At 45.2% G+C, this 57,671-nt stretch carries 43 protein-coding genes and 2 tRNA genes (2 of these 45 only partly in view); 24 read left to right on the top strand and 21 right to left on the bottom strand.

The window, feature by feature from the left end; all coding sequences use genetic code 11:
• Positions 1-896: the 3' portion of an ABC transporter ATP-binding protein gene (locus tag R7Q47_RS10175; protein WP_005380055.1), read on the top strand. 136 nt of this gene lie to the left of the window's left edge; the window shows 896 of its 1,032 coding nt (coding positions 137-1,032); the start codon falls outside the window, past its left edge; it ends in the stop codon at positions 894-896.
• Between the two features lie 157 nt (positions 897-1,053).
• Here R7Q47_RS10175 and R7Q47_RS10170 read toward each other — a convergent pair whose 3' ends face one another.
• The 14 genes from R7Q47_RS10170 to hemL form a co-directional block, all read right to left on the bottom strand.
• Entirely contained in the window at positions 1,054-2,466 is a 1,413-nt protein-coding gene (locus tag R7Q47_RS10170; protein ID WP_025768194.1) for a phosphoglucomutase/phosphomannomutase family protein, read from the bottom strand.
• Positions 2,467-2,591: 125 nt separating this feature from the next.
• Positions 2,592-5,000, bottom strand: a complete 2,409-nt coding sequence (locus tag R7Q47_RS10165; protein WP_154205055.1) for a GH36-type glycosyl hydrolase domain-containing protein — start codon at positions 4,998-5,000, stop codon at positions 2,592-2,594.
• A gap of 84 nt (positions 5,001-5,084) precedes the next feature.
• Positions 5,085-7,004, bottom strand: a complete 1,920-nt coding sequence (locus R7Q47_RS10160) for a beta-N-acetylhexosaminidase (protein ID WP_005380048.1) — start codon at positions 7,002-7,004, stop codon at positions 5,085-5,087.
• An 8-nt stretch (positions 7,005-7,012) separates the two neighbouring features.
• Positions 7,013-7,903, bottom strand: a complete 891-nt coding sequence (locus tag R7Q47_RS10155; protein WP_154205056.1) for an N-acetylglucosamine kinase — start codon at positions 7,901-7,903, stop codon at positions 7,013-7,015.
• Between the two features lie 2 nt (positions 7,904-7,905).
• Complete coding sequence (locus R7Q47_RS10150) at positions 7,906-9,645, bottom strand: glycoside hydrolase family 9 protein (RefSeq protein WP_154205057.1); 1,740 nt, start codon at positions 9,643-9,645, stop codon at positions 7,906-7,908.
• A 63-nt stretch (positions 9,646-9,708) separates the two neighbouring features.
• Complete coding sequence (locus R7Q47_RS10145; protein WP_005380041.1) at positions 9,709-10,704, bottom strand: ABC transporter ATP-binding protein; 996 nt, start codon at positions 10,702-10,704, stop codon at positions 9,709-9,711.
• 47 nt (positions 10,705-10,751) lie between these two features.
• Positions 10,752-11,735, bottom strand: coding sequence for an ABC transporter ATP-binding protein (locus R7Q47_RS10140; protein WP_005380040.1), 984 nt, complete (start codon positions 11,733-11,735; stop codon positions 10,752-10,754).
• A gap of 2 nt (positions 11,736-11,737) precedes the next feature.
• Positions 11,738-12,763, bottom strand: coding sequence for an ABC transporter permease (locus R7Q47_RS10135; protein WP_025768199.1), 1,026 nt, complete (start codon positions 12,761-12,763; stop codon positions 11,738-11,740).
• A gap of 2 nt (positions 12,764-12,765) precedes the next feature.
• Positions 12,766-13,752, bottom strand: a complete 987-nt coding sequence (locus R7Q47_RS10130) for an ABC transporter permease (protein ID WP_005380038.1) — start codon at positions 13,750-13,752, stop codon at positions 12,766-12,768.
• Positions 13,753-13,922: 170 nt separating this feature from the next.
• A complete protein-coding gene (locus R7Q47_RS10125) occupies positions 13,923-15,605 on the bottom strand; it encodes an ABC transporter substrate-binding protein (RefSeq protein WP_005380037.1) in 1,683 nt (560 codons plus the stop codon).
• 781 nt (positions 15,606-16,386) lie between these two features.
• Complete coding sequence (locus R7Q47_RS10120) at positions 16,387-19,773, bottom strand: response regulator (RefSeq protein ID WP_154205058.1); 3,387 nt, start codon at positions 19,771-19,773, stop codon at positions 16,387-16,389.
• 226 nt (positions 19,774-19,999) lie between these two features.
• On the bottom strand, positions 20,000-21,025 hold the full coding sequence (rsmC, locus tag R7Q47_RS10115; protein WP_005380034.1) for a 16S rRNA (guanine(1207)-N(2))-methyltransferase RsmC: 1,026 nt from the start codon (positions 21,023-21,025) through the stop codon (positions 20,000-20,002).
• Positions 21,026-21,101: 76 nt separating this feature from the next.
• A complete protein-coding gene (locus tag R7Q47_RS10110; protein WP_031779035.1) occupies positions 21,102-22,187 on the bottom strand; it encodes an AI-2E family transporter in 1,086 nt (361 codons plus the stop codon).
• A gap of 345 nt (positions 22,188-22,532) precedes the next feature.
• A complete protein-coding gene (gene hemL / locus R7Q47_RS10105; protein WP_005380032.1) occupies positions 22,533-23,828 on the bottom strand; it encodes a glutamate-1-semialdehyde 2,1-aminomutase in 1,296 nt (431 codons plus the stop codon).
• A gap of 246 nt (positions 23,829-24,074) precedes the next feature.
• Between hemL and erpA the strand changes: the two genes are divergently transcribed.
• The 3 genes from erpA (at position 24,075) to vmeK (ending at position 28,751) form a co-directional block, all read left to right on the top strand.
• Positions 24,075-24,416: an iron-sulfur cluster insertion protein ErpA gene (erpA, locus tag R7Q47_RS10100; protein WP_005380031.1), complete on the top strand. Its 342-nt coding sequence runs from the start codon at positions 24,075-24,077 to the stop codon at positions 24,414-24,416.
• Positions 24,417-24,521: 105 nt separating this feature from the next.
• Positions 24,522-25,637, top strand: a complete 1,116-nt coding sequence (locus R7Q47_RS10095; protein ID WP_318088953.1) for an efflux RND transporter periplasmic adaptor subunit — start codon at positions 24,522-24,524, stop codon at positions 25,635-25,637.
• A 9-nt stretch (positions 25,638-25,646) separates the two neighbouring features.
• Complete coding sequence (gene vmeK / locus R7Q47_RS10090; protein ID WP_239945644.1) at positions 25,647-28,751, top strand: multidrug efflux RND transporter permease subunit VmeK; 3,105 nt, start codon at positions 25,647-25,649, stop codon at positions 28,749-28,751.
• Positions 28,752-28,815: 64 nt separating this feature from the next.
• Here the strand turns inward: vmeK and R7Q47_RS10085 are convergent, their stop codons facing one another.
• On the bottom strand, positions 28,816-30,108 hold the full coding sequence (locus tag R7Q47_RS10085) for a peptidoglycan DD-metalloendopeptidase family protein (protein WP_154205061.1): 1,293 nt from the start codon (positions 30,106-30,108) through the stop codon (positions 28,816-28,818).
• A gap of 130 nt (positions 30,109-30,238) precedes the next feature.
• On the opposite strand from R7Q47_RS10085, the gene tyrS reads away from it, so the two are divergent.
• Positions 30,239-31,426: a tyrosine--tRNA ligase gene (gene tyrS, locus R7Q47_RS10080; RefSeq protein WP_017820416.1), complete on the top strand. Its 1,188-nt coding sequence runs from the start codon at positions 30,239-30,241 to the stop codon at positions 31,424-31,426.
• 418 nt (positions 31,427-31,844) lie between these two features.
• On the top strand, positions 31,845-32,690 hold the full coding sequence (locus tag R7Q47_RS10075; protein ID WP_192943656.1) for a magnesium transporter: 846 nt from the start codon (positions 31,845-31,847) through the stop codon (positions 32,688-32,690).
• On the opposite strand, the gene dacB is transcribed toward R7Q47_RS10075, so the two are convergent.
• Both dacB and R7Q47_RS10065 read right to left on the bottom strand, forming a co-directional pair.
• The gene (gene dacB, locus R7Q47_RS10070) at positions 32,669-34,090 is read right to left on the bottom strand and encodes a serine-type D-Ala-D-Ala carboxypeptidase (protein WP_318088952.1); all 1,422 of its coding nucleotides are present in this window, start codon (positions 34,088-34,090) and stop codon (positions 32,669-32,671) included. The genes R7Q47_RS10075 and dacB overlap by 22 nt on opposite strands.
• 186 nt (positions 34,091-34,276) lie before the next feature.
• A complete protein-coding gene (locus R7Q47_RS10065; protein WP_318088950.1) occupies positions 34,277-35,299 on the bottom strand; it encodes a porin in 1,023 nt (340 codons plus the stop codon).
• 545 nt (positions 35,300-35,844) lie between these two features.
• Here R7Q47_RS10065 and greA point away from each other — a divergent pair.
• Complete coding sequence (gene greA, locus R7Q47_RS10060) at positions 35,845-36,318, top strand: transcription elongation factor GreA (protein ID WP_005380065.1); 474 nt, start codon at positions 35,845-35,847, stop codon at positions 36,316-36,318.
• An 84-nt stretch (positions 36,319-36,402) separates the two neighbouring features.
• Here the strand turns inward: greA and yhbY are convergent, their stop codons facing one another.
• The gene (yhbY, locus tag R7Q47_RS10055; RefSeq protein WP_318088949.1) at positions 36,403-36,699 is read right to left on the bottom strand and encodes a ribosome assembly RNA-binding protein YhbY; all 297 of its coding nucleotides are present in this window, start codon (positions 36,697-36,699) and stop codon (positions 36,403-36,405) included.
• 138 nt (positions 36,700-36,837) lie between these two features.
• On the opposite strand from yhbY, the gene rlmE reads away from it, so the two are divergent.
• The 17 genes from rlmE to R7Q47_RS09970 all read left to right on the top strand — a co-directional run bounded on the left by rlmE (position 36,838) and on the right by R7Q47_RS09970 (position 54,917).
• The gene (rlmE, locus tag R7Q47_RS10050) at positions 36,838-37,467 is read left to right on the top strand and encodes a 23S rRNA (uridine(2552)-2'-O)-methyltransferase RlmE (RefSeq protein ID WP_005388985.1); all 630 of its coding nucleotides are present in this window, start codon (positions 36,838-36,840) and stop codon (positions 37,465-37,467) included.
• A 108-nt stretch (positions 37,468-37,575) separates the two neighbouring features.
• Positions 37,576-39,549, top strand: a complete 1,974-nt coding sequence (ftsH, locus tag R7Q47_RS10045; protein ID WP_213987384.1) for an ATP-dependent zinc metalloprotease FtsH — start codon at positions 37,576-37,578, stop codon at positions 39,547-39,549.
• A gap of 52 nt (positions 39,550-39,601) precedes the next feature.
• Complete coding sequence (gene folP, locus R7Q47_RS10040; RefSeq protein WP_017820419.1) at positions 39,602-40,432, top strand: dihydropteroate synthase; 831 nt, start codon at positions 39,602-39,604, stop codon at positions 40,430-40,432.
• Positions 40,433-40,451: 19 nt separating this feature from the next.
• On the top strand, positions 40,452-41,792 hold the full coding sequence (glmM, locus tag R7Q47_RS10035; RefSeq protein WP_213987383.1) for a phosphoglucosamine mutase: 1,341 nt from the start codon (positions 40,452-40,454) through the stop codon (positions 41,790-41,792).
• 220 nt (positions 41,793-42,012) lie between these two features.
• Entirely contained in the window at positions 42,013-42,351 is a 339-nt protein-coding gene (secG, locus tag R7Q47_RS10030) for a preprotein translocase subunit SecG (RefSeq protein ID WP_005380080.1), read from the top strand.
• Between the two features lie 16 nt (positions 42,352-42,367).
• Positions 42,368-42,451 (top strand) — tRNA-Leu (locus R7Q47_RS10025).
• Positions 42,452-42,507: 56 nt separating this feature from the next.
• A tRNA-Met gene (locus R7Q47_RS10020) sits at positions 42,508-42,584 on the top strand.
• Between the two features lie 225 nt (positions 42,585-42,809).
• Positions 42,810-43,265, top strand: coding sequence for a ribosome maturation factor RimP (gene rimP / locus R7Q47_RS10015; protein WP_005386424.1), 456 nt, complete (start codon positions 42,810-42,812; stop codon positions 43,263-43,265).
• 36 nt (positions 43,266-43,301) lie between these two features.
• Positions 43,302-44,789 carry a transcription termination factor NusA gene (nusA, locus tag R7Q47_RS10010; protein WP_005380084.1) on the top strand — a complete coding sequence of 496 codons (1,488 nt, stop codon included), beginning with the start codon at positions 43,302-43,304 and terminating at the stop codon, positions 44,787-44,789.
• Between the two features lie 22 nt (positions 44,790-44,811).
• On the top strand, positions 44,812-47,523 hold the full coding sequence (gene infB / locus R7Q47_RS10005; protein WP_005380086.1) for a translation initiation factor IF-2: 2,712 nt from the start codon (positions 44,812-44,814) through the stop codon (positions 47,521-47,523).
• 114 nt (positions 47,524-47,637) lie between these two features.
• Positions 47,638-48,033 carry a 30S ribosome-binding factor RbfA gene (gene rbfA / locus R7Q47_RS10000; RefSeq protein ID WP_005380087.1) on the top strand — a complete coding sequence of 132 codons (396 nt, stop codon included), beginning with the start codon at positions 47,638-47,640 and terminating at the stop codon, positions 48,031-48,033.
• The gene (gene truB, locus R7Q47_RS09995; RefSeq protein WP_017820421.1) at positions 48,033-48,986 is read left to right on the top strand and encodes a tRNA pseudouridine(55) synthase TruB; all 954 of its coding nucleotides are present in this window, start codon (positions 48,033-48,035) and stop codon (positions 48,984-48,986) included. The genes rbfA and truB overlap by 1 nt, the downstream gene beginning before the upstream one ends.
• A 141-nt stretch (positions 48,987-49,127) precedes the next feature.
• Positions 49,128-49,397 carry a 30S ribosomal protein S15 gene (gene rpsO / locus R7Q47_RS09990; protein ID WP_005380094.1) on the top strand — a complete coding sequence of 90 codons (270 nt, stop codon included), beginning with the start codon at positions 49,128-49,130 and terminating at the stop codon, positions 49,395-49,397.
• Positions 49,398-49,689: 292 nt separating this feature from the next.
• Positions 49,690-51,825, top strand: coding sequence for a polyribonucleotide nucleotidyltransferase (gene pnp / locus R7Q47_RS09985; RefSeq protein ID WP_005380098.1), 2,136 nt, complete (start codon positions 49,690-49,692; stop codon positions 51,823-51,825).
• A 178-nt stretch (positions 51,826-52,003) separates the two neighbouring features.
• Positions 52,004-52,924 (top strand): lipoprotein NlpI, encoded by a 921-nt coding sequence (nlpI, locus tag R7Q47_RS09980; RefSeq protein WP_005380101.1) that lies wholly within the window; start codon positions 52,004-52,006, stop codon positions 52,922-52,924.
• A gap of 99 nt (positions 52,925-53,023) precedes the next feature.
• Positions 53,024-53,446 (top strand): MarR family winged helix-turn-helix transcriptional regulator, encoded by a 423-nt coding sequence (locus R7Q47_RS09975; protein ID WP_005394653.1) that lies wholly within the window; start codon positions 53,024-53,026, stop codon positions 53,444-53,446.
• A 124-nt stretch (positions 53,447-53,570) separates the two neighbouring features.
• Entirely contained in the window at positions 53,571-54,917 is a 1,347-nt protein-coding gene (locus R7Q47_RS09970) for an MATE family efflux transporter (RefSeq protein WP_318088948.1), read from the top strand.
• A 51-nt stretch (positions 54,918-54,968) separates the two neighbouring features.
• Here the strand turns inward: R7Q47_RS09970 and R7Q47_RS09965 are convergent, their stop codons facing one another.
• The 3 genes from R7Q47_RS09965 to R7Q47_RS09955 form a co-directional block, all read right to left on the bottom strand.
• On the bottom strand, positions 54,969-55,847 hold the full coding sequence (locus R7Q47_RS09965; protein WP_170894021.1) for a U32 family peptidase: 879 nt from the start codon (positions 55,845-55,847) through the stop codon (positions 54,969-54,971).
• Between the two features lie 20 nt (positions 55,848-55,867).
• Positions 55,868-56,881: a peptidase U32 family protein gene (locus R7Q47_RS09960; protein WP_005380110.1), complete on the bottom strand. Its 1,014-nt coding sequence runs from the start codon at positions 56,879-56,881 to the stop codon at positions 55,868-55,870.
• Positions 56,882-57,014: 133 nt separating this feature from the next.
• Positions 57,015-57,671, bottom strand: partial view of a bifunctional diguanylate cyclase/phosphodiesterase gene (locus R7Q47_RS09955; protein WP_005380112.1) — the 3' end only. The gene runs 1,383 nt beyond the window's last position; only the last 657 of its 2,040 coding nucleotides appear in the window; the start codon falls outside the window, past its right edge — the gene reads right to left on this strand; the stop codon is at positions 57,015-57,017.

The following is a 57,671-nucleotide window of genomic DNA, read 5'->3' as shown; positions in this document are numbered from 1 at the left end:
TATTAAAGGCCGTTGCGGGATTATTGCCGTTAACGTCAGGCGAAATGAGTCTAAATTGCGTCACAATTGATGATGGGGAAAACTGGTTGCCGCCAGAACAGCGTAATATCGGGATGATTTTCCAAGATTACGCACTTTTTCCTCACTTGACGGTGGAGCAAAACATTGCCTTTGGCTTAAAGCAGTGCTCGACAAAAGAGAAAAATGCCAAAGTTCAAGAGATGTTAGAACTCGTGCATCTTCAAGGTTATGGCGATCGTTATCCTCATCAATTGTCTGGTGGACAGCAGCAGCGTGTTGCGATTGCTCGCTCATTAGCTTACAGCCCAGACTTATTGTTACTTGATGAACCGTTTTCTAATATTGATACGCAAGTTCGCCATGAGTTGATAAGTGAGATCCGTAAGATTTTTAAGGCGCAAGGCGTGACTGCCATTTTTGTTACGCATAGCCGTGAAGAGGCTTTTGCTTTCGCCGATAAAATGGCAGTGATGAACAATGGAGTCATCGAGCAATATGGCACAGCATCTGAACTTTACTACCAGCCTTCAAGTAAATTTGTCGCTGATTTCTTAGGTGGTGGCAGTTACCTTGCTGCTAAACGGGTTTCGAATTCAGAATATGAAACCCACTTGGGCGTGGTTGAAGCCACGGCTCAACAAGATATTCCAGTACAGGCGGAGTGCTCTTTACTGCTAAGACCGCAGCATGTGCAAATTCAATCCGATGAAGATAGTTCGGTAACCGTATTGGAACAGCATTTTATGGGTGATCACTGCCGTTATGTGATTAACGCGAATGGTGATCGTTTGTTAGCTACAGCTTCGCAAGCATTAAATATAGGTGAGTCCGTCGCGGTGAAAATTGAAACGCAAGGCGTCCTGGCATTTGCTTAACGCTCCTGAGTATCTTTGCTATCTCGTTTACGACTTTCCAACATACAATAAAAAAGCCCGGCTGTGGAGCCGGGCAAGTGCTCTTCTCCTGTTGATGAGCGCCTTTTCAGACAGCGTTGACTCTCATCATAGTGCGCGAAGCGGGCACAAGGTTCAGTTATAAAGACAAGAAGTCTTTAAACTGTTGAAGAACACGTTCCGCAGTGTCCTTATCTTGCATCTCTGCAAAAATTCGTAGCAGTGGCTCAGTGCCAGAGAAGCGAGCGATGATCCAACCGCCGTTCTTGAAGTAGACTTTCGCGCCATCTTCATAGCTGACTTTTTCGATTTCAAACTCAAACTCAGGCAACTGTTTTTCAACATAAATTTTGTTGAACAGAACGTCCTTTTGCGCTGGTTTGAACTTACAATCGCCTTCTGCCATGTAGGCATAGCCGTACTTGCCGTAGATTTCATCCAGCAACTCAGACAGCTTCTTGCCGGTTACTGAAATCATTTCTACCAATAGGCTTGATGCGAATACGCCGTCTTTACCTTTGATGTGGCCGCGAATGGTTAGGCCACCAGAGCTTTCCCCGCCAATCAGTGAGTCATCCGCTTCCATTTGGGAACTAATGTGCTTAAAGCCTACAGGAACCTCAAAGCATTTCTCGCCATGATCTTCGGCGACTTTATCGAGAAGGTGGGTGGTTGCGATGTTACGTACCACGGAGCCTTTCCAGCCTTTGTATTCAAGTAGGTAGTAGTAAAGCAGCAGTAGCACTTCATTTGGATGAATGAAGTTACCTTTTTCGTCGATAATACCAAGACGGTCCGCATCGCCATCAGTACCGATGCCAATATCGTAACCTTGCTCTTTCACTAGGTGCATCAAACGGTAGAGTGTTGCAGCGCTTGGCGAAGGCATTAACCCACCGAAATCTGGGTTTTTGCCATCGTTAATCACATCAACGTCACAGCGGCCGTTGATTAATACGGTTTGCAGTGCGTTTTTCGCGACACCAAACATTGGGTCGATCAAAACACGTAAATTCGCCTTCTTGATCGCTTCGATGTCGATAAAGTCGATGATTGAGTCAACGAATTCGTTCATCGGATTGATGATTTCAATCAGCTTATCTTCAACCGCTTGTTCAAAGTCGACGCTTTTTACATCGTGCGCAGTGAGCGCGTCTATTTGTGATTCGATTTTTTGGGTGATGATTTCATCTGCGTCACGACCGCCTTCAATGAAGACTTTAATGCCGTTGTAATCGGCAGGGTTGTGTGATGCGGTAATACATGCCGAGTATGCGCAGCCCATTTCTTTCGCTTTAAACATTACGATAGGTGTTGGGACAAATTTGTCGATAAAGCTAACCACAATGCCGTTTGCTGCTAGAACTTCAGCGAACCAACGACCTGCTTTATCGGAAAGAAAACGACGGTCATAGCCAATCACAAAACCGCGATCAGCAACCGATTCGTTATTCGTGATGTTTGCAACTGCTTGAGCGACCAAACGTACATTATCTTTGGTGAACTCCTCACCGATAAATGCACGCCAACCGCCTGTACCAAATTTGATCATGATTCGATCCTCGATAAGAGCGGCATCCCACCGCGTCTTAAATCTTTGCTAGCGAACCGATGCAATTGTAAAACATAAATGCACCGGATAAATCAAAAGGGGAGAAGGACTCCCCCAAAAGATGATTAACCTAGAGTAACGATAACTTCGTTTACTGAACCTTCCGCTTGAACTGGGACAGAGGCACCATTCACTGCATCACCGTTCACAGTAATCGACTTAACGCCTTTGCTTACTGAGTCTGGGTTAACTACTTTGATGTTGTACGTTGCACCTAGCCATTGACGAGTCACTTCGAAACCAGGCCAGTTCGTTGGGATACATGGATCGATAGTTAGGCCATCGAAGCCTGTACGCACACCAAGGATAAAGTTGGTAACAGCGAAGTAAGCCCAGCCAGATGTACCTGTTAACCATGGGTGGTTTGCACGACCGTGGTCTTGGTGGTCACGACCCATGATGAACTGTACGTATGAGTAAGGTTCTGCAATACGTTTTTCGATGATGTCGTTCTGGTTGTATGGGTTAAGTGCATCGTAGAACTTCATTGCACGATCACCACGACCCAGTTTCGCTTCAGCTACCCAAGCCCATGGATTTGGATGCGAGAAGATCGCACCGTTCTCTTTTACGCCTTGGTAAACACGAGTTACGAAGCCGATATCATCATTCGGTGTTGCAAAAGATGGTGAGTTTAGGTGAAGGCCGTATTCAGAGAACAGGTTCTCATCGACAGCGTCCATCGCTTTTTCGCCGCGCTCTTGAGATACCGCACCAGAAAGTACCGCAAGTGTGTTTGACTCTAGGTGTACACGACCTTCTTTTTGTTGCGCTGTACCGATCTTTTCGCCGTTTTTCGTTAGACCACGGATATACCAGCCGCCTTCTTCGTCCCAAAGGTGGGTTTCACACGCTTCACGAACGTTTGCTGCCATCACCGTGTATTTTTCAACGTCGGCTTCTTTCCCTAGGTATTTAGCTAGGTCGATGAACTCCTGCAGTGCCCAGAAATGTAGGAAAGACACCATTGACGATTCGCCGCCACCTAGGTTCAGACAGTCGTTCCAGTCTGCACGCAGACCTTTACAGATACCGGTTTGACCTACGTATTCAGCCGAGAAGTCTAGCGCGGCTTTCATGTGGTCATAAACCGTTGCATCGCCACCGTCGGCGTAAGGGATCACTTCGTCGAAGAAGCTGTGCTCACCGGTTTCCATCACGTACTTACAGATGGTTGGAACTAGCCATAGGTGATCATCAGAACAAGTGTCTTCGATGCCGTGAATTTTGTCTTCATCAGAAGGTGTTGGAACTACGGTTGGAGATTTAGATGGTTTAACATCAGCTTTTTCTGGATCAAACCAATCTGGATCGAATAGGTGTAGACCGTAGCCCGCTTTTACTTGGCCGCGCAGTAGGTCAACGATACGTTTGCGCGTCATTGCTGGGTTAGCGTGAGGAACTGAGATTGCATCTTGCGCTGTATCGCGGTAACCAAGACCAGTACGGCCTCCCACCTCGATGAATGAAGCAAAGCGAGACCACACCACACAAGTTTCCGCTTGGTATAACGTCCAAGCGTTGATCATGGTATCTAGACCTTCGTTTGGTGATTTCACTTGGAACTTGCCACAGCGCTCATCCCAGTGTGTTTTGATACCCGCAAATGCGTTGTCGACTTCTGCAAGGTCTTGGTACTTAGCACGTAGACGCTCACCGTTGCCTTTACCGATACCTAGAATGTAAGCAAAGCGAACTTCTTCACCCGGCTGAATAGTAAATTGCTTATGCAAAGAGCCACAGTGGTTGTAACACGTTTGTGCTGTATTGAAACACTTACCTTGTTCTACCGCTAACGGGTTTGCTTCGTCGCGGTATAGGCCTAGGAAGCTGTCACGTTGGCCGTCGTATGAATCTGGGTCAAATGTTGAAGCTAGGTAGTAGAAGCCTTCGAAATCGTTGGTGTTGTAGTACAGGTCGTACTCGATCACGCCTTCGTTGTAAGCCGTACCTGCCGAGTACAGAGACATCTGATGGTTTTGGTTATCAGATTGAATGTGGCTGAATGAGAACTCAACAAATGAGAATGCACTGATCGTACGTGGTTTGCCAGAGGTGTTTTTAATCACTACATCCCAGATTTCAGCGTCTTCGCCTTTTGGCACGAACAGAGTTTTTGTTGCGGTAATACCGCTGTATTCACATTTGAACTTAGAGTAAGACAAGCCGTGACGAACTTCGTAGTTTGCTTCGTCTAGGCTCTTCGCAACTGGTTGCCAAGAGATTGACCAGTAATCACCTGTCTCATCATCACGCAAGTAAACGTAGTGTCCTGGGCGATCGAATGTCGCATTTGGACGGAATTTAGTAACACGGTTGTATTCTGGAGAGTTGTAGAACGAGTAGCCACCCGCGTTGTGCGAGATAACCGTACAGAACTTCTCAGTACCTAGGTAGTTGGTCCATGGTGCTGGTACGTCAGGGCGAGTGATGACGTATTCGCGATTCTCGTTATCGAAATAGCCGTATTTCATTTGTGTCTTTCCTTTTTACGAAGCTGCATCAGCAGCCAAAATTTAAAAACTCTTCAAGCGTGATGTTTCGACATCAGTTTTGTATTACTTCCACGGTTTACGGTAATTCACTCCCTGCAAATCAAGCAGAGGTAGATGGCCTTTCAAGCGTGATAAATAGTCGGTCCAATCTCGGTGTTGTTTGTCTGTCCAACATGCTTCTGCCATTGCAGTTAAACGAGGGAAGATCATGTAGTCCATGCGAGGTTGGTTATTGATAATTTCGCACCATAATGCTGTTTGAATGCCCCAAATGCGCTTACGTATTGGGTCGTCGGCAGGCACTTCAGCGAGCGGCTCGTAGTTGTAAGCTTTTTCTAGTGGCAGTGGGTTTGCCCAGTCCACGCCCGGTTCTTCAGGTGCGTAGTCTTGGGTCATATCTAGGTAAGTGGTTTGTGCTGGTTGCAGCACCACATCAAAGCCTTGGCGAGCACAGTTCAAGGCCGCTTCTTCGCTTAGCCATGAGTAGATCACCGTATCTTTACTGACTTTGTCGCCGTGTTGAGCTTCTTCCCAGCCCAGCATGCGTTTGCCCAATTTACGAAGTTTGTCTTCGGCATAACGTAAGAAGTGTCCTTGCAAATCTTTGTAGTCGCTGTAACCCAGTTGTTCCATTAGTGCTTGGCATGCTGGGCTTTTTGACCATACGCCGTTAGGTACTTCGTCGGCACCAATATGAACGTAAGGCGCAGGAAAAAGTGCAGAGACTTCTTCTAGCACTTTGTCGATAAATTCATAACTCCCCGGCAGAGCAGGGTTAATGACGTTGTCGTTGTAATGCTGAATACTGCGGTATTCGGTGGTATCTTCCGCTTCTACCAATAGGTGTGGTAACGACTTGATGGCGGCTCGACAATGACCAGGTACATCAATTTCAGGAATGATGGTGATGCCGCGTTGCGATGCAAATTCGATAACGTCTTTGATGTCTTCTTGTGTGTAGAAGCCGCCGTAACGTTCATCAAAGTGCGTGTACTGTGGTTCATTGATCTCATCCAATCCGCGCCAAGCACCAATATCGGTCAGTTGAGGCAGTGATTTGATTTCAATTCGCCAACCCTCATCGTCGGTAAGATGCCAATGGAACGTATTGAACTTGTAATGAGCCAGTTGGTTGATCAAGCGTTTGACTTGCTTAACGGAGTGAAAATGACGAGCACAATCCAGCATCATACCGCGGTAACGAAAACGTGGCCTGTCCTTGATTGAACAGCAAACTACTTCCATTGAGTTAGGTTGATCGCCAACTTTGATTAGTTGTAATAACGTTGCACAAGCATGGGTAAAACCAGACGAAGATCCTGCTTCAATTTTGATTGACTCTTCGGCTACTTTCAGTTTGTAAGCGCCTTCATCCAAGGTTGGGTTGCCTTTGAAGATGATCTGACTGCCATTGTCTGATGCGAACTCAAATTGGTGAATGCGCTTAAGCTCATCAAGTAGCCATTCTTTAGCTGAATTGGCCAGGCTTGAATAAACCGCGACGCCAGCATGATGATCAAAGCTAAAATAGTGATCGCTGACCTCAATATGGTTTGGTTTTGGCAGCAAGGGCTGTGCATGGGTTAAACTTGCAGGAATCTCACTGCGTTCACGGTATGGTGAAGCTAATACGATAGGCGTGACATCCACTTGTGCGCGCTGTGGGTTTCCATCAACGACAAAGTTGATCATCGCTTCGTTAAAGCCATCCGAGTAATAACGGAATGGGTTCGAACCAATACTGAATTCACAGTAATAGTGATGGTTGGCAGCCAGTACCACCCCTTCTGGCTTAAGTGTGCAAAAACTACCAATTTGAGTCAGTTGACCATTTGAAACGCTGTCTGGAAGAATGTAACGATCGAAAGCGAAAGTTAAGCTCCAGCTGTTTAGGTCTTGGTCGCTCAAGTTATGAAAGGTGAGGCCAAAGCGGCAGTTTTGTTTCTGCTCAGAAAGGACTACGAGATCAACACGATATTCCATATCTACTCCTACGCCGCACTGAGCGAGTAAAGGTTATGTTCTGGTTTGCCAGCAAACATAATTGCGCCTTCAATCGCGTCAAACTGTGGCTCAACAATCCATTGCTGAACTGGTGGTGAAAGCCAACGTACAATGCGTTCAGCTATGCTGCCCATTAAACAAATACGTGTTGCGCCGCGCTTGTTTAATGCCACGAGAAACATTTCTATATCCGCTGCGGTTTGCTTCAGCATTTCAATGGCCAGTGCATCGCCTTGTTCCGCATGTTGGAAAATAGCCGGAGAAAACTGCCCATAATCACGAGGAAGCGCCTGTTTTGACCACGCCACCACGTTGTCGACCTCATTTTCGAAATGCGTCATAACGTGTTGTGCTAGGGGCGTTTTTTCTCTGATGCCATCTTCAGCTAACAAAACTTGCTGAACTAGGCGTAGCCCCATCACTGCGCCGCCACCTTGATCCGAAATAGGGAACTCACGACCACCGACAACATGTTGCTCGAATCCGTTAAGGTAGATGCCACAAGAACCGGTTCCCGCAATCATGATTGCGCCATCTTCGCCATTGTGTGCACCAACGCACGCACCGTAAGCATCGGTATTCATAGTTATACTGGCAAATGGATGAGGAAGAGACATGAAGGCTTGCCAAGATGCTTTGTGCTCTGCGCCAGCAAGGGCTAAGCCGACGTGCATCGACGCGAAATCTTGTTGTGTTAGACCGCCTTGCTCGGTAGCCGAAGTGATGGATTCAAGAATCGAAGCCATTGCTATTTCAGCACCTAGCATGATGTTGGCACTGCCGCTTTTGGCCTCGCCAAGAAAATTACCTTGTGAATCTTTAATCCTGGCTCGACATGACGTGCCGCCACCATCGATACCGACAAAATACATTCCCATGATTATTCTTCCTTCATATTTTTAGAGGTCGCCAACTGAGAAACATGCTGAGCTTGACTGATTATCGCGAGTAAGTACCAAGCGCCATGCGGGATCCATTGTTCGCCCCAGCGCCAGTTTTGTAACACGTCTTCTTTTTGTGCTGGTGGATTAAATGCAATGTCTTCCTCGTCTTCAAAGCCGCCAGTGATTCCGTTACACACGCCACCTTTTGCGTTGAAGAAACCATATTGAGGGAGGTAATCAGGGTTGTTACGACCATGGCCATCTAGCATGCACATGTCGTATGGGTTTAAGCCTACAACCCAGTTCAATGCATCTTGAGCAAACACAGAAAGTTGTTGCAGTACTTCTTGCGACGCTATATGCGGTTGAGCAAGGTACGCCATGGTCGCGAGTGAGCCCAGTCGAGCATTCTCGCCTTGCCACCAATAGCCGGATTCATTGTTGTGTGCGACAAAAAATGCCTCGCGTTTTGACTCATTTACGCCTTTAACATATTGGCGAGGGTAACCGAATGGGTTGATCACTTTATTCGATATTGTGATCTCAAACTCACACGCTAGGTTGACGATACGTTTTACCGATTCCGCTCGTGCTGAGTCGTCTTCAATTGATAGATATTCGCATAGGGCAATAACTGGTAGACCAGCTTCGGCTGCGTGAAAATATGGACGGCTGCCGTCTTGGTTTGCTGACCAAAAGTGTTGAATCTGCTCGTCGCTCATTTGGCGTGCAACTAAACGTTGCGCCCACAAACGGCTCTCTTTCAAGTAGCGAGTTTCTTTGGTTGCTTTAAACAGTTCTACACAAGCCAGTAGCGCACAGTATTCGTCGATAATGTTTTCTTCCCCATCATTGAGGTACTGTGTATTGTGCTCTTTTAAGTGCCAGTAACCATTTTCGGCAGCGTTGCGGTATTTTTGTTGATCGTATTCACCGTGAACACTTAAACGCGACGCTGCCGCTAGCGCTGCAATGGCGACACCGCCACCTTGTCGAAAGCCTGCTTGATAGTCGTCAAATTTGTGACCAAGTTGAGTTTCGTACGCGCAAATCTCGCGTTGCGCAGTATCTTTGCTCCACTTGTCAAAGACCGTCATGTAGAAAAAGCCTTTTTCGTTTTGCATACGCACAAGAAAGTCTGCACCGAACAGGGCTTCTTCAATCAGACGTGTACGTGTGAAAGCTGCAATGTCTTCGCTTCCTTCAAGCAACGAAACCCCTTTTAGGATGTTCCAAACCACCATTGGGGTTTGTTGAGGATTCAGATAATTCGCGTATGAAAGGTGACTTAAATACTTGCTAACGTCTCCTGATGCGTCGTACCAGCCGCCGTGTACATCAACCTTTTTATTGGAGTTTAGTACTGGAAGTTGTCGATCTTGTTGATCGAAGATCCCGCCGCAACGTTGCGATTTGAAGTAATGGATCACATCTGACAAAGTTTGATCCAACAGAATGTGTTCGCCAACGATGAAAGAGGAAGAGCGCGTATCTTCTACTTGCAAGAAATAGTCACCTGACGTTGTGAAAGAGGAAAAGTCGATGAGGTAGAAATAGCCCTGATGCCAGTTCGCCACTTTACCTTGTTCTTCAACCGCAAAAGTTGCCACGGTTTGCTCGCTAGTGGCACAAATCAATTGAGCAGTGTAAGAAGACAAGTGTGGTTGTTCGGTCTGGATAATGGCTTTCTTTGGGCCCAGACGTTCATAACCAATGTGGTTAGTCAGTAGCAGCATTCAATGTCTCCGGGAAACGATAAAAACAGGAGTGGGTCAGGCTGAACCTGACCCTCGTTATGATTAATCTTCAAATAAGTAACAGCGGACAAAGTGGTTGTCGGACAGTTGAGTGACGCCTGGTAGTCGTTCGCGACATTTGTCGGTAGCGTGTACACAACGTCCAGCAAATGGACAGCCGACAGATTCTGGTGTCCAAAGTGGGATTTCCCCTTTGTTGCCTTTCAGTTTCTCGTGAATAGACTTCGATGGATCTGGAACCGCAGATACCAACAGTTGCGTATATGGGTGTTGAGGATCGTGAATGATTTCTTCAGTATCGCCCCATTCAACCATGTGACCTACGTACATGACCGCGAGATCTTCAGCAATGTAACGCGCTGTTGCGATGTCGTGAGTGATGTAAAGCAGAGACATTTGTTTCTCGAACTTCATCTCTTCCATCAAGTTCAGAACACCGGCACGGATTGATACATCGAGCATGGATGTTGGCTCATCCGCCAAGACTACTTCAGCTCCAACTGCGATGTTACGAGCTAGGTTTACACGTTGACGCTGACCGCCAGATAGCTGGTGCGGGAACTTTTGCGCCGTTTCTTTTGGTGGAATCAGGCCAACCTGTTCTAGTAGGTCGTACACACGCTCTTCCAGTTCTTTCTTGTTGCCCGGTGCTACTTTCTTATGAATCAGCAGCGGGCGCGCAATATGGTGGAAGATATTGTGCGTTGGGTTTAGCGAGCCAAACGGGTCTTGCCACACCATTTGTACACCTTCACGGTAGGTCATTAAATCGTGACGAGAGGTGATGTCTTGGATATCACGACCTTTGTATTCAATGATGCCATCGGTTGGTGCGTACATTTTTGCAATCATTTTTGCAGTAGTAGACTTACCTGAACCAGATTCACCTACCACTGACAAGCCGCGGCTCTTGTACATTTTGAAAGAGACGTCGTTGATTGCGCGCATCTTAGATTGTTTGATTGAGTTACTGTTTAAAGGGAAGTCCTTAACGACATTTTTACCCTCAATCAGCAGTTCGCCGAATTGTTTGCTCATAATTCTCTCCAGTGTAATTTTTGTTCTTAGCTAGCGTTTTTTTGTTGTTAAACCTTAGCTTGAGCAATGGTGTCGCCGTACAAATGGCAATTTGAGAGGCGACCTGGTTCAATTTGACGTAATTGGGTTGGTACACGTGTACATGCTTCATGTACGCGATCGCAACGAGCTTGGAAGCGGCAGCCCCGTGGTACTTCTAGCAAGTTCAACGGGTTACCTGGAATACCAGTCAATTTGGTCTTTGGTCCAGTTAGTGGAGGGAAAGAGCTACCCAAACCTTTGGTGTAAGGGTGGTAAGGACTTTCCAGAATTTGCTTAGAAGGTGCGACTTCAATCAACTCACCTGAGTACATGATGCCGATACGATCCGAGAACTCGACCATCAATGACAAGTCATGTGTGATGAACAGAATTGAGAAACCAAACTCTTCTTTAAGCGCGTAAATTTTTTGTAGAATTTCACGTTGAACCACTACATCCAATGCGGTAGTCGGTTCGTCCATGATGATCATTTTTGGGTTCAGAGCCAAAGCGATTGCGATTACTAGACGTTGACGCATACCACCAGAGAACTGGTGCGGGTAATCACTCAATCGGCTAGGGTGGATATCAACGATTTCCAGCAGACCTTCAGCGCGTGTTTTTGCTTGAGCGCGAGTCATATTGGTATGACGCATGATGACGTCACAGAACTGCTCTTCCATGGTTAGAACAGGGTTCAAAGCGTTCATCGCACTCTGGAATACCATCGACATTTCACTCCAGCGGAACGCTTGCATGCGATCATCGCTGTACTGAAGGATATCTTCACCGTTGAAGATCACCTCACCACCTGTGATAAACGCTGGCGGCTTATGAAGGCGCATTAGTGAGAAGGCAACAGTGGATTTGCCACAGCCAGATTCACCAGCCAGACCGAATACTTCACCTGGTGCAATGTCGAAGCTCACGTTGTTACAGGCGCGGACATCGCCCGCATCTGTAATATAGTCTACGCATAGGTTACGGATGGAAATTAGTGGTGCAGTCATGATTATTTATCTCCGCTCCATAGTGCATTTTGTGGTGCCAGTTCAGGCTCACGCTCTTTCTTGTCTTTTGCTGCTAGTTTTTTCCAGCGTTTCATGCCTTTGTGAGAACGAAGTTGAGGGTTCGCAATTTCGTCAACGGCAAAGTTCAACAGAGCAAGACCAGTAACCAGTAGTGTTAGGGCAATACAAGGTGCTAGTACTTCCCACCATGCGCCAATCAGCATGGCTGATGAGGTTTGCACGTTGTAAAGCATGATGCCCCAACTGATCGTGTTGGCATCACCCAAACCTAGGAACGAAATGACCGCTTCAGTGTTGATCGCCAGCATTACTGAGCCAATGAAGCTCGCACCGACAATTGGGATAAGGTTTGGTAAAATCTCAACGAAGATGATGCGGAATGAAGACTCTCCCAATACTTCGGCAGCTTTAACGAACTCTTTCTCGCGTAGTGCCATAGTTTGAGAGCGGACAACACGTGCACCCCATGCCCAAGAAGTACCAGCGATAATCAAGGCAATGGTGAGTGGGCCTGCTTCACCGATAAAGGCCGCCAACACGAATAGCAATGGATACTGCGGGATTACTAACATGATGTTCATCGCGGCACTCAATACGTCATCCACTTTGCCGCCGAAGTAACCTGCCGATATACCAATGACTGTTGCTAAGAAGCACACGATGATGCCAGCGCCAAAGCCTACACCCAGTGATACTCGTGCACCGTAAGCCACTTGCGACCAGATATCGCGACCCATTCGGCTAGTACCTAATACGTGGTCGGCCTTTTTAGACATAATCAGCGTACGACGATCGTCTGCTAGGTTTTTAGCAACCCAACCATCAGGATTGTTTTGTGCCTGTTTTACAACAAAGCTTGGGTATTCGTGCGGGTTACCGGTTCGCTTGTCTGGCGCATGCTTTGTAAGTAAAGGAGCGGCAATCGCAACGAACACGAACAGCGTAACAATGCCAAGACCAATGCGAGCGAATGCGTTACCTAAAATAAGTTTGAATAGTTCTTTCATGATTATTTGCCTCCCGTACGTAGGCGAGGGTCTAGAATCATGTACAGCATGTCAGCCATTAAGTTGAAGCACAGCATGAACATCGTCATGATAATTAACTGACCTTGAAGTACTTGGTAGTCACGAGCGTGAATTGCGTTCAATAGAACAGTACCTAGGCCTGGGTAGTTGAAAATCATCTCGATGATTAATTGACCTCCAATGGCCATACCTAAAGACATAGACAGTGCGGTAACACTTGGAAGTAGTGCGTTACGTGCGGCGTAATTAAAGACGACGCGGTTTTCACTCAGCCCTTTACCTTTAGCCATCGTGATATAGTCTTCGGCGAGAAGGTTGATCATGTTGTTACGCATGTTAACTAGGAAGCCACCAATTTGAACGATGGTTGCACAGAATAGAGGTAATACAGCGTGGTAACCCACGTTCTTGATGAACTCCCAGCTTGTCCAATCAGGAATAGTACCTGGCGTGTAAGCATAGCCAGATGGGAACCATTTCAGGCCAATCGCAAAGGTAAACAGCGCTAACATTGCGATAACCATTTGTGGAATAGCTTGAATGATCAATGTACCAGGCGTTACGAATGCATCGTACTTACTACCGCGCTTCCAGGCGGCAAAAATACCAAGGACAGAAGCGATGGAGAAAGAAAGTACAACCGCAGTACCAGCTAGAAATAGTGACCAGCCAAATGCACTACCTAGTAAAGAATTAACTGAAAGTGGGTAGAACTGGATTGAGGTGCCCAATTCCCAACTTAGAATGTTTTTAATGTACGAGAAGTACTGAATGTAAATTGGCCCATCAACGAAACCGAGCAGTTCTTTCATTGCTGCGATTCGTTCTGGAGTCACCTGTACTGAAGCATTAGCAAACATCATGGTAACTGGGTCACCAGGCATTGCTCGCGGAATAATAAAGTTTAACGTCGCTGCAACTAAGAGCGCGACAAGATAGAACGACAAACGTCTTAAAAAATAACCCATAACTCACACCTTACTCACCCAGATTTTTTCCCTGTTTCTGGTTTCAGGTCGCTCCTAGCGAAATTTAGAGCGAAAAATCCCCTGACGACGAGCGCCACATATTGGTTTCGTTAACAAGGGATTTTTATAGGCGGCACACGGGATGTATGCCGCTTGAAATGAACTTCTACTTATTTAACTGGTTTTAGGTCCAGTACGTGAAGTAGACGCTCTGGGATACCTGCCCAAATGTTTGGACGGCCCTTAGGGTTTTCTTCGTTCCACCAACCAGTGAAGCGAGTTGTGTTGTATTGGTACATGTACGCGCCAGATAGCACAGGAATAGTTACTTGGTCCTGAGCAATGATCTTCTGAATGCCATGAGCGATCTCTAGCTGTTCTTGCTTATCTGCTGTCTTGTAGAAGCTGTTAAGAAGACCGTCTAGCTTATCGTTCTTGTAGAAGTGCATTGCAAAGCGAGGCATGCCGTCACCAGCTTGTAGCTTCGAGTTGTAGCCACTATCCCAGTACAAGTGTGGATCTGCACCGTGGAAGTAGTTGGTGTAAGCAACGTCGTAAGTACCTTCTAGCATAGCTTGGTTGTATACCGAGAAGTCCGGTGTACGAGCACGAGCTTTAATGCCCACTTCTGCTAGTTGCTCAACGGCTAGTTGTACCGTGTTGTTGAAGTCAGTCCAACCGTTTGGTGATTGAATTAGAAGCTCGAAAGACTTGCCAGATGGTGTATCCACAAAGCCATCTTTGTTTACATCTTTGAAGCCAGCTTTAGCTAGAAGCTTTTTCGCACCTTCCGCGTTGTATGTGTTGTAGCCTTTGTACTTGTTGTGCGTCTCTTCATCAGACCAAGCTTCAAATGCGTAGCCAAGGCCAGATGCGAAGTCGTTCACTGTACCGCCGCCGTAGAAAGCGATATCAATGATAGTTTGACGGTCTAGCGCCATAGAGAACGCACGACGGAAGTCAACGTTAGTTAGTGCTTCGTTTTTCGCAGCGTCTGGGTTTTTGAAGTTCACTACAAATGCTTGAGTACCCGCTGGTGGGTACCAGTAGTGGTGATTCGGACTTGCTGCAGCGTACGTACGGTCGATGTCTGGTACGAATGAAGACGTCCAGTCCATTTCGCCGTTAACGATTTTGCCCAAGAATTGGTCGTTGTTCGCGATTTGTGGCACACGCAGACAATCTACATCTAGGTTGTCAGCATCCCAATAATTCGGGTTCTCACACTGGATATATAGCTGCGGTGTGAAAGTGTCGATTTCAGTAAATGGACCACTGCCTACTGGATTTTCGTTTGTGAATGTTGCTGGATCTTTTACTTTGCTCCATACGTGCTTAGGTACGACTGGTACTTTCGCAATTTCGTAAGGAACGTTTGAGTTTGCTTCGCTTAGACGGAATTTAACTTGGTAGTCGTTAACTTTTTCTACGCCAGTCACCCAAGAGTTGATACCAGATTGGTCTAGCTCTGGCTTCTCTTTAACTAGGTTGAAAGAGTAAACAACATCATCAGCGGTAAACGCTTTGCCATCAGACCATTTTACGCCCTTACGGATATCGAAGGTTACGCTCATCAGGTCATCAGCCATGGTAAAGTTTTCTGCTAGACGAAATACAGGCGTGTTACCGTGCATTTCGTTAAAAACAACGAGCGGCTCGTAAATAAAGTCGGTTGTTGTGTGCAGGTTAGTTGCACCCAAGAAAGGGTTAAAGTTACGAACGAAAGTTGTAAACTCTTTAGGGTGGATAGTCAGTTCACTGCGTTCAGCCGCAGTAGCTACCGATGCAAAACCTGTAGTAGCCGTTGCAATAATTGCTGTTGCTAGTGCTGTTTTTTTAATATTGGCAAGCATAGCTGTTCCTTACTATTTGCTTTCATTTCACTAAATGGAATTGAATGTCATCAATTGATAAACACTCTCTAAGACCTACCTCTTGTACATGCCTTACTCATTACAACATTGAGTTTCGCCAAGAGTGGCCTGTAGGCCTTAGGCAGGAGTAAGAAAACACCTTATCCATAAAATAATCAAACTTGATTCCCGTTAAAAACGTTAAAATCTCTGAGCTCTCCGTTATAAACGTTATTTTGGCTAATTTTAACCAGTAGAGGGACAAAAAATAAACGTTGATATGCGTCGCAGTTTATATCCTTGTTAATAGTGAGTGTTAGTGATTACTAACCTGGTGATACATTTAAAATATACGTTTCTTGCTTGGTTTCTAGGTTCGGAGATCTCGCTCACATGCAGAAATGGTGTTAATTAATCAGCTAAAAATTAATCTGCCGTTCTGTTGTGATTAAGTTCGCAATCTCTATCAATAGTTCGTCAAAATCCGCTTGTTATCTGAAAAATGGCCTTTTTTATCGACAGTTTTCTTCCGTTTGTCGTCCTTTTTTTATTGTATGAATGAAGTTTTTTGGTTGCTAGAACTTACCTAATTAAGGCCAGTTAAATGGATAAGATCGTACGTTTTGAAGACCAACAATAGATAGCGATGTATAACCGAATGTTCGTTATTGGAAATATGTTAATGGGGTAGGAAGAGGCGGTCTCTTTTATCTCTAGGAAGGGAATACTCGAATAACAAAAAAGCCCAGCATGCACGCTGGGCTAGTTTTTTTGATAAATATTAGCTGGTCAATAGTCGCTGTAGTTTATCTCGTTGTGCTTCTATGTATGCTCTCTCGGGGCTCTGTTCTTTGCAGTGTTCGAGAATGAACTCTATCGAGCTTAGCACCGTTCTCCAACGTGGTGTTTTGGGTAATGTTTCTATACGCATGTATTTATCTAAAGTGCGTGTTTGCAAAGTACTACGGTCTAGATAAACGCGCCACAAGCCACTTTGCTCTGCAAATGCGAACTTACTTTCACCCGTTACAGATTCCCAATACTCTAAAGCATGTGTCATTGCGTCTACTAGAACTTCTCGCATAAGTTCTTGCTTGTCTTTTTTATTACCGAGCGCTTTGTCTGCAAGGCGCGTAAATTCTCCGCCAAGCTCTTTTAGCTTTTGCAATTGGTCTTTGTCACCATCAAATGCATAACTTGAAAGCACTTCTACGGCGGTTTCTAGATTATGTATGCGAGCGGCACTGGCTCCACCGCCGACATTAAAGATGTACATGATATCTAACCCTGAACCTTCAGGGAGCTTAAGAATGTCTGCTTCGATGTTCTGACGAATATCTTCAATATAGATATCAATCTTGCCACAGTAATGAGGTTGTTTGACGGTCAGATATTTAGGGGCAATCAGCTCATCAGCAGATGAGCGCTTTAGCTGTTCTAAGCTGCGCTTGAATAGCTTACAAGCAGCTTCGTTAGCAAAGCGAATACGCTTGTCTTCACGTAGACAGATGATAGCTTCAGGAGCCGATTCTAGCTGTTCCAACAAACGACCTTGAGTCTCAAGTAAGCTTGCTTCAACGACTGCACGCTGTCTAAGTTCAGACTCTAGCACTTTGTTTTCCATATGGCGCATTTCTGCTTTACTTGCCGTTAAATGCGCTTGGATACGTGCCGCCAACTCTTGTTTATTAAATGGTTTCGATAAATAGTCGTTGGCTCCTGCCTCAAAACCTCTTACACGATCTTCTGTTTGACTGAGTGCGGTGAGCATAATGATTGGCAACTCGGCATGATCATAGGTTTCACGTAGTTCACTACAAACTTGGTAGCCGCTCATGCCTGGCATCATGATATCCAATAACAGAAGTTCCGGCTTCTCTTGCTCGACGAGCGCTAACGTTTCTGGCCCATCGGAGACGGTACGCACACGATAGCCCTCTAAACGTAAAAAGCTTTCAAGCACGCGTAAGTTTACTGGCTCATCGTCAGCTACATACAGTAACGGGCCGTCTGGATTCTCTGGAAGTGATAAGTCTTCACCGTTCTCTACATTAACTTCAGGAATTTGGAAGTGCCCGTGCGCAGCTAGAGTCTGGGTTGCTAGGATTTCTTCTTTACTGGCGAGCGGTAAAGTGAAACTGAAGGTAGTTCCGACCATTGGTTGGCTACTGACGTATAACGAACCTCCCATTAATTCGATCAATTGGCGGCTAATGGAGAGCCCAAGTCCTGCACCTTGACGATAACGGCTCGCGTCTTGCCCTGCTTGGATGAGTGGTTCAAAAATATGTTCAAGTTGTTCTGCGGGAATTCCTTGTCCAGTATCCACGACTTGTACGCGTACATGATCATCTACCACATTAGCGGAGATAACAATTTTACCTTCTGAGGTGTATTTAATCGCATTGCCAATCAGGTTATATAGCACTTGTTCAAGGCGTTGCGGGTCAGCTGACACTGCTTTTAAATCCGCAGGGACTTGGTTGATGATGCGGATGGTTTTACTTCCAAGTAAATGACTAGAAAGCTCTAAAACCAATCGTGTTGCACTGCCCAAACTCACTGCTGATTTCTGGATATCCATGCTTCCATAACGCATTTTATGATAATCCAACAAGTCATCGACTAGATTAGCGAGACGCTGACCACTTTTAATGATGATATCAAGCTGATATTTCTGGCTAGCGGGGATCGCACCATTGGCGCCGGACGCTAAGGTTTCAGCAATCCCGACCATGCCGTGTAACGGTGTACGAAGTTCATGAGAAGTCGTGGCTAAGAATTCATCTTTTAATTTATCGGCCAATTGCAGTTCTTCATTCTGTTTTTGAATGATCTGTATGTTGCTTTCTAGTTCTTCATTTTGCTTCTTAATGGTTTGAATCTTCTCTCGAATAGAGCGTTGCATTCGTTCAAAGCTTAACGCAAGCCGACCAATTTCATCTTTACGAACCGTATTAAAAGACGTGTCATCAAGATCCCCTGCAGAGACCTTTTCGGCAACCCAAGTCAATTTCAGCAACGGAGAAGTGATAAAGTTTGATAAATAGTGAGAAGCGATCACCACAAGGATAATGGCGATCAACATAGCGATAACGAATAGTTTTTCGAGTTGATGGATACGAGCGAAAGCTTCGTTTTCTGGTAACTGTACTACGAGCGCCCAAATCACACCACGAGTTTCAATCGGTGCATAAGCCGCGATGATTTCTTCACCTAAGCCGTTCGTGTAAGTGCCGACACCAAACGCACCAGAGAGTGCTTTATCGATCACTTCTAAACTGTTCTTAATGTCGTCTTGTTTCGTGTTAATTGTGCGAGGTTGGTGATCATTTCCAACCAGCAGGGTGTTAATGGATGACTCTCGATTAGCGTCTGCGGCTAACTTAGTGATGCCATTATTTGGCAAGCGGAACATGGCATAGCTGTGTAGATAACCTTGCTGAACAATTGGTGCACCTAGCCAAGCGACTGATTTACCCCCTTCCAGCTCGAAGTCAGACACAATCACAGGAGTGTAGTCTTCGTTTACTTTTCGACGTTCAGTCACATCATCGGCGAGACGCTTGAAAGTTTTGCCAAGTGCCGAGTCTTTGTAGGGGCCTGATAACAAGTTCGTTCCGTAGTTATCGTCTTTGTTGATCGAGTAGGTGACGTTACCATTGATGTCGACCAGCAAAATGTCATTAAAATCAGAGCGCTTGAGGAGCTCCAAGTAGGCCCAATGATAGCGTTTATGTAAAAGTCGGTAACGTTCACTTCCTACATAGTTGGATGACTCGGGTAACGTTGAGGTTTTGATTTGGTCTCCGCTGCCCTCGATGTAGCGCTGTTGGGCGTTTTTACGAGACTCTTCAATATCATTGCCTAAACGACTAAAAGCATTGACGAGACCGTAGAATCGGCCACCACTGGCGTAAGCCAACTCTGAGCGCACAAAGCCCATGACTTCGGTTTCTCGTGCCTCAAAGTAGTCGATGATTTGCTGCTGTTTTGTATCTCGAACAGACAGTAAGTGCGAGGTGCTTTGTTCTTGCAGATCTTTACTGTGGGACTGCAAGAAAAAGATCGCAGTAATGGTAAGAGGTGTGATACTGAGCACCAGAAATGCGGTCATCAGTGTACTCTGAAGGCGCTTAAATTTCTGTTTTTTGTAGAATTTAAACATGGATAAGATTACAACTCATAATGGGCAGTTCTAAAACATAATTCGCTGCCGAGGTTCTCGTTAAAAACGGATAAGATGTTCAACTAGATAGAATTAACAAAATTAACGAGTTTTTTTTCTTTGACAAGAAAGTTAGTTGTAAAGCGTGCAGGGTGACGCAGTTTTTCTTATGAGTGTTGAATTTATGAGAAAAAATCGCGCAGGTTTGTGCCTGCGCGGAGGGAAGTTATGATTTTTTCGCGTAGTAGATAGAAAATTTATTGGTCTTATTTAGCGTCTCGCAATTATTAAACGCCCGCTCGATAATTGGTGGGTATTTTAAGAAGCTATTCGCGACAATCACCATTTCGCCGTCTTTGGTTAGGTATTGTGGCGCCTGACCCAACAAGGTTTCCGCTGCGTTGTAATTTGTGTCTAGACCACTGTGGAATGGCGGGTTGCTGACGATAAAGCGGTAGTCTTTTTCGGTATCCGAGTATATATCTGATGCAAATACGCGTCCGGATAGACCATTCGCTTCTAATGTGGCTTGGCTAGAAGTGATCGCATAAGCATTAATGTCACACATCTCAATCGCGATCTCTGGATTCGCTTTCGCCATAAACGCACCGAGCACACCAGCACCACAACCAAAGTCGAGCACTTTGCCCGACAGCTTAGGTAAGGTTTCAAGCAGCAATCGGCTACCTAAGTCGAACTCGCCATGGCTGAATACGCCAGGTAGGCTCTTAACCGCTAGCGACTGCTCACCGAGTGTAACAGTGTAAGACTTAAACCAATCTGCTTGGTTGAAAGGTTTTGGTTCATTGAGGCAATTACCCCAGTAAAATGAGCAGCGACGAGCAGAGTCGTACTTGTTCACAGGGCCGTATTCTTGGAACATCTTCTCGATGCTCTTGATGCCGGAGCGGTTTTCACCAACGATGACGATTTCGGTGTTAATGCCCAGTTTCGCCATCAACATCGCCAGCAAGTATTCTGCTTCGGCTTTTGCTTTTGGCCAGTATAAAAGGACCATGTCTGCTTTTGTTTCAACATCAAACACAGAGCCAAAATGACTTTTCACTTTGTCAGAGGTTTGAATTTGGCGGTAGTAGCTATAGTTGGAAGTAAACACTTCAACAGACTCACAATGAGCCACTAACTCAAGAGGAAATAGGTCTTCAACTTCACCAGCGACTAAAACGTGTTTTCCGTTGAAGTATTCAAGTTGGCGCTGAGCTATTTGGCTAGGAGCGATATAAGCAGACATAAATTTGGTTCATCAGAAATAATTTGGGGCAGATTTTCGCACAATCTGCCCCAAGCTTGAAGTGATTAAGCGGTGACTAGCTGTTGTCTTGTTGGTTAAGGAAGTCTTTGAATTCTTCCTCGTAGATATTAAACAGTACCATGGTCACGGCAAAAATAAGTGGGCCGTAGATAAGACCAATCAAACCAAACAGATGCAGACCACCCAGTAATGAGAAGAAAATCATAAGGGTATTCATGCCGGCGCTGCCTTGCATTAGCAACGGACGTAATAGGTTATCTATAGAGCCAACGATAACTACACTCCACACCGTCAAGAAGATAGCCCAAGTCATATCGCCTGTTAAGAACAAGTACGCTGCTGCAGGAATCCAGATTAGCGCGGTTCCTACCACTGGAATGAATGATGCAAAGCCCATCATTGTTCCCCAAAATAACCCAGGGAAACCGGCGAGCCACATACCGATACCGCCAGCCAAACCTTGAGCAATCGCTGTCATGAATGAGCCCATCACGGCTGATTTAGAAACTTGCTCTATCTCTGTCAATATGCGGTCTTCTTGGCTACGTGAGAGTGGCAGGATATGACGAATCGCAGAGATAATTTTGTCGTGGTCACGAAGCAGAAAAAACAGCACAAACAGCATTAGGAAGAAGTTCATTAGGAAGTTGGTTGCGTCTCCTAAAATCTTTGCGCTGATAGCGACTAAGTTAGAGCCAAACGATGTGGCAAATTGACCAATTTTCTCAGCAATGGCTTTGGGCTCGATTTTATCAAAAGGTAAGTACTCATTAACAATCGCTAAGCCTTTGATAACGAAAGGATGTTGGAATATATCTTGGATACCACCATTGGTAACCCAATTATATGTATTTTGTGAGAAAACAGAGCCTTGCTGAACAATGGCGGCAAACACAAATAAAAGCGGGATAACAATAATAAACGTCAAGACGACACATGACAGCAGTGCCGCCATATTGGGGTGCTTGGGAATTTTCTGCTCAAACCATTCGTGTATCGGAAACATGAGCAAAGAAATGATAAAAGCCATTACAATTGAATTGATATATGGCTCAACCAATAAGTAGCAAGCAAAAGCAGCGGCGAGTAAAGCAACCATTAGTACTCGGTGACTCGACGTTATTTTTACATTATTTGGCATGGTATTAGTCCAACTTACAGGTGACGTTTACGGTTTATGCCTTCAATGATGGCGTGTAACCTTTATTACTTTGCACTCTTAACTCTTTCAAGCTTATGACAATGCCGAATTAGAGCAGGGCGATGTACCTTGCTATAATGACTACAAATCAGTCGGTTATCAATCAAGAGATGAGCTATGGGTTGTTGCAACGGTGATAAAAAGTGTCAAACTGAGAAAAAAGCTAAGCGAATACCGTGGTTTGGCATTGTCGTTGGGGTATTAGCGATATTGGTTATTTTGAATTGGCAATAAAAAAGGACCGTTACGGTCCTTTTCTAAATGCGTTATCGCCGTTTTTAGCGATTATTTCGCTTCTTCTGCAAGAACAGCAAAACAGCGGTCAGCTGCTTCTAGTGTGGCATCAATCTCTTTTGAACCATGAGCGAGTGAAGTAAAGCTCGCTTCAAACGCAGATGGCGCAAGGTAGACACCGTGTTTTAGCATTAAGTGGAAGAAACGCTTGAAGCGTTCTACATCGCACTTCGTTACGTCTTCGTAGCAAGTTACTTTTTCCTGGTCAGTGAAGAAGAAGCCGAACATACCGCCCACTTGGTTAACAACTAGCGGAATACCGTGTTTTTCTGCTAGAGACTTAAAGCCTTCAGCAAGTTGTTTCGTTTTAGAAGCTAGGCGCTTTTCGTTGCCTTCTTCTTTTAGAAGGTTCAAACATGCGTAGCCTGCTGCCATTGCGACAGGGTTACCGGAAAGGGTACCAGCTTGGTAAACTGGGCCTGTAGGTGCAACGTATTGCATCACTTCTTTACGGCCACCGAAAGCACCTACTGGCATACCGCCACCAATCACTTTACCCAGTGTCGTTAGGTCGGGTTTGATGTTGTAGTGTGCTTGCGCGCCGCCTAGAGCAACACGGAAGCCTGTCATTACTTCATCAAAAATTAGTAGCGCGCCTTCTTGATCACAGATTTCACGTAGCCCTTCGTGGAAGCCTTCCACTGGTGGAATACAGTTCATGTTGCCTGCTACTGGCTCAACGATGATACAAGCAATTTCGCCTTTGTTAGCAGCAAATAGCTCGCGTACAGAATCTAGGTCGTTGAATGTTGCTGTTAGCGTGTGCTTAGCAAAATCTGCAGGAACGCCAGGAGAGCTTGGTTGGCCTAGAGTTAGTGCTCCAGAACCTGCTTTTACTAGCAAGCTGTCAGCGTGGCCGTGGTAACAACCTTCAAATTTCATGATCTTGTCGCGACCGGTGAAGCCACGTGCAAGGCGAATCGCGCTCATCGTAGCTTCAGTACCAGAACTTACCATGCGGATTTGCTCCATTGATGGAACAAGCTCAGAAACTAATTCTGCCATCGCGATTTCAAGTTCTGTTGGCGCACCGAAGCTAAGACCGCGTTGCGCTGCATCAATTACTGCTTCGCGAATAACCGCGTGGTTGTGGCCAAGAATCATTGGACCCCAAGAGCCAACGTAATCAATATACGCTTTACCATCGGCATCAAAAATCAGTGGACCGTCTGCTCGTTCGATAAATAGCGGAGAGCCGCCAACGCCGTTGAATGCACGAACTGGTGAATTGACACCGCCAGGGATGGTTTGCTGAGCTTTTTGATACAGCTCTGATGATTTGGTCATGGGGTTATCCTCTTTTGATTGCTCGGACCAAGTGGAGCGCATTGTACCTAGCTATAATCAAGTTAGAAACGTTTTGCTTAATTTATGTGTTGTTTCGCAGTGTAATCTTATATATCCGCATCTGTTATAAAGAATCGGCGGCGAATACTTGAACGAGTTTGTCAGGTATTGGATAATCGTCTCAATTAGCACAAATTTGACGTCTTGCTTCAGGCTTGACGCATTACACGAGTGAGAGAGGTCTTCGTGAGCGAAGTAAACGTACCATTATCTTTTTCTGACGCAGCAGCATCTCGCGTTAAAGCATTGATTGCTGAAGAAGAAAACCCAGCATTGAAACTGCGCGTATACATTACTGGCGGCGGCTGCAGCGGCTTCCAATACGGCTTTACTTTTGATGAAAATGTAAACGAAGGCGATACAACAATCGTAAACAGTGGTGTAACACTGGTTGTAGACCCTATGAGTCTGCAATATCTCGTTGGCGGTATTGTTGACTACACAGAAGGGTTGGAAGGAGCGCGCTTCTTCGTAAATAACCCAAATGCAACGACAACATGTGGTTGTGGTGCATCGTTCAGTGTGTAATTAACACCTAACAGGCAGCTAATGGCTGCCTGTGCTTTATGTAGAAGGATGTCACGTAAAGCACACGCTCGCAGATATGCAGAGAAATAATAAAAAGGACTTTATATGTCTGGACTTTCTTTTGGACGCCGAATTGTCGAGCGCCCTTGGCTAGTATCTCTTATCCTCGTCTTACTTCTTGTTGCATGGCTAACCATCGGCCAACTCAAAGCACAAGATGATCATCCTAACTCTTCAACATCCACGAACACGACACCACTTGCAAAGGTGATGTTTGATACTTTTCTTGCCGAACCTACCAGTAAAACCATTGAATTGTATGGACGAACAGCGCCCAATCGTCAAGCGCGTCTTGGCGCCGAAGTTGCCGGTAAAATAGTCAGTCTTAACATAAAGAAAGGCCAAGCGGTCAAACAGGGACAAGTGATCGCAAACATCGATAAGCGCGACCTTGGCATTCAACTTAAACGGGCCCAGGCGATGCTGTTGGTTAAAGAGAAAGAGTTTAATGCTGCTAAATCGCTAAAAAGTCGTGGACTGCAAGGTGAGGTTGCATTTGCGACAGCGCAAGCAGCGTTGGTAGATGCACGTGCGAATTTGAGTAACGTGCAAACGGCTTTAAGAAATACTGAGGTTAAAGCGCCATTTGATGGCATCGTAGATCACCACTTTGTTGAGTTAGGTGATTTTGTCGGGATTGGCGACCCTATTGCGACGGTCATTGATTTGGATACTTTAGTGATTGAAGCCGATGTCAGTGAACGGCATATACAATACCTTAAGGAAGGCCTAGAAGCCGACGTAAGAACCATTAACCAACAGCATCATCAAGGTCGTGTGCGCTACATTGGACGTGTTTCTTCTGCTTCTACTAATACATTTCCAATTGAAATCGAAATTGATAATCAAGACGCAAGAATTCCTGCCGGTATGAGCGCAGAAGTACAGCTGCCTTTGAGTGAAGTGTTGGCAGTAAAGATTACGGCTGCCATGTTAGCACTAGATGAAGAAGGTAACTTAGGTGTCAAGACACTGCGTAATGAGCATGTTGAGTTTGTTCCAATTCAAATCGTTAAGGCCGAGGATGATGGTGTGTGGCTCTCTGGGTTAGGAGAGCGTGCAGACATTATCGTGCTGGGACAAGGTTTTGTGCGAGATGGTGATCAAGTACTGGCCAATAAAGTTGATGACGTAGTTGTTGAAGCGGCTAGTGAGCAGTAAGGAGCACTTATGTACACTCTGATTGATGCTGCGTTATCCCGCGCTCGCACCATGCTGACATTACTGGTGATGATCTTAATTGCCGGTGTCATTACTTACGTCACTATCCCCAAGGAATCGAGCCCAGATATTACCATTCCTATTATCTACGTTTCTGTTGGGCATCAAGGCATTTCTCCCGTCGATGCCGAACGTTTATTAGTTCGGCCAATAGAGCAAGAGTTGCGCTCTATTGAAGGCGTAAAAGAGATGACCTCTGTGGCATCAGAAGGTCATGCGTCGGTGACGCTGGAATTTAGTGTTGGAGTGGATCTTGATAAAGCGATGGCAGATGTGCGTGATGCGGTTGATCTTGCAAAGCCAAAATTACCAGAGGACAGTGATGAGCCAACGGTAAATGAAGTCACGTTTGCATCTGAAGAGCCTGTTTTGACTGTTGTTCTATATGGCACCGTACCAGAGCGGACCATTGTACAGATTGCCAGAACGCTACGTGATCGTTTGGAGAGTTTCCGTCAGGTTCTTGAAGTTGAAATCGCAGGGGATCGCGAAGACATCGTGGAAATAGTTGTCGATCCGCTATTGATGGAAAGCTACGGTCTCGATCAAGCGGATATCTATAATTTAATTGCCTTGAATAACCGAGTTGTGGCTGCGGGGTTTGTCGATACTGGGTATGGACGCTTTTCGGTAAAAGTCCCATCGGTTTTTGATTCACTGAAAGATGTGCTTGAACTACCGATCAAGGTGAATGGCAAAGAGGTGATCACTTTTGGCGATGTGGCGACAGTACGGCGTGCATTTCGCGATCCTGAAAGTTTTGCTCGTTTAGATGGCGAATCTGCCATCGTTTTGGACGTAAAAAAACGGGCAGGGGAAAACATCATTGAAACGGTTGAGCTGGTAAAAGAAGTACTGGCTCAGGGACAGAAGCGCGCCGAGTGGCCCGACAATTTGCAAGTTAAATACACTTGGGATCAATCCGACGATGTCAAATTGATGCTCAGTGATCTACAAAACAATATCTTATCCGCAATTATCCTCGTAGTTATCGTCATTATTGCCATATTGGGGGTTAGGACCGCGCTTCTCGTGGGGATTTCTATTCCAGGATCGTTCTTGACTGGGTTGTTGGTGTTATCGGTATTTGGGCTGACGGTCAATATCGTCGTACTGTTTGCTTTAATTATGGCAGTAGGCATGTTGGTGGATGGTGCCATTGTGGTGACAGAGTTTGCAGATCGGCGCATGCAAGAAGGAACGCCACGTAAAGAAGCCTATCGAGATGCCGCAAAGCGAATGGCCTGGCCTATTACCGCATCCACAGCAACCACATTGGCTGCGTTTGCTCCGTTACTTTTCTGGCCAGACATCACTGGTGAGTTCATGAAGTACTTACCACTTACTTTAATTGCTACTTTGGCCGCTTCTCTGATGATGGCTTTATTGTTCGTTCCTGTCATCGGTGGGATCATTGGCAAGCCTCAAGTAGTCAATCAGAAAGCTCAGCGAGAAATGGTTGAGCTGCATAACGGCAACTTTGAAAAAGCGACAGGCATTACCAAGCTTTATTACCAGACTCTGTCGGTAGCGATTCGTCATCCATGGAAGGTCTTACTCAGCGCGATACTGCTAGCGGCAGGTGTCGGCTTCACTTACAACAAAGCTGGCTTGGGTGCAGAGTTTTTCCCTGAGGTGGACCCTGCCTTTTTTACCGTTAAAGTTCGTTCTTATGGTGACCTGTCTATTCACGAAAAAGATGTTGTTATGCGCGAAATCGAGAAGGTGATGCTCGGTCATGACGAGTTTGAAAGTGTCTACACGCGCACAGGATCGAGCGATAATGGGGACGAGATTGGCCAGATTCAAATAACGCCTGTGGATTGGCAGTATCGACGCAAAGTGAAAACCATTATTGAGGAACTAAAAGAGACGACAGACCGCTTTTATGGTGTTGAACTTGAGTATAAATTCCCGGACGCAGGACCGCCTGTCGAGCATGATCTCGTGATTGAAGTGTCATCACGAAATTTGAGTGTTAGTGCGTTAGATGAAGCAGCCAAAAAAGTACGACATTGGGCTGATGGTAATCCTGCACTGACCAACTTGAGTGATACCACTAATAAGGAAGGGATTGATTGGCAAATTGATATCCAGCGAGATGACGCCTCTCGCTTTGCAGCGGATGCTACTTTAGTCGGGAATACCGTCCAGTTTGTTACGAACGGTTTGAAAATAGGCGATTATTTGCCTGATGATGCGGATGAAGAAGTCGATATTTTGGTGCGCTATCCGCAAGATAAGCGCGACATAGGTCGATTTGATCAACTGAGAGTGAAAACGGCAGCTGGTCTGGTACCGATTACGAATTTTGCTCAAATCAAACCAGATCATAAGCAAGACACTATTCGTCGGGTCGACGGTCATCGAGTTATCAATATTAAAGCGGATATGGTGGAAGGTTACAATTTGGCGCTTGAGTTACCTAAGATTGCCGCTGGAATGGAACAGCTCGACTTACCGGAAGGCATTGAATATAAAATTCGGGGTCAAAATGAAGAGCAGGAAAACTCATCAGCATTTTTGCAAAATGCTTTTATTGTCGCGCTTGGTGTGATGGCTTTGATTTTAATTACGCAGTTTAATAGCTTTTATCAAGCTTTCTTAATCCTTAGTGCAGTGCTGTTTTCTACCGTTGGTGTCTTCGCTGGGTTACTTATTTTCCAAAAGCCATTTGGCATCATTATGTCGGGAATTGGAGTGATTGCCTTGGCTGGTATCGTGGTAAACAACAATATTGTTTTAATCGATACTTATAATCAGATGCGTAAACGTGGCTTAGAAAAATCTGAGGCTATTTTGCGTACGGGTGTGCAGCGTTTAAGACCCGTTTTACTCACGACGGTGACCACCATATTAGGCTTATTGCCAATGGTGTTAGAAATGAACATCGACTTAGTTAATCAGAAAGTGGAGTTTGGAGCACCAAGCACTCAATGGTGGTCTCAGCTTGCGACCGCTGTCGCGGGTGGTTTGGCGTTTGCGACTTTGCTAACGTTAGTTCTGACACCGTGTTTGCTTATGCTCGGGAGAGAGCATAACTCCGAACAGTAAGCTTTATCGTGATGATATCGACAAAACAAAAAGGGCAGCTTCGCTGCCCTTTTCAATACCTGGCTTACTTCATTGCTAGCAGTTTGCTGTAGCGTTCAAGCTTGTCCATGCTAATTTTCGCGTTTGCCATGAAAGTTTGTCTCGCTTTGCCTGTCAGGGATTTAGATTGTGGCAAATTCACCGTGCGCGGGTTTTTATGGACACCATTCACAAGGAACTCATAGTGCAGGTGAGGGCCAGTTACACGGCCAGTTCCGCCAAGCGTACCGATGGTTTGGCCTTGCTTAACTCGTTGACCAGCTCGTACAGTACGTTTGGTTAAGTGCAGGTACTTGGTAATGTAAGTATTACTATGTTTAATGAAAACGTAGTTACCATTAAATTTGTTGTAAGACGATTTTTGAACGACACCATCACCAGCCGCCCAAATCGGGGTGCCCACTGGTGCTGCATAGTCCGTGCCTCTATGAGGACGAACGCGTCCCGTCACTGGATGTAAGCGGCGTGGGTTGAAGTTAGACGAAACTCGACGGAAATCCAACGGCGCGCGTAAGAATGCTTTTTTCATTGCACGCCCATTTTCGTCGTAATACTTGCCACTTTTCTGATCCAATATTGCGGTAAAGGTATCGCCTTGGTTTTTAAAGATCGCAGCAATGATTTTTCCACGGCCGATTACTTCACCTTCTACCACTTCCTCTTGGTAAAGTACTCGGAAGCTGTCGTTTTTACGAATATCTAAAGCAAAGTCGATGTCCCAACCAAATATGCCAGCCAGTTCCATGATTTGGTTACCATTTAATCCAGAAGATATTCCTGCATTCCAAAAGTTTGATGTGATGGTGGCTTCAGCGTAGTTGTACTGGAAGTCGACTTCTTTTTTATCAACTTCAGAAACGTACTTGCCGTCTTTTAATGTGATACGAAAAGTCTCGAACGCGCTTAGTGTTCTTCTTAGCTGCACCAAGTCGTTATTTTCGTCAAAACCAAATTGCAATCGGTCACCAGGTCGAAGCCGAGTTAACTGTTTTTCCACTTCTTTGTCTGATGACACCAGTTCATGTAATAGACGAGCGGAAAGCCCTACGCGACTAAATAAGATGGCAGCACTCTCGCCATTTTTTACCTTGTATGTCTCCCAGCGCAGCACGGCGGGAACCGCAGGCGATGAACTATTTAGTGCACTGAGTTCGAGGGAAACTGGCACAGGATAATGTTGACCAACTTTTAATCGGCTCTGCTGCGGGTCTAGGTCTTGCGGATCAGGTAAAAAGAAGAGCGCGAAGATAATCAGCGCACTAAAAAAACCGATCAATACTTTGTGCAAGAGTGGAAGTCGGACAAAAATCGAATGCATGAGGTACTTGATTGCTAAATTAAACGGAAAAAGTGACAACTACCTAGTCTAACGTGTTTCAAAATGCATCGCTATTCAAGTAATATGTTCAGCTATTATATTTTTGCCAAATCTGTGGGAGTGAACAAGAATGGCGAGCATTGAAGCTGCACTAGCCGAGATTAAGCGCGGTGTTGAAGAGCTGATTCCAGAAGAAGAGCTAATCGCAAAACTAAAAGAAGACCGTCCTCTACGTATTAAATTGGGCGCTGATCCAACAGCACCTGACATTCACCTAGGCCATACGGTTATTTTCAATAAGCTTCGCTTGTTCCAAGAACTAGGTCATGAAGTGACGTTCCTAATCGGTGACTTCACTGCAATGGTTGGTGACCCAACAGGTAAAAACACAACTCGTCCACCGCTAAGTCGCGAAGACGTATTGCGTAACGCTGAAACGTACAAAGAGCAAGTGTTCAAAATTCTCGATCCTGCAAAGACTAAAATTCAGTTTAACTCTGAGTGGCTGTCTGAACTGGGCGCAGAAGGTATGATTCGCCTTGCGGCAAACCAAACCGTTGCTCGTATGCTAGAGCGTGACGACTTTAAAAAGCGTTACGCGGGTGGTCAGCCAATTGCTATTCATGAGTTCATGTACCCTCTTCTACAAGGTTGGGACTCAGTAGCAATGGAAACGGATGTTGAATTAGGTGGTACAGACCAGAAGTTCAACCTTCTAATGGGTCGTGAACTGCAAAAGTCTCACGGTCAAAAACCTCAGGTTGTACTGATGATGCCGCTTCTAGTGGGCCTTGATGGCGAGAAGAAGATGTCTAAGTCAGCAAACAACTACATCGGTATCAGCGAAGCGCCAAGCGAAATGTTTGGTAAAATCATGTCTATTTCTGATGACCTAATGTGGAGCTACTACGAGCTGCTCTCTTTCCGTCCTCTGGAAGAGATTGCTCAATTCAAAGCTGATGTAGAAGCGGGCAAAAACCCTCGAGACATCAAAGTATTGCTAGCAAAAGAAATTATTGCTCGTTTCCACAGTGAAGCCGATGCCGATGCAGCAGAGCAAGAATTCGTAAACCGTTTTGCGAAGAACCAAATTCCTGATGAAATGCCAGAGTTTGATTTTGACGCAGGTCGCCCAGTGAGTAATCTGTTGAAAGAAGCAGGCTTATGCCCATCATCGTCAGATGCGATGCGCATGGTTAAGCAGGGCGCTGTGAAGATTGATGGTGAAAAAATTGCGGACAGCAAATTTGCTCCAGAAGCGGGTACTTATGTGTTCCAAGTAGGCAAACGTAAATTTGCTCGTATTACTATTCAGTAATTCATAATGACTGCAAATGAAAGCGTCCGAAGGGCGCTTTTTTTGTATGAAAATTTAGCAAAAACGGCAAAGTAAAACTTCCATACCTGATGAACTTTGCTACTATACTTGCGCTGCCAATAATGGCAGCGCTATCGGAGATTTACATGAACAATACCGACCATCCTCCCAGTCGTTGGGTGAGTAAGATTAAGGGAGCGAAATAACCCGCTTCGGTATTGGCGATCTCCGCCTTACCTAAGTGGTGAGGCATCTTTTCTAATTTTCTTCTCGTTATTTCCTTCATACATTCTGAATAGACAGTGCATTCGCATTGGTTTTCTCTGTGCATCTTAATTGTTGTCTGACTTTTAGCGTGCAAGAGTGGCTTTTCATGCTTTGTCGATGGTCGTTACCAATGCCAATCGGGAGATTCGCCATGACGGTAATGAACAACACTTTTATTGAAACAACACCAAACTTTTCTGAAGTAGAAATTGGTGCAGCTCGCAATGCGTTCTTGCAGTACGAGCAAGAGCAACAAGTCCATTTGCTTACGATCATGCCGATCGATGAGGCGGTAGGTATTTTGCAGCATTGCTCTGTCGGTTATGTGAATAGTCTTATTGCTCAACTTGAGCAAGCAGGCCATGACAAACGCGCACGTCATTATGCTCACCAATTAGGTCTGCATATGTCTGAAGTTGATACACCTGATGGTTATTTATCGACTAGTGTTTTGGGGCACGTGAAGCAGCGTATTGGGTGGATCATTGCACTGGCTCTTTTAGGGATAGTGTCAGGCTTGATCATTGCTCAGTATGAGGACACCCTTAGTCAGCTTGTTTTACTTGCAGTGTACATGCCAGTGATTGCAGCTGCTGGTGGTAACACAGGAACACAAGCAGCAACTTTGGTGATTCGTGCTCTTGCTACTGGAGAGTTAAAAAAACGCCAATGGTTAGAAGTTTTGTGGAAAGAGAGCCGAGTCGCTCTATTTATTGCGCTAGCGATCGCTATCGTGATGATTGGACGCATTATGTTATTTAGTGCAGGACAATCAACAGGAGGCTTTGAACTGACCGATATCGCACTGGCAATAGCAGTTGCGCTGTTCATTCAAGTCACCATTTCTACAACATTGGGCGGGCTGTTGCCAATTATTGCACGAGCTTGCAAGTTGGACCCAGCCGTATTGGTGAGTCCAGTTCTTGCGTCTATCGTCGATATTTCAGGAATGTGGATTTACTTTAACGTGGTGAACTATTTCTTAGGTATTGCCTGACTAAAGTTCACAATGTCATTGTAAAAAAGCTGCTCAAAATGTGTAATCGGGGCGATGACAGGTGTGTTGTCGTCCCGTTTTTCTGGGAAGTAGTCTGAAACAAACTGAACAAAAATGGTGTTAGGTTGACCATTTTTATCCAAGCCATATCCAGCCATATTGTAAGTCCCGTAGATAGAGCCACTTTTCGCGATCAGCTGTCCTTTAATTGGAAGTTTTCGCATACTTTGTCGGTACTTTAATGTGCCGGATTCACCTGATTTCGGCATGATGGCAATCAATTTGAGTTCGTTTTCATGCTTCCAAATATAGCGCAGCATTTCAGCCATCTTGGTCGCGGAGATCCGGTTATTTCGCGAAAGTCCTGAGCCGTCTTCTAGGCGCGCATTACGAATATCAATACCAGTGTTGGCGAAAATGATCTGCTTGATCGCTTCTGTACCGTTAGTAAAACTGCCTGGCTGAACGAAAAATTTAGCACCAAGTGTTTTGGTTAATGTGTCGGCAATCAAGTTGTCAGAGTTTTTGAGCATATCTTCAAGAATGTCTGGTAAGGCCTTTGATTGATGCATTGCGATGGGCTTTCGCTGCTTTTCTGGCGCCGTACCGACCCTAATCTGTCCTGATACCCCAATGTTGAGCTCCTTGAGCAAAGTCGCCAACCTTTGACTGGTGTAACGCTCAGGGTCTTGAACCGCAAATTTCAGTGGCAATGGTTTGTCTCTTTCAACCAAGCACCCTGTTAGCTTGTAGTTGTTATCGGGATTTGCAACTAAACCTAAGTCACAATGACGACTTTTCTTAATGGTTTTAGAAACTGTTTCTACGGTACTTGTGACACGAATAGGTTGATGCTCTGGTACGTAGACCCGCGTTCCACCATCTTTTTGTGTATAGATAGAGGCTTGTACACAGTTGTTATTGAGTGTGATGGTCGATGCCGGAGCGCTGTAGCAAACTCCCAAGATATCCCATGGCCAGCCCACCGCACGGTTATAACCAGTGAATGCGCTGTTATCGAGCCATAGGTCACCGTTAATCCGTTTTAAGCCATTTTTCTTAGCTAGAGTGAGGAGTGATTTTAAGTCGTTGGTTTGGAGTGTTGGGTCGCCGACAAAGTAAATCACTGCATCTGAGTTCGACGTTTCCAGCTTGGTTCGAAACCGGAAATTATCACCCAGTTCTAGCTTTGCGGCTAATGCGGTGACGATTTTTAATGTACTCGCTGGTGGGAACAGTTGTTCGGTAGGATGAACACCGTCAAGCTCAGCATTTTCACTGAGTTTTTCCGCAACTAAACTGATGCGGGCGCCTTCAGGCAGCACTTCTTGATGAGGGTACGCTTGTGAAAAAGCAGAAAGTAATGAAGAGAATATGAGCAAGGGCCAACGTAAACGCATAATGATACTTTCTAAAGTGAGTTATGTGATTGAGTATACGCAAGTCCTTTCAATATGCTAGGTAACTAAAGAAATGCTTCAAATGTCTTCATGAATGAGACACGAGAGAAAGGCGCGCTGCTTAAAATTAAGTATAAAAAATGCCCGCTTAAAGCGGGCATTCGATATTCTAGTCAAAGACCGGAATTAGAAGTCGTAACGTAGACCTAGAGCTAGCTCGTCTTCAGCATCGATCTTAGTTGCAACTGTTTTGCTAGTGTCAGTTGAACCAAACTTGTCACCTGCATCAATCAGGTTGAAGTTGTAAGAAATGTAACCACGGAAGTTAGGCTTGAAGTAGTAAGAAGCATCAACAGCGAAGTTGTTTGCAGAAGTTTCGTTGTTAGTTTCTGCATTGTTGTATGATGTTGTAAATACTGTTTGGCCTAGAGTGTAAGCACCCGCTAGCTCGTAACCAGTGTAATCAACTGTGTTACTGTTGTTTGAATCTTCCATTTTCTCGCCGTCAGTGAATACACCAGCGAAGTAAAGATCAGACATTGTGTAAGATGCAGCTAGCATGTACTCGTTAGCTTTGTCTTGATCTGCGTAACCAGCACCTAGCTCAAGACCAGTGTCAGCTAGAGCGTAGATTGCAGATAGAGAGTAACCGTCTTGTTTGTTGTCGTAGTACTCACCAGTGTTTTTGTTTTCCATACGATCAGCGAAGCGGTAGCTTGCTTTTACGCTTAGGTTTTCAAACTGGCCTTTGTAAGCCATCATGTTGTCTGTACGGTCTGATACAGCTAGTTTGTCTGCTGCAGAGTTACCGTGGTAAGCCATGATATCTGTGAAGTCAGTGATAACGCCTAGTGCACCTTCAGTTTTACCGTATGAGAACTCACCGTAAGCACCGCCAAGACCAGCGTAAGCAAGACGAGTTTCTAGATCGCTCTTGTCGTCGCCGTCTACAGTACCGTTTTGAGCAGTCTCAAATTCACCTTCCCAGAAACCAACACCGTATAGGTTGTCATTGATTTCTTGTTTACCAAGGAAGTTTAGACGGATGCGAGATTTGTCTTGAGCGTCGCCATCTTTCATAGATAGACGTGCTTCAGCACGGCCGCCCATTTCTAGAGAAGTACCGTCTTGGTTGTAAAGTTCAGCTGCGTTTACGCCAGTTGCCATAGCTGCTGCAGATACAGAAAGAGCAATTAGAGTCTTTTTCATCTTATTTGTCCTAGTTAGCTGTCCATAATCATTGTTGTATGGGGGAGAGGTGATCTCTCACAAGTTGTTGGTCCAAAATTGGCTAATTGAGCGATATAGTTCGCACTTGTAAGCCATTGATCTAACAACTCGCTGGACATGTTTTACTGCTAAAGTTTCCGTATGAGTTAGTAAAATGATATAAATCCCACTGATGAACACTGTTCAATTGTGTGTTGTTTTTATTTAAATTACTGTTTTTAATTGAAATTATTGGCAATGACATTGGCCTGACATTGATTAGTTTTTATCTTTTTTGAGGTTTTTGGTGTAATGAACAGTGTTGTTTTTCAATAAATTGAGAAGGTGATTCGCCCTAGAACCGCTCTAAAAGTGAGTTATATCATTATGCCGAAAAGGCATAGTCTTGCTGTCTTTCGAATTAAGATGATTTCGTCCGGGAGTTTGTTTACACTAAACGAAATACATCTTTAAGCGCACTACCCAGTCCTATGACAGGGTGGGCTTTTTTTGTCCAAAGACCCATTTGGGCTTGAGGTTATAAAATGGAAAAAGTTCCAATGACACTACGTGGCGAGCAAAAGCTACGTGCAGAACTCGATCGTCTACTTAAACTACGTCCTCAGATCTCAGAGGCAATTGCTGAAGCTCGTGAGCTAGGTGATTTAAAAGAGAATGCTGAATATCACGCCGCTCGTGAAGAGCAGGGCATTTGTGAAGCACAAATCCGTGACATTGAATACAAACTGTCAGTTGCTCAAGTTATTGATGTAACGAAGATGGAGAACACGGGTAAAGTTATTTTTGGTTCAACCGTAACCTTGATTGATATCGACACCGAAGAAGAAAAAACGTACCAAATCGTTGGTGATGACGAAGCCGATATCAAAGCAGGTCGCATTTCAGTGAGCTCACCTATTGCTCGTGGCCTGATTGGCAAGATGGAAGGCGATGAAGTTGCTATTCAAACTCCGGGTGGCGCGAAAGACTTCGAAATTGACCGAGTAGAATATATCTAGGTCGTTTGGAGTAGCATTACTGCCCTGATAAAACGCAAAAAGGTCGCCTCAGGCGACCTTTTTTCTTCAGCAACGTAAGTAGAGTTACTTACGAGGGATTTCGATTTTACGCTCTTCAGACTTGCGGTATAGCACAAGCACTTTACCAATAGTCTGAACTTTTTCAGCGCCCGTCTCACGTACGATAGCGTCGATGATTAGCTGTTTTGTTTCACGATCTTCCGAAGCAACTTTTACTTTGATAAGTTCGTGATGGTTAAGAGCGATTTCAATTTCTGCTAGCACGGCTTCTGTAAGTCCATTTGCGCCCATTAGCACAACAGGTTTTAAACTGTGAGCTAGGCCTTTAAGGTGCTGCTTTTGTTTGGTGCTTAGGTTCATTACGCGGCCAATTTTCTTTAAAATAAGGGTTGAAAAAAGCTATTTTAACGCCATCTATTGCTGAAGACTATAATTTATTGAGTAATAGGTAGCGCCTATTAAAACAATAGCTCCAATTTGTGCCTTGTTGGGATTAAAATGAGTAAACAAAAACATTCGGCTAGTTCTGGTCGTTGGTTGAAAGAACACTTTGATGATAAATACGCGAATGAAGCCCGAAAAAAAGGCTACCGCTCACGTGCTTATTTCAAGATCGATGAGATTCAAACGAAAGATAAATTGTTAAAGCCTGGAATGACAGTCGTCGACTTGGGGGCTGCGCCGGGCGGATGGTCTCAATATGCTGCTAAGATAGTAGGGGACAGTGGTCAGATCATCGCGTGTGACTTGCTTCCTATGGACCCGATTGCTGGCGTTAGCTTTTTACAAGGCGACTTTCGTGATGATGCGGTATTGGAAGCTTTGCTAGAAAGGATCCAACCTTCCATGGTAGACGTAGTAATGTCTGATATGGCGCCTAACATCGCGGGAAACAATTCTGTTGATCAACCTCGCGCTATGTATTTAGTTGAATTAGCTTTAGATATGTGTCGACAAGTTCTAGCGCCTAATGGTAGCTTTGTCGTAAAGGTTTTCCAAGGGGAAGGCTTCGATCAGTATGTGAAAGAAGTCCGAGACATGTTTAAAGCCGTAAAAATTAGAAAACCAGACTCATCGCGAGCTCGCTCTCGAGAGGTCTTCGTCGTAGCCACTGGTTACAAAGGTTAACCATTTTGCTCTCTTGAGAGCGTGTTAACACTATAGCTACAGTTAATGAACTGTAGTACCCTACCTTTAATTACAATTAGTTATCGAGAGGCTTACACCTTGAGTGACATGGCAAAAAATTTAATTCTGTGGCTTGTTATCGCCGTCGTATTGATGTCGGTATTCCAGAGCTTTGGCCCTGGAGAAAGCAATGGCAGAACCGTGGATTACACCACGTTTGTACAGGAAGTTGGCCAAGGCCAGATTCAAGAAGCAACTTTTAAAGACGGTGAAATTAGCTTTGTTCGTCGTGGCGGCGGTGCCAAAATGGTCACTTACATGCCAGTGTATGACCAAAAGCTTCTAGATGACCTAATTAACCAAAACGTGAAAGTACAAGGCACGCCTCCAGAAGAGCAAAGCTTGCTGGGTACTATCTTCATCTCTTGGTTCCCAATGATCTTACTAATTGGTGTATGGATTTTCTTCATGCGTCAAATGCAAGGCGGCGGTGGTAAAGGCGCCATGTCTTTTGGTAAGAGCAAAGCTCGAATGATGAGCGAAGAACAAATCAAGACAACTTTTGCTGACGTTGCAGGTTGTGACGAAGCAAAAGAAGACGTGAAAGAGCTGGTGGACTACCTACGCGATCCAAGCCGCTTCCAAAAGCTGGGCGGTAAGATTCCAACGGGTGTTCTAATGGTTGGTCCTCCTGGTACGGGTAAAACGCTTCTAGCGAAAGCCATTGCCGGTGAGGCGAAAGTACCATTCTTTACTATCTCTGGTTCTGATTTCGTAGAAATGTTCGTTGGTGTTGGTGCATCTCGTGTGCGTGACATGTTTGAACAAGCAAAGAAAGCCGCACCTTGTATCATCTTTATCGATGAGATCGATGCGGTAGGTCGTCAACGTGGCGCAGGTGTTGGTGGTGGTCATGATGAACGTGAACAAACACTAAACCAAATGCTCGTTGAGATGGATGGTTTCGAAGGTAACGAAGGTATTATCGTTATCGCTGCGACTAACCGTCCGGATGTGCTGGACCCTGCGTTACTGCGTCCTGGTCGTTTTGACCGCCAAGTGGTAGTTGGTCTTCCAGATGTACGTGGCCGTGAACAGATCCTAAAAGTTCACATGCGTAAGGTCCCTCTAGCGGGTGATGTAGAGCCTTCTCTCATCGCACGTGGTACTCCAGGCTTCTCTGGTGCTGACCTAGCAAACTTAGTTAACGAAGCAGCCCTGTTTGCTGCGCGCGGTAACAAGCGCAACGTTTCTATGGTTGAGTTTGAACTGGCGAAAGACAAAATCATGATGGGTGCTGAGCGCCGTTCAATGGTGATGTCTGAGGAAGTGAAAGAGTCAACCGCATACCACGAAGCGGGTCACGCGATTGTTGGTCGCTTGGTTCCTGAACACGATCCAGTGTACAAAGTGTCTATCATTCCACGTGGTCGTGCGTTGGGTGTAACAATGTACCTTCCAGAGCAGGACCGCGTGAGTATGTCTCGCCAACACCTAGAATCAATGATTTCTAGCTTGTATGGTGGTCGTTTAGCAGAAGAACTTATCTACGGTGCTGACAAAGTATCAACCGGTGCTTCTAATGATATCGAGCGCGCAACAGATATTGCTCGTAAGATGGTTACTCAATGGGGTTTCTCTGAAAAGCTTGGCCCTCTGCTGTATGCAGAAGATGAAGGCGAAGTGTTCTTAGGACGTAGTGTAACTCAGACTAAACATGTGTCTGACGATACAGCGAAGTTGATTGATGACGAAGTTCGTCAGATCATTGACCGCAACTACGATCGTGCGAAGAAGATTCTTCAAGAGAACATGGATATCATGCATGCGATGAAAGATGCGCTGATGAAGTATGAAACCATTGATGCTCGCCAGATTGATGACTTAATGGAGCGCAAAGCTGAAATTCGTGAGCCTGCGGGCTGGAGTGATAACTCAGCAAGCAAAACAGAAGACAGCGACAAGCCTCAAGCAAAGCAAGAAGTTAAAGAAGAAGCAATGGATACTGCGAAAGATGCAGAACAGCCTAGCTCTTCTGGAACAACTTCTAACGAAGCGCCTGAAAAGAAAGACTCTGAATAAAGAGTATCGATAATATTAAACCCCGAGTTATCTCGGGGTTTTTGTGTTTATGATGATGATTACAGCAAATAACAAATCTTTGGACCTTTCGCGTCCACATGTCATGGCCATTCTAAATGTGACACCGGATTCCTTTTCGGATGGCGGTAAATACAACTCAATTGAACTTGCTCTTGCTCAAGTTGATAAAATGATAAAGGCTGGTGTAAGTATTGTTGATGTTGGTGGTGAATCGACAAGACCTGGTGCACCGGATGTGTCTTTGGAAGAAGAGCTTAGGCGTGTTGTCCCAGTAATCAAAGCCATTCGTGAAAAGTATGATGTGTGGATTTCCGTTGACACCAGTAAAGCAGAAGTGATGCGTCAAGCAATTGATGCTGGGGCTGATTTGATCAATGACATCCGCTCGCTGCAAGAGCCAGGTGCTCTGGAAGTCGCAGCAGAAGCAAACCTTCCAATTTGTCTGATGCATATGAAAGGTCAGCCTAGGACCATGCAAGTTGACCCTCATTACGATGATTTAATGGGGGACGTGTCGGCTTTTCTAGAAGAACGTATCGCGGCGTGTGAAGCAGCAGGGATTGATAAATCTCAACTGATTCTCGATCCTGGGTTTGGCTTTGGCAAAACAATCGAACACAATTATCATATGCTTGCTCATCTTGAAAAGTTTCATGAATTCGGCCTGCCTATTTTGGCTGGCATGTCTCGTAAATCCATGATCTTCAAACTGTTAGACAAGCCAGCGGCAGAGTGTACGAACGCAAGTGTCGTTTGTGCTACGATTGCCGCGATGAAAGGCGCGCAGATCATTCGCGTGCATGACTTTGAAGAGACAATCGAAGCGATGAAAGTTGTTGAGATGACGAAAAACAATATTTAAAAATAATAAAGGAAAGTTTATGTCGAATGAAAGACGTTACTTTGGTACTGACGGTGTGCGCGGTAAAGTAGGACAATACCCAATCACTCCAGACTTCGTACTTAAGCTTGGCTGGGCTGCTGGTCGTGTACTAGCGAAACAAGGCACAAAGAAAGTTATCATAGGTAAAGATACACGTATTTCAGGTTATATGCTTGAATCTGCACTAGAGGCAGGCCTTGCAGCTGCGGGACTTAAAGCAACATTTACTGGTCCCATGCCAACTCCAGCTGTGGCCTATTTAACTCAGACTTTCCGTGCCGAGGCTGGTATTGTGATTTCTGCATCACATAACCCATATTACGACAACGGCATTAAGTTCTTTTCTTCTGAGGGTACTAAGCTACCTGACGATATCGAATTGGCGATCGAAGCTGAGTTAGATAAAGAAATTGAATGTGTGGAGTCTGCTGAGCTTGGTAAAGCAACCCGCCTAAATGATGCAGCTGGTCGTTACATCGAATTCTGTAAGAGTACTTTCCCATCTGAGTTGAGCCTTGCGAACTTTAAGATCGTAGTAGACTGTGCGCACGGTGCAACGTACCACATCGCTCCAAATGTTTTCAAAGAACTTGGGGCAGAAGTTATCGCTATGGGCGTAGAGCCTAACGGCATCAACATTAATGAAAACGTGGGCGCAACAGACGTACGAGCTCTTCAACAGCGTGTTGTTGAAGAGCAAGCGCACCTTGGTCTCGCGTTTGATGGTGATGGTGACCGTATCATTATGGTCGATCACTTGGGTAACAAAGTTGATGGTGACCAAATTGCTTATATCATCGCTCGTGATGCACTTCGTCGTGGTGAGCTAAAGGGTGGTGTTGTTGGTACACTAATGACTAACTTGGGTATGGAAAATGGTTTAAAGCAGCTAGGCATTCCGTTTGTACGTGCAGCTGTTGGTGACCGTTATGTCATGGAGCAACTGCTAGAAAAAGGTTGGAAAATTGGTGCTGAAAACTCAGGCCATGTGATCTTATTAGATAAAGTCACAACCGGCGATGCGATTGTTGCTGCACTTCAAGTACTTGCTTCTGTAATTGGCAGCGATATGTCTTTGTATGAACTATCGCAAGGAATGACATTATATCCTCAGGTTTTAGAAAATGTCCGTTTTTCAGGAGAAAGTAACCCTCTTGAAGCTACAGCTGTATTAAACGCTGTTGCTGAAGTCGAGGCAACGCTTGGTGATAAAGGGCGTGTACTGCTGCGCAAGTCTGGCACTGAGCCTTTGATCCGCGTTATGGTGGAAGGCGAAGATGGTGAACTAGTTCAACACTCAGCATTGAAAATCGCTGAGGCTGTTAAAGCAAGTTGTTAATCATTGCGTTAAAGCATGTCTTGAATGAAAAGGGCATCTTTTGCCCTTTTTTTGAGCGCTTAACGCATTGGCATTGATTTTTTACTAATTTTCCCTTGTCAGCGTTACTGGCTTTCGCTAGTATTGCTCCGCCTCCCGTTAGGAGGTCGCTAGCCTTGTTCATAATGATTTATTCTTTTGAACGGCGCTGGCTCAACAATTTGGAACATAGGTGGAAAAAATGTTTTCAGTTCTACTTGTGATTTACCTGTTGGCAGCGCTTGGTGTGATTGGCCTTGTGTTGATTCAACAAGGTAAAGGCGCAGATATGGGAGCCTCGTTCGGTGCTGGTGCTTCAAACACAGTGTTTGGTGCTGGCGGCTCAGGTAATTTCTTAACCCGAACAACTGCTATCTTAGCAACCGTATTCTTTATCGTTAGCTTGTTACTTGGTCGTATGTCTACGCACCAGACTGAATCACAATGGGTAGACCCAACGTTAGGTCAACCAGTTGTTGAACAAGTTAAGGATGCAGCGAGTGAAGTTCCTGCCCCTGCGGGTGATGAAATTCCTCAATAAGCTGTAAGGTTTTGATGCCGAGATGGTGAAATTGGTAGACACGCTAGCATGAGGTGCTAGTGCCTTAGGTGTGAGGGTTCGAGTCCCTCTCTCGGCACCATGTATTTACAAACTTGTAAATCACTTGTTTGCGAGTATAATGCTCAGCAAGTCGGACGCGGGGTGGATCAGCTTGGTAGCTCGTCGGGCTCATAACCCGAAGGTCGTCGGTTCAAATCCGGCCCCCGCAACCAATCTCTTTCTTTAAAAGGAAATCGTAGATTGGCAAGTTTGCGTAGTGCTAACCACACTACGAGTTAAGAAAAGCAATTGTTGGCTATTCTTAACGTATCAGGGTCCAGCAGCATAAAACCCCGACTATCGGGGTTTTTTGTTATCTGAGCTTTTTGAAATAGCTCAGATACTGCTTGGTTTTTTGATTGGGCTCTGAGCCCTTTTTTTGTTTCTGGAGTGGTTAAATGACTGGTTTAGAAAGACAACTTACTGAAATGCTTGACGCGCCAGTAGCGGCATCAGGTTATGAGTTAGTTGGATTAGAATTCATTCGTGCAGGCGCGCACTCAACGTTACGTATCTACATTGACCATGAAAATGGTATTAACGTAGACGACTGTGCAGAAGTTAGCCACCAAGTTAGTGCAGTTTTAGACGTTGAAGATCCAATTTCTGTTGCTTACAGCCTAGAAGTGTCTTCTCCAGGTTTAGAAAGACCACTTTTTAAAGCAGCACATTACGAGCAATTTATTGGTCACGAGGTCAGCATCGTATTGAAAATGGCTGTAGCAAACCGTCGTAAGTGGAAAGGTATTATCCACGGTGTTGATGGCGAAACAGTGACAATTACTGTAGACGGTCAGCAAGAAGAGTTTGCTCTAAGTAACATTTCCAAAGCTAACCTGATCCCTAAATTTTAGTTCCCTAAAAAAGTTTAAGCTTAGAGGCTAAATACAATGAGTAAAGAAATTTTAGCGGTAGCAGAAGCGGTATCGAACGAAAAAGCGGTACCTCGTGAGCGTATCTTTGAGGCTCTTGAGATTGCTCTAGCAACTTCTACAAAGAAAAAATACGAAATCGAAATCGACGTACGTGTTGCCATTGACCGTAAAACCGGTGAATTTGTAACTTACCGCCGTTGGTTAGTTGTTGATGACGTTGAGAACCCTACAAAAGAGATCTCACTAGAAGCAGCGCAATACGAAGATGACTCAATCGAGCTTGGCGACTACGTAGAAGACGAAATCGAATCAGTAACGTTTGACCGTATTACGACTCAAACTGCTAAGCAAGTTATCGTTCAAAAAGTTCGTGAAGCTGAGCGCGCACAAATCGTTGAACAGTTCATTGACAATGAAGGTGATCTAATCACTGGTGTCGTGAAAAAAGTAAACCGTGACACAATCGTGCTTGATCTTGGTAATAACGCTGAAGCGGTAATCCTGCGTGATGACCAACTTCCTCGTGAAAACTTCCGTCCAGGCGACCGCGTACGTGGCCTTCTTTACAAAGTCGCGCCTGAAGCACGTGGTTTCCAATTGTTCATCACTCGTTCTAAGCCAGAAATGTTGGCAGAACTGTTCCGTGTTGAAGTGCCTGAAATCGCAGAAGATATTATCGAGCTTAAAGGCGCAGCACGTGATCCTGGTTCTCGCGCTAAGATCGCTGTCAAAACAAATGACAAACGTATCGACCCTGTAGGTGCGTGTGTTGGTATGCGTGGTGCACGTGTACAAGCTGTTTCTGGCGAACTTGGTGGTGAGCGTATCGATATCGTTCTTTGGGATGATAACCCAGCTCAATTCGTTATCAACGCAATGGCGCCAGCTGATGTTGCTTCTATCATCGTTGATGAGGATGCACATTCAATGGACATCGCAGTTGAAGCTGACAACCTAGCGCAAGCTATTGGTCGTAACGGTCAAAACGTGCGTCTAGCATCTCAACTAACCGGTTGGGAACTGAATGTTATGACAGTTGCTGATCTTCAGAAGAAACACGCTGAAGAATCACAAGCATCTATTGAAAACTTCATGAAGTACCTAGATATTGAAGAAGACTTCGCTCAACTTCTTGTTGAAGAAGGTTTCTCAACGCTAGAAGAAATCGCATACGTGCCAGTTAACGAGCTACTAGAAATCGATGGTTTGAATGAAGAACTAATCGAAGAGCTTCGTGGACGTGCAAAAGATGCACTAACGACGATCGCACTAGCACAAGAAGAGTCTTTTGAAGGTCTAGAACCAGCTGAGGACCTACTTGCACTTGAAGGTCTTGAGCGTGAGATGGCATTTAAATTGGCAGCGAAAGGTGTAGCGACACTGGAAGATCTTGCTGACCAAGGTATTGACGATTTAGAAGGTATCGAAGGCCTGACCGAAGAACGTGCAGGTGAGCTAATTATGGCCGCACGTAACATCTGTTGGTTCGGCGAAGAAGCATAATTTTCGGCAAGGAGGAAGCGGCATGACACAATTAACAGTTAAAGCACTGAGTGATGAGATTGGTACGCCAGTCGACCGCTTGATTGAACAACTTGCTGACGCTGGCATTAAAAAGGCGAGCTCTGACAATGTTACTGATGAAGAGAAGCAGAAGCTTCTCTCTCATTTAAAGAAAGAACACGGTGATAAATCAGGTGATTCAGAGCCGACTCGCCTTACGCTTCAGCGTAAAACTCGTAGTACACTTAGTGTGAACGCGGGTGGTGGTAAGAGTAAGAATGTTCAGGTTGAGGTGCGCAAAAAACGTACATACGTGAAGCGCAGCACAATTGAAGATGAAGCGAAACGTGAAGCTGAAGAAGCAGCACAACGTGAAGCAGAAGAAGCAGCAAAACGTGCAGCAGAAGAAGCTGCAAAACGTGAAGCTGAAGAAGCTGCAAAACGTGAAGCTGAAGAAGCTGCAAAACGTGAAGCGGAAGAAAAAGCGAAACGTGAAGCTGAAGAAAAAGCGAAGCGAGACGTAGATACGAATGCACAACGTAATGCTGAAGAAAAAGCAAAGCGTGATGCTGAAGAGAAAATTAAGCAAGAAGCAGCGCGAAAAGAGGCCGACGAGCTTAAACGTCGTCAGGAAGAAGAAGCTAAGCGTAAGGCTGAAGAGGAAAGTCAGCGCAAGCTTGAAGAAGCTCGCGAATTGGCTGAAAAGAATAAAGAGCGTTGGTCTGCTGCAGAAGAGAAAAAGGGTGATATGGAAGATACAGATTACCATGTAACGACTTCACAATACGCACGTGAAGCCGAAGATGAAGCAGATCGCAAAGTAGAAGGCGGTCGTCGTAAGAAGAAAAAAGCAGCTTCGGGTAAAGACGACCAAGCTCGCGGTGGCCGTAACAACCAACGTGGCGGTAGAGGTCGTAAGGGCAAACTTGCTAAGCCGACTTCAATGCAGCACGGGTTTGATAAGTCAGCAACGGTTGCTAAGCAAGACGTTGTAATTGGCGAAACGATCGTTCTATCAGAACTTGCTAACAAGATGTCGGTTAAAGCGACAGAAGTTATCAAAGTAATGATGAAGATGGGCGCTATGGCGACTATCAACCAAGTGATCGACCAAGAAACAGCACAACTTGTTGCTGAAGAAATGGGCCATAAAGTAGTTCTTCGTAAAGAGAACGAACTGGAAGAAGCGGTACTATCTGACCGTGACACTAACGCGGAAGCAGTTCCGCGTGCTCCAGTTGTTACTATCATGGGTCACGTTGACCACGGTAAAACGTCAACACTTGACTACATCCGTCGCACACACGTTGCTTCTGGCGAAGCGGGTGGTATTACTCAGCACATTGGTGCGTACCACGTTGAAACAGACAACGGCATGATCACGTTCCTTGATACTCCTGGACACGCAGCGTTTACTGCAATGCGTGCTCGTGGTGCTCAAGCAACAGATATCGTTGTTCTTGTAGTTGCAGCAGACGATGGCGTAATGCCACAAACAGTAGAAGCGATTCAGCACGCGAAAGCGGCAGGCGTTCCTCTAATTGTTGCTGTGAACAAGATCGATAAAGAAGACGCGAACCCAGATAACGTTAAGAACGAGCTTGCTCAATACGACGTTATTCCTGAAGAGTGGGGCGGTGAGAACATGTTCGTTCACATCTCTGCTAAACAGGGTACAAACATCGATGGTCTTCTAGAAGCAATCCTTCTTCAGTCTGAAGTTCTTGAACTTACAGCTGTAGCTGAAGGCATGGCATCTGGTGTTGTTGTTGAATCTCGCCTAGATAAAGGTCGTGGTCCAGTTGCAACAGTACTTGTTCAATCAGGTACACTAAACAAAGGCGACATCGTTCTTTGTGGTCAAGAATACGGCCGTGTTCGTGCCATGCGTGATGAGCTAGGTAAAGAAATTACTTCGGCTGGCCCATCTATCCCTGTAGAGATCCTAGGTCTTTCAGGTGTACCATCTTCAGGTGATGAAGCAACAGTAGTTCGTGACGAGCGTAAAGCGCGTGAAGTAGCTAACTACCGTGCTGGTAAGTTCCGTGAAGTGAAACTTGCTCGTCAGCAGAAATCTAAACTAGAGAACATGTTCTCTAACATGACTGCTGGTGAAGTTGCTGAACTTAACGTTGTACTTAAAGCAGACGTTCAAGGTTCTGTAGAAGCAATCGCTGACTCACTAGTTAAGCTATCTACTGACGAAGTTAAAGTGAACATCGTTGGTTCTGGTGTAGGTGGTATTACGGAAACTGACGTAGTACTAGCGGAAGCTTCAAACGCAATCATCCTTGGCTTTAACGTTCGTGCAGATGCTTCTGCTCGCCGTGCTGTTGAAGCCGCAGCTGTTGACTTACGTTACTACTCAATCATTTACCAATTGATTGATGAAGTGAAACAAGCAATGGGCGGTATGCTTGCTCCAGAATTCAAGCAAGAGATCATTGGTCTTGCTGAAGTTCGTGACGTGTTTAAGTCACCGAAACTGGGCGCTATCGCTGGTTGTATGGTTACAGAAGGTGTGATCAAGCGTAACAACCCAATCCGTGTACTACGTGATAACGTTGTTATTTACGAAGGTGAACTAGAGTCACTACGTCGTTTCAAAGATGACGTTCAAGAAGTTAAGAATGGCTACGAATGTGGTATCGGCGTTAAGAACTACAATGATGTTCGCGTTGGTGACCAAATCGAAGTCTTCGAAATCGTTGAAATTAAACGTACTCTAGACTAATTGACTAAAATTACTAATATTGTCTTTGAAAGATAAGTAGTAATTGGTTGTTGAATACACCATGGGGGGCTGGCTTTGACCAACCCCCCATTCTTTCTATATAAGAGTAAAGATATGTCAAAAGAATTTAGCCGCACGCAGCGCGTTGCACAGCAGCTGCAAAAAGAACTAGCGATGATCCTTCAACGTGAAGTTCGTGACTCTCGCCTTGGCATGGTGACGATCTCAGACGTAGAAGTCTCTCGTGACCTAGCTTACGCAAAAGTATTTGTGACCTTCCTGTGTGTGGGTGAGCAAACACCAGAATCATGTCTAGCAGCGCTACGTGAGCACGAAGTGCACATTCGCATGATGTTAGGTAAGCGTATTCGTCTACGTTTAACGCCAGAAATCCGCTTCCACTATGACAATACGCTTGTTGAAGGTATGCGTATGTCTAACCTAGTGTCTGAAGTCGTTAGTTCAGACAAACAAAAGCAAAAAGATTCTGGTCGTGAGGACGAAGAATAATGGCTCGTCGTCGTAAAGGTCGTCCAATTAATGGCGTTATACTGTTGGACAAACCAACAGGTATCTCTTCCAATGATGCACTGCAAAAAGTAAAGCGAATCTACTTTGCTGAGAAAGCAGGCCACACTGGAGCCTTGGACCCATTAGCGACAGGCATGCTGCCAATTTGCTTGGGTGAAGCGACAAAATTTTCTCAGTTTCTTCTTGATTCTGATAAACGCTACCGCGTGATCGCAAAGCTGGGTGAACGTACCAATACGTCTGACTCGGATGGTGAAGTTGTAGAGACGCGTCCAGTCGATGTTACGTTAGACAAGCTAGAAGCGTGCATTGATCAGTTCCGTGGTGAGTCTGATCAAGTGCCTTCCATGTTCTCTGCGTTGAAGTATCAAGGTAAACCCTTGTATGAATACGCTCGTAAAGGCATCGAAGTTCCGCGTGAATCTCGTAAGATCACGGTATATGAGATTGTTCTTCACCGTTTTGAAGGCGATGAAGTAGAGATGGAAGTGCACTGCTCTAAAGGTACCTATATTCGTACTATCGTTGATGATCTGGGCGAAATGTTAGGTTGTGGTGCGCACGTAACTATGCTTCGTCGTACTGGTGTTGCTAAATACCCTTACGAGAATATGGTAACACTTGAGCAACTAAATGAGTTGCTAGAGCAAGCTCACCGAGAGGAACGAGCGCCTCGAGAACTACTGGACCCGCTACTTTTGCCAATGGATACAGCGGTAGAAGACTTACCAGAAGTCAACTTGGTGCCTGAACTGGCGGATATGGTCCAACATGGGCAGCCCGTTCAAGTATTTGGTGCTCCGACTGAGGGCTCACTTCGCCTTACTATGGGTGAAGAACGCTTGTTTATTGGCGTTGGCGAAATGAACGAAGATGGCAAAATCGCTCCTAAGCGATTGGTCGTGTTCCGAGATGACGTTGCATCCAAGTAAATGATTGAAAATACCGACCTGAGTGTCGGTATTTTTATATTGCACGAGATAGGAAATTTCCCTATAATCCGCGCTTCGCGTAGCGGCTGAATCAGAGATTGGCTGCTACAACTTTAAACCTACTCTTATTAGGAGAGAATTATGTCTCTGAATGCAGAAACTAAAGCAGCAATCGTTGCAGAATACGCACAAGGCGAAGGCGACACTGGTTCACCAGAAGTTCAAGTAGCTCTACTTACAGCTTCTATCAACCACCTACAAGGTCACTTCAAAGCGCACAAAGGCGATCACCACAGCCGTCGTGGTCTTCTACGCATGGTTTCTCGTCGTCGTAAGCTTCTAGATTACCTAAAAGGTAAAAACCTAGCTCGCTACCAAGACCTAATCAAACGTCTAGGCCTACGTCGCTAATCAGCGACTGCATAGCAGTTTGTCTAAAAAGGGGCTTTATGCCCCTTTTTTGTTGCCTAAATTTAGCCAAATTAGACTTATGCCGTTATAATACTGGCGGCTAAACCTTGTAAGAGGTTTTCTCAAAAGCTCATAGCATTACAGTCAACCACGTCGACCAAAAGGTCGCGACTATTCAAAAGGAATTTCCGAGTTTCTTTTTACTAGTCGCGATTCGTAATGCCTTGAGTGTCAATTAACACATCTAAGATTTCTTTAAGCACTAAAGGAAGATTAGAAACAAGGAATAACAATGTTCGAAAAACCAGTTGTTAAAACGTTCCAGTACGGTAACCACACAGTTACTTTAGAAACTGGCGTTATTGCACGTCAAGCTACAGCAGCAGTTATGGTCACAATGGATGATACGTCTGTATTCGTATCTGTTGTAGGTAAAAAAGAAGCCGTTGCAGGTCAAGACTTCTTCCCACTAACGGTTAACTACCAAGAGCGTACTTACGCTGCGGGTAAAATCCCAGGCGGCTTCTTCAAACGTGAAGGTCGTCCTTCTGAAGGCGAAACGCTAACAGCTCGTCTAATCGACCGTCCAATCCGTCCGCTATTCCCAGACGCGTTTAAAAACGAAGTTCAGGTTATCGCGACAGTAATGTCTGTAAACCCAGATGTTCAGCCAGATATCGTTACAATGATCGGTACTTCTGCTGCTCTTGCTATCTCTGGCATTCCATTCAACGGCCCTATCGGTGCGGCGCGTGTTGGTCATATCGATGGTCAGCTTGTACTTAACCCTAGCCAAACTGAACTAGAAACTTCTAAGCTTGACCTTGTTGTTGCAGGTACAGAGTCAGCAGTACTGATGGTTGAGTCAGAAGCGGACAACCTAACTGAAGAAGAAATGCTAGCGGCGGTTGTTTATGGTCATGACCAACAACAAGTTGCTATTCAAGCTATCAACGAATTCAAAGCAGAAGTTGCAACTCCTGCTTGGGATTGGGTTGCTCCTGAAGAGAACACAGCGCTTAAAAATAAGATTGCTGATCTAGCAGAAGCTAAACTTGTTGAAGCTTACCAAATTACTGAGAAAATGGCTCGTTACGACCGCATCCATGAGATCGCTGCGGAAGTAAATGAAGTTCTTCTTGCTGAAGATCCTGAAGCAGATACAAAAGAAATCCACACTATCTTCCATGATCTAGAGAAGACAGTAGTACGTAGCCGTATTATTGCAGGTAACCCACGTATCGATGGCCGTGAAAAAGACATGGTTCGTGCACTAGATGTACGTACTGGTGTTCTTCCTCGTACTCACGGTAGCGCGCTATTCACTCGTGGTGAAACTCAGGCGATCGTTACGGCAACGCTAGGTACTCAGCGTGATGCTCAAATCATCGATGAGCTAACTGGTGAGCGTAAAGATCACTTCCTACTGCACTACAACTTCCCTCCATACTGTGTAGGTGAAACTGGTTTTGTAGGTTCTCCTAAGCGTCGTGAAATCGGCCACGGTAAACTGGCGAAGCGTGGTATTGCTGCAGTAATGCCTTCTGTTGATGAGTTCCCATACACAGTACGTGTTGTATCGGAAATCACTGAATCTAACGGTTCATCTTCAATGGCTTCAGTATGTGGTACTTCTCTTGCACTTATGGACGCAGGTGTACCAATCAAAGCATCTGTTGCTGGTATCGCAATGGGTCTTGTTAAAGAAGGTGACGATTTCGTTGTACTTTCTGACATCCTTGGCGATGAAGACCATCTAGGTGACATGGACTTTAAAGTAGCAGGTACTAACACTGGTATCACTGCACTTCAAATGGACATCAAGATCGAAGGCATCACTAAAGAAATCATGCAAATTGCGCTTAACCAAGCTCAAGGCGCACGTAAGCACATCCTATCTGTAATGGATGAAGCTATCTCTGGTGCTCGTGAAGACATCTCTGAATTTGCTCCGCGTATTCACACGATGAAGATCAGCGCTGAGAAGATCAAAGACGTTATCGGTAAAGGTGGTGCAGTTATCCGTGCTCTAACTGAAGAGACTGGTACAACTATCGAAATCGAAGACGACGGTACTATCAAGATTGCGGCAACTGAAGGCACTGCTGCGAAAGAAGCTATCCGCCGTATCGAAGAGATCACTGCTGAAGTTGAAGTGGGCCGTATCTACACAGGTAAAGTTGCACGTCTAGCAGACTTCGGTGCATTCGTAACGGTTCTTCCAGGCAAAGATGGTCTTGTACACATTTCTCAAATCGCAGAAAAACGCGTAGAGAAAGTGTCTGACTACCTAGCTGAAGGTCAAGAAGTTCAAGTTAAAGTTCTTGAAATCGACCGCCAAGGCCGTGTACGTCTAAGCATGAAAGAAGCGGTAGAAAAGCCAGCTGAAGAAGCTGCTGCTGAAGCACCGGCTGCTAAAGACGAGTAAGACAAAATGAGACTTTCAGCCTTTTATTAGATTAAGGGCCTGAAAGCATGTTATAAAAGGGGAGCATTTTCGCTCCCCTTTTTTGGTTTGTTTCGATGTATTAACCTCAAACGAGGTTATCGCCTATATTGCATTAAGAGAAACAAATCTTGAGCGGTCCAAACAGGAGTATCAATTAGTGAAATGGTTTCAAACCGCAATTTTATGTGTTGCTATCGCGCTGACCGGTTGTGCAAATACTTCTCAACAATCAGCACAAAAGTGGTTATATCCACCGATGGCGGTGCCACTTCAGCCTAGTGTTCAACAAGAAGTACAAATCGCGCGTCTCTCGCAGTTGCTACAACGTCCCGACCTTAGTGATGAAGTGCGCGCTAAAATGCATTATGAGCGCGGTAGCTACTACGACAGCGTTGGTTTGCGTGATCTTGCCCGTTTGGACTTTAACCAGTCTTTGCAGTTGAATCCTGCTCAACCGGATATCTTCAATCTTTTGGGGGTGTATTTCACCCAAGTGGGGGAGTTTGACGCGGCATATGAAGCGTTTGACTCGACCATAGAGTTGGCTCCTGATAATACCTATGCTGAGCGCAACCGTGCGATTGCACTGTATTATGGTGGCCGAATTGATCTCGCTTTAGAAGATATGACCAAGCATTATCAAGAAATGCCAACGGATCCTTTTCGTTCATTATGGCTGTACATCATCGAAGCTGAGCAAAATCCAGAGCAAGCAAAAGCCAATCTTCAACAGCGTTATTTACGTGATCGCAGTGAAGAGTGGGGGTGGGTTCTTGTTGCTATCATGCTGCGAGATGTCTCGGACGAAGACGCTCTTAAAGCAATTATGGATGGAACAAGAGAGAATTATCGCCTAGCTGAACGATTGACGGAAACGTATTTCTACCTTGGAAAGCGTAATCAGCTTGAAGGTGATATCGCAAGTGCCATCTCACTTTATAAGCTCGCGATTTCGTTCAACGTTTACGATTATGTTGAGCATCGCTATTCTTTCTTGGAATTGGCGCAAATCTACGATCAATTACAGCAAGATAGATTGGCCAAGTTAAAGGCTGCCAAGAAGCTGGAAATTGAATGATTTAGAGCCGCTCGATGAGAGCGGCTTTTTTTATGATTGAACTTGATGAGTGACTCATTTAAAATAGTTAGTCTTGCTAACTAAGTGGTGGTGGCTTTTATGGCATTAGAAGAAAGCTTGATTGATTTAGAGCGTTTTTGCGCCAAAGCTTGGCGTGTCTATGCCAAAGAAGATCCATTATCACATCTAAGCTTTAATGAGTTCGATTATTTACGTGTGATTCAGGTTTACCCTGAGGGTGTGCGAATAACCGATCTTGCAGAAGAGCTGCAAGTGACTAAGCCTTCCGCGTCGACAATGGTTGTGCGTCTGGAAAAAAAGGGTTTGGTGAAACGCATCGCATGTAATGAGGATGCTCGTGCTAAGCGTGTGTTGCTTACAGAAGAAGTCGCAGAAAAAATGTCTTTGGAGCAGGTAGTGTACAAAGATATCTCTGAACAAATGATGCAACAATTAAATCAGCAAGAAGCTGAGCAGTTACAAGCTTTACTGAATAAAGCATTGAGCAATAAGTCATTTTAAACTAAACCAAAGGCCTCCGCTGTACGCATTAGCCTTTGGTGTTTCATTTTTCTTTTATTTAATTTAACCATTTAGTTAGCCTTGCTAATTAAATGGTTAGCTTTGCTAACTACTGGTGACAGTCATGCAAAACTCAATTTATAGACAGTTTTGGAAATATACGATTCCAACCGTCGCAGCAATGCTCGTAAACGGTTTGTATCAAATAGTTGATGGCATTTTTATTGGCCGTTATGTTGGCGCTGACGGATTAGCTGGGATCAATGTTGCGTGGCCTATTATCGGTTCGATCCTCGGTATAGGAATGATGATTGGGGTGGGGACTGGTGCACTGACCTCGATCAAGCAAGGAGAGAACGATCATGAAGGCGCTAAGCGAATCCTAACGACCGGATTGACGTTGTTAGCGGCATTGATGCCAATCGTTGCTACAATATTGTTCTTGTTTTCGGATGAATTTATTCGCTGGCAAGGAGCGGAAGGGCGAGTGTTTGAACTTGCGCTGCAATATTTGCATATTCTGATTGTCGCGTGCGTATTCACGTTGGGTTCTATCGCGGTTCCGTTTCTGTTACGCAATGACGACAGCCCGAACTTAGCAACGATTTTGATGGTCATCGGTGCCGTTATTAACATCGTATTAGACTACGTATTTATTGCTTGGTTGGAGTGGGAGTTAACCGGAGCCGCTATTGCCACTGCACTTGCACAATTAGTGGTCACTGTGCTAGGTATTGGTTACTTCTTTACTTCAAAAGCAACATTACGCCTTCGTATCCGCGACTTCAAAGTTCAGGTTGATGCTGCACCAAAGATTATCATGATAGGTACATCAAGTTTCTTTATGTACGCCTACGGCTCTGTGATGGTGGCACTGCACAACGCGTTATTTGCTCAATACGGAAGTGCAATGTTGATCGGAGCGTACGCCATTTTGGGGTACATCGTGACGGTTTACTATCTGATAGCCGAAGGAATTGCGAATGGTATGCAGCCTTTAGTGAGCTTCAACCACGGTGCACGTAATCAGGAGAACATCAGAAAGTTATTAAAGGTCGCGATGGGGACATCTGTGCTTGGTGGGGTGGCGTTCGTTGTTTTGATGAACCTTTTCCCGTACGAACTGGTTGCGGTGTTTAATAATGCTGACCAACAGTTGATTGATAGCACCGTGATCGGGATTCGTTTACACATGTTTGCGTTGTTCTTAGATGGTTTTTTAGTTGTGGCGGCCGCGTACTATCAATCAGTAAACAAAGGCAGCAAAGCTATGTTTGTAACACTAGGCAACATGCTGGTCCAGTTGCCATTCTTATTCATTATGCCGAAACTTTTCGGCGTGACAGGTATTTGGTTAGCTTTCCCATTGTCTAACATTGCATTGAGTTTGGTCGTGACCAGTGTGTTGTGGCGAGATGTGAAAAAGCTGCTTAATGAGAGTTCTGTCGAACCAAGGGTGCAAGCCTGCTAACAAAAGCTAACAGATAAAAGCGAGGCTAGGCCTCGCTTTTATCTTTAAGGATTAAATGGTTTTTACTTCTAAGCCCGCTAGTTGATGCCAATAGCCATTGCATTGGCGGCTTTCGAGCTTTTCAGGATTATCGCCGTATTCGTTTGAGCGAAAACGCTCTAACTCTGAAAAAGTGTCGATACCAAGAGGGCTTAACCGGACCACATCAACCAGCCCTTTCATACTTGGTAAGTCATTGATGAGGTTGTAGCAATACCCTGACTGTGTTTGAATGCCGTTAAGGTTAAAGACTTCTTGCCCTTCTTGGCTGCTGACCTGGATACCCGTAGGGTATTTGATACAGCAGGTTTCGCAATCGTCTTTCGCTCGGTTTTCAGCTCGGGCTGTGAAACAGCGAGCGGAATACGCTAAAGGCAAATAACCGTGGCTAAATACCTCAACTTCAAACTTGTTACGAATACCAAGCTCGTCACACTGAACTAAAGTATCGTTTAACCATTCGCGAGAGAGTTCGACAGGCATGCACCAACGCATCATACCTTGCTTCAAAAATAAGTTGAGCGTGTGTGCGTTATAAGTATTGATTGCAGGACCAACGACGAAAGGCACTTTATGCTCTGATGCCAATTGAACAGCAGATACGTCATTTGCCTCAATCGCGAAGTCACCGTTGTCGATGTACTTCTTCATTATGTTTACTTCACTCGGAGCTTCTAGTAGTGCCATCGTTGATAGCACCACTTGCTTGCCAGATGCAGACAGCTCTTTTGCGATTTCAAGCCAATGCGAAGGCTTCATTTCTCGACGTTTTGAACATACGGTTTCCCCAAGATAGATGATGTCCGCGGAGCTTGATTTCGCTTGTTCATAAAACGCTTCGATGTCTTGTTTTGGCCAGAAGTACAACAGCGGGCCAAGCGCGTATTTCATTGAATTATCCATCTTAACCTCTACTGCCATTTGCGGTGATAAGCACCAAGTGTGGTCTGCGTACCTTCAGACACGTTTGCCAATGCGGCATCCCAAGCCGCTTCGACTTGGTAAGCTTCTGGGTTTGCTTGGTAACGGTCAATCGCGGCTCGCCATGTTCGAGTGACTTGTTCTACGTAAGCTGGGCTACGTTGGCGACCTTCAATTTTTACAGACGCCACATTTGCAGCAAATAGTTCTGGCAGCATAGAGAGGGTGTTCAAACTGGTTGGTTCTTCCAGTGCGTGGTAGCGTTTTTTCTCGCCTTCGATTTCTGCTTCGAAACGGCCTTTACACAAGGTAGGGTAGCCCGCATTTTCACCGGTGCTGTAGCGATCGATCAAAATGTCGTTAAGGCGGGATTCCAGACCATTTTCTGTTTCTTGCCAGCGAACGTACTTAGCTGGAGAGCATGCTCCCACAGTGTTTGGAGACTCGCCTGTCATGTATGACGATAGGTAGCAGCGACCTTCAGACATGATACAAAGGCTACCAAAAGCAAAGACTTCTAACTCGACATCGCTAGTGATGTTGCGTGAAAGCTGTTTGACCTGATGAATCGATAAAACGCGAGGTAATACTACCCGTTTTACGTTGAAGTTTTGTTTGTAAAAATCAATGGCTGCGACGTTGGTCGCTGATGCTTGCACTGAAAGGTGTAGTTCCAGATCGGGATATTTGCGAGCCGCGTACTCCAGCACTGCAATGTCTGCAACAATCAGCGCGTCTACACCCAGTGCCGCTGCATTGTCTACTGCGTTCGTCCAGCGCTCGAAGCCATTGGGATGAGCGAAGGTATTCAACGCGACATGAATTTTTTTATTGCGGTCATGAACGTATTGCACCGCTTTTTCTAATTTCTTGCCGTTAAAGTTGAGGCCAGCAAAGTGACGGGCGTTGGTATCATCTTTGAAACCAATGTAGACGGCATCGGCACCGCAATCAATCGCAGTTTTTAACGCAGGCAGGTTACCCGCGGGACACAAGAGTTCCATATGCTCACAATCATTGAGAATAAAAAGGTGTCCGCATTTTATGAAGAATTATGAATAGCGAAATTGACCTAAGTTAGGTTTAGCTCAATAAAGTCGATATTTACCCCTTGCGAGTAAGGGTATCGGGGCGGGGTTAGTTCTTGTGACGACGATTCTGTACAAACAGCTCTTCAATTTCATGTTTTGGCTGCGGGCGATAAAAATGGAATCCTTGAATCGCATTACATTGAAGGTTAGAGAGCAAAGTAGCTTGCTGGTGGGTTTCCACCCCCTCGGCAACGACAGTTAAGTCGAGCGACTTACCCAGATTAATGATGTTTTCAATCACAGTGACTTGTTTCGGTAGTGTGTCGATATCATTAATAAAAGCGCGGTCGATTTTTAGCTCGTCAATAGGGAAACGCGCTAAGTAGGAAAGAGAAGAGTAGCCGGTACCAAAGTCATCGATAGAGAGAGCGAAGCCTAGCTTTTTAATCGCATTCAACATTTGCAGTGTATGTTCGCTATCACTCATCACGGCACTTTCGGTTAGCTCGAAGGTAATGCAGCTTGGATCAAGCTCGGTAGTGCGAAGCAGCTTTTCCATAAAGTCGATCAGCTGTGGGTTGCCAAATTGCTCGGGAGAGAGGTTGATGGCGACACGGCCTGGCAGTATGCCTTGTTGCTTCCAACGTTTTACCGTATTGAAAACATCACGCATCACGACACGTCCAAGGTGTTCGATTAACCCAGCGCGCTCGGCGACAGGAATGAATGAGCCGGGACTAATGTACCCTTCGACTGGATGCTT

This window comes from Vibrio sp. Vb0349, from assembly GCF_033338975.1.
The sequence above is the reverse complement of the archived record's forward strand: the minus strand, read 5'-3'. Positions and strand labels throughout refer to the sequence as shown.

Coding starts and splice junctions, on each gene's coding strand:
- R7Q47_RS10085 (WP_154205061.1), bottom strand. CDS start 30,108: ATGCATTCGATTTTTGTCCGACTTCCACTCTTGCACAAAGTATTGATC.
- vmeK (WP_239945644.1), top strand. CDS start 25,647: ATGTACACTCTGATTGATGCTGCGTTATCCCGCGCTCGCACCATGCTG.
- dacB (WP_318088952.1), bottom strand. CDS start 34,090: ATGCGTTTACGTTGGCCCTTGCTCATATTCTCTTCATTACTTTCTGCT.
- R7Q47_RS09960 (WP_005380110.1), bottom strand. CDS start 56,881: ATGGAACTCTTGTGTCCCGCGGGTAACCTGCCTGCGTTAAAAACTGCG.
- R7Q47_RS10095 (WP_318088953.1), top strand. CDS start 24,522: ATGTCTGGACTTTCTTTTGGACGCCGAATTGTCGAGCGCCCTTGGCTA.
- R7Q47_RS09965 (WP_170894021.1), bottom strand. CDS start 55,847: ATGAAATACGCGCTTGGCCCGCTGTTGTACTTCTGGCCAAAACAAGAC.
- R7Q47_RS10065 (WP_318088950.1), bottom strand. CDS start 35,299: ATGAAAAAGACTCTAATTGCTCTTTCTGTATCTGCAGCAGCTATGGCA.
- R7Q47_RS10145 (WP_005380041.1), bottom strand. CDS start 10,704: ATGAGCAAACAATTCGGCGAACTGCTGATTGAGGGTAAAAATGTCGTT.
- truB (WP_017820421.1), top strand. CDS start 48,033: ATGGCTCGTCGTCGTAAAGGTCGTCCAATTAATGGCGTTATACTGTTG.
- R7Q47_RS10135 (WP_025768199.1), bottom strand. CDS start 12,763: ATGAAAGAACTATTCAAACTTATTTTAGGTAACGCATTCGCTCGCATT.
- yhbY (WP_318088949.1), bottom strand. CDS start 36,699: ATGAACCTAAGCACCAAACAAAAGCAGCACCTTAAAGGCCTAGCTCAC.
- pnp (WP_005380098.1), top strand. CDS start 49,690: ATGTTCGAAAAACCAGTTGTTAAAACGTTCCAGTACGGTAACCACACA.
- infB (WP_005380086.1), top strand. CDS start 44,812: ATGACACAATTAACAGTTAAAGCACTGAGTGATGAGATTGGTACGCCA.
- ftsH (WP_213987384.1), top strand. CDS start 37,576: ATGGCAAAAAATTTAATTCTGTGGCTTGTTATCGCCGTCGTATTGATG.
- rpsO (WP_005380094.1), top strand. CDS start 49,128: ATGTCTCTGAATGCAGAAACTAAAGCAGCAATCGTTGCAGAATACGCA.
- R7Q47_RS10110 (WP_031779035.1), bottom strand. CDS start 22,187: ATGCCAAATAATGTAAAAATAACGTCGAGTCACCGAGTACTAATGGTT.
- rlmE (WP_005388985.1), top strand. CDS start 36,838: ATGAGTAAACAAAAACATTCGGCTAGTTCTGGTCGTTGGTTGAAAGAA.
- tyrS (WP_017820416.1), top strand. CDS start 30,239: ATGGCGAGCATTGAAGCTGCACTAGCCGAGATTAAGCGCGGTGTTGAA.
- R7Q47_RS10120 (WP_154205058.1), bottom strand. CDS start 19,773: ATGTTTAAATTCTACAAAAAACAGAAATTTAAGCGCCTTCAGAGTACA.
- R7Q47_RS09975 (WP_005394653.1), top strand. CDS start 53,024: ATGGCATTAGAAGAAAGCTTGATTGATTTAGAGCGTTTTTGCGCCAAA.
- R7Q47_RS10130 (WP_005380038.1), bottom strand. CDS start 13,752: ATGGGTTATTTTTTAAGACGTTTGTCGTTCTATCTTGTCGCGCTCTTA.
- hemL (WP_005380032.1), bottom strand. CDS start 23,828: ATGACCAAATCATCAGAGCTGTATCAAAAAGCTCAGCAAACCATCCCT.
- R7Q47_RS10140 (WP_005380040.1), bottom strand. CDS start 11,735: ATGACTGCACCACTAATTTCCATCCGTAACCTATGCGTAGACTATATT.
- R7Q47_RS10125 (WP_005380037.1), bottom strand. CDS start 15,605: ATGCTTGCCAATATTAAAAAAACAGCACTAGCAACAGCAATTATTGCA.
- secG (WP_005380080.1), top strand. CDS start 42,013: ATGTTTTCAGTTCTACTTGTGATTTACCTGTTGGCAGCGCTTGGTGTG.
- rbfA (WP_005380087.1), top strand. CDS start 47,638: ATGTCAAAAGAATTTAGCCGCACGCAGCGCGTTGCACAGCAGCTGCAA.
- R7Q47_RS10150 (WP_154205057.1), bottom strand. CDS start 9,645: ATGCTGCTACTGACTAACCACATTGGTTATGAACGTCTGGGCCCAAAG.
- R7Q47_RS09970 (WP_318088948.1), top strand. CDS start 53,571: ATGCAAAACTCAATTTATAGACAGTTTTGGAAATATACGATTCCAACC.
- R7Q47_RS10160 (WP_005380048.1), bottom strand. CDS start 7,004: ATGGAATATCGTGTTGATCTCGTAGTCCTTTCTGAGCAGAAACAAAAC.
- nusA (WP_005380084.1), top strand. CDS start 43,302: ATGAGTAAAGAAATTTTAGCGGTAGCAGAAGCGGTATCGAACGAAAAA.
- rimP (WP_005386424.1), top strand. CDS start 42,810: ATGACTGGTTTAGAAAGACAACTTACTGAAATGCTTGACGCGCCAGTA.
- folP (WP_017820419.1), top strand. CDS start 39,602: ATGATGATTACAGCAAATAACAAATCTTTGGACCTTTCGCGTCCACAT.
- rsmC (WP_005380034.1), bottom strand. CDS start 21,025: ATGTCTGCTTATATCGCTCCTAGCCAAATAGCTCAGCGCCAACTTGAA.
- R7Q47_RS10170 (WP_025768194.1), bottom strand. CDS start 2,466: ATGATCAAATTTGGTACAGGCGGTTGGCGTGCATTTATCGGTGAGGAG.
- R7Q47_RS10075 (WP_192943656.1), top strand. CDS start 31,845: ATGACGGTAATGAACAACACTTTTATTGAAACAACACCAAACTTTTCT.
- R7Q47_RS10155 (WP_154205056.1), bottom strand. CDS start 7,903: ATGGGAATGTATTTTGTCGGTATCGATGGTGGCGGCACGTCATGTCGA.
- R7Q47_RS10165 (WP_154205055.1), bottom strand. CDS start 5,000: ATGAAATACGGCTATTTCGATAACGAGAATCGCGAATACGTCATCACT.
- greA (WP_005380065.1), top strand. CDS start 35,845: ATGGAAAAAGTTCCAATGACACTACGTGGCGAGCAAAAGCTACGTGCA.
- glmM (WP_213987383.1), top strand. CDS start 40,452: ATGTCGAATGAAAGACGTTACTTTGGTACTGACGGTGTGCGCGGTAAA.